This window comes from Agromyces sp. CCNWLW203 (genome assembly GCF_036576125.1).
Taxonomy (GTDB): Bacteria; Actinomycetota; Actinomycetes; order Actinomycetales; family Microbacteriaceae; genus Agromyces.
The window spans coordinates 829254-885258 of record NZ_JAZHYX010000001.1; the positions used below are offsets into that span (position 1 = coordinate 829254).

Genomic DNA, 56005 nt, shown 5'->3' on the forward strand with positions numbered 1-56005 from the left:
AGCTTCAGCCGGTCGATGAGCTCTGCAGCGTGATTCGTGCTCAGGATGATGCGGGTGAACTCGCCCGCTGCGAGTTCGAGCACGACGGCCTGGCGCTTGCCCTTGACGATCACGAAGTCGCTGCCGCCGTGGTACTTCCACACGCCGACGGCGACGACGAGGGGCACCTCAGTGCCGCGACGACGGATGCCGCGGATCCAGATCCAGGGGTCGTCGGTGATCGTCGCCGAGCGGATGTCGTCGCGCTGCACGACGAGGTCGGCACTGCGGAGCGCGAGCGACTTCTCGGCCGGGGTGAGGTGAACCTCGATCCGGTCGGTGTGCACGCGCAGTTTCGCCATGCTTCCATCCTGCCCGAGTCGCGCGCCGCGTGGCGTGTCGACGCCCCACAAAGCCATAACGGTTTGCTGCAGGAAACCTCGTGCACCGGTTCAGTCGGTTACGCGTTCTCCGGCGGCCGAGCGGATGCCGCGGCGCGCGCCGCTGCCGGAAGGGCCTCGAACACCCGGGCGATCGCCGTGTCGTCGTGCGCCGCCGTGACGAACCACGCCTCGAACACGCTCGGCGGCAGCGAGACGCCGGCGTCGAGCATCGCGTGGAAGAACGGCGCGTAGCGCCACGACTCCTGCCGCTGCACGGTCGCGTAGTCGCGCACGGCTGCGCCAGCGGCTTCGTCGCCGAAGACGAAGCTGAAGAGGTTGCCGGCGTACTGCACGCGGTGCGCGACCCCCTCGGCGTCGAGGGCGGCCGAGACCGCGTCGCTGATGGCCTCGGCGGTGGCGTCGAGCTTGCGGTACACCGAGGCATCCGCTGCCCTGAGGGTCGCGACGCCGGCCGCGACCGCGACCGGGTTCCCGGAGAGCGTGCCTGCCTGGTAGACCGGGCCGAGCGGTGCGAGCTGCTCCATGATCTCGGCGCGGCCGCCGAGAGCGGCGACCGGCATGCCGCCGCCGATGACCTTGCCGAAGGTCAACAGGTCTGGAGTGTACGAGGTGTCGGTGCCGTCTTCGAGGCCCCACCATCCGGCGGCCGAGACGCGGAAGCCCGTGAGCACCTCGTCGGAGATGACGAGCGCGCCGTGCGCGTGCGCCAGCTCGACGACCGCGCGGTTGAACCCGGCGACCGGCGGCACGACTCCCATGTTCGCCGCCGCCGCCTCGGTGATGACGGCGGCGATGCGGTCGCCGTGCTCGGCGAACACCGCGGCGAGCGCGTCGAGGTCGTTGTAGGGCACCACGAGCGTGAGCGCCGCGATACCGGCCGGCACGCCCGCCGAGCCGGGGAGCGCGAAGGTCGCGAGGCCCGAACCGGCCTCGGCGAGGAGGCCGTCGGAGTGGCCGTGGTAGTGCCCGGCGAACTTCACGAGCAGGTCGCGTCCCGTGAAACCGCGGGCCAGGCGGATGGCGCTCATCGTCGCCTCGGTGCCCGTCGAGACGAGGCGCAGCTTCTCGACCGGGGCGACGCGCGCCTCGACGAGCTCGGCGAGTTCGGTCTCGGCCGGGGTCGAGGCGCCGAACGAGAGGCCGCGCGCCGCGGCATCCGTCACCGCCCCGATGACCCGCTGGTCGGCGTGACCCAGGATCGCGGGGCCCCAGCCCGCGACGAGGTCGACGTACTCGCGGCCCTCGACGTCGGTGACGTACGGGCCGCGGGCGCTCACGAGGAAGCGGGGCGTGCCGCCCACCGAGCGGAACGCGCGCACGGGCGAGTTGACCCCGCCCGGGATCGCGGCCTGCGCGCGGGCGAAGAGCTCGTCGTTGGTCTGCGCGCTCATGCGGCGTCTCCTTCGCGGATCCACTCGGCCAGTTCGACGGCCCAGTAGGTGAGCACGGCATCGGCGCCGGCGCGGCGGATGCCTCGCACCGACTCGATGACGGCGCGCTTGCGGTCGATCCAGCCGTGAGCGGCGGCCGCCTCGATCATCGAGTACTCCCCCGACACCTGGTAGGCCCAGACCGGCACCTCGGATGCCGCGGCGACGTCGGCGAGCACGTCGAGGTAGCTTCCCGCGGGCTTGACCATGACGACGTCGGCACCCTCGTCGATGTCGATCATCGCCTCCCGGAGCCCCTCGCGACGATTGCCGGGATCGAGCTGGTACGACCGCCGGTCGCCCTCGAGCGTCGACTCGACCGCGTCGCGGAACGGCCCGTAGAACGCGCTCGCGTACTTCGCCGAGTAGGCGAGGATCGCGGTGTCGTGGTGCCCGGCGTCGTCGAGCGCGTCGCGCACCGCGGCGACCTGGCCGTCCATCATGCCCGAGAGGCCGAGCAGCTCGGAGCCCGCCCGTGCCTGCGCAAGGGCCATCGACGTGTACCGCTCGAGGGTCGCGTCGTTGTCGACCCGGCCCCGCTCGTCGAGCACGCCGCAGTGACCGTGGTCGGTGAACTCGTCGAGGCAGAGGTCGGTCTGCACGACGAGCCGGCCCGCGGATGCCTCGGCGGCGACACCCGTCGCGAGGTTGAGGATGCCGCCGGGGTCGGTGGCCCCCGAGCCGTGCGCATCGCGCACCTCGGGAACGCCGAACAGCATCACGCCGCCGACACCGGCTGCCGCAGCCTGCTCGATCGCGTCGGGCAGGCTCGAGAGGGAGTGCTGCACGACGCCCGGCATCGAGCCGATCGGCACCGGGGCGGAGACGCCCTCGCGCACGAAGATCGGGAGCACGAGCTCGGCGGGGTGCAGCCGGGTCTCGGAGACGAGGCGGCGGAGCGCCGGGGTCTCACGCAGTCGGCGCGGGCGGACACGGGGAACGGGCGTGGAACTCACCCGACAAGCCTACGTCTCACCGGCTGGGCGGTCGTCGGGAGAAGCGGGTCAGGCCTTGGCCGTCGCGGCCTCGACCACGGCGTCGATGAGCGACTCCGCGGTGCGCTCGCGCGCGACCACGTCGACCCGGAGGCCGACCTGGGCGGCGTCCTTCTTCGTCTGCGGGCCGATCGCGGCCACGAGGATCGACTCGGGGATCGGGCCGAGCTGCTGTTGCACCTGCTCGGCGACGCTGCCCGAGGTCACGAGCACCGCGTTGACGCGGCCCGAGCGCACGTCATCGGCGACCTTCGGAGAGACCGGAACGCCGATCGTGCGGTAGGCCACGACGGCCTCGACGTGATGCCCCATGCGTTCGAGGCCGATGGAGAGCACCTGCTTCGCGATCGCCGAACGCAGGGCGAGCACGTTGAGCCCGGTCGCGCCCTCGGTCGCGGCCTCCCACTCCTCGAGCATGCCTCGGGCGGAGTTGTCTTCGGAGGGCACGATGTCGGCCTGGTACCCCGCCGCGACGAGGGCGGCTGCGGTGGTCTCGCCGACCGCAGCGACCTTCGTCGTCTCGGGGATGACGGCGTTGTACGTCGACAGCACGTCGACCGTCGTCGCGCTCGTGACCGTGAGCCAGTCGAACCCGCCGGCGGCGAGCTTCGCGAGCGCCGCCTCGAGCGCCGCCTGGTCGTCGCTCGGCGCGAAGTTGATGAGGGGCGCGACCACGGGCGACGCGCCACGGGCGCGCAAGGCAGCGGCGACGCCATCGCCCCAGGGCCCGCCGCGCGGCACGAGCACTCGCCAACCGGCGAGCGGCTTGCCGGCGGAGGCAGGCAGGTTGATGGCACCCGTCATCGGTTCGAATTCGCTCACAGCGACTCCTCTGGTGGTGCAAGATCAGCGGCGCCGTTGCCGAGGAGTTCCGCGACGACGCGTTCGGCGAGGTCGCGTGCCGCGTCCGCCAGGTCGGCGGCAGAGCGGCTTTCAGGGGTGGCCGCGTGCGAACTCATGAGTCGCCGGGCCCCGTCGGCACTGTACACGCTCGCCGAGAGGAACAGAAGTTCGTCCTCCATGAAGGCCGTCGCGCCGATGGGAGCCGAGCATCCGGCCTCGAGGCCGGCGAGCACGAGACGCTCGGCGAGCACCGTCGCGCGCGTCGTCGTGTGGTCGACGGCGTCGAGCGCGCGCTCGAGCGAACGGTCGAGGCCGCCGCGGCGCACCTCGATCGCGAGTGCGCCCTGACCCGGTGCGGTCGGCCAGTCGCCGAGCGACAAGAGGTCGGTGACGGCGTCGGAGCGGCCGATGCGGCCGAGGCCGGCTGCGGCGAGCAGCACGGCGTCGAGCTCACCCGACTCGACCTTGCCGAGGCGCGTGTCGATGTTGCCGCGCAGGTCGACGGCGACCACGTCGGGGCGCGCGGCGCCGAGCTGGGCGATGCGGCGCGGCGACCCGGTGCCGACACGCGCGCCTTCGGGCAGGGTCGCGAGCGTGAGCCCGTCGCGGGCGCAGAGCGCGTCGCGGGCGTCGGCCCGCTTCGGCACCGCGCCGAGGCGCAGCCCCTCGTGCTCGGCGGTCGGCAGGTCTTTCAGGGAGTGCACGACGACATCGCAGTCGCCGGCGAGGAGCGCCTCGCGGAGGGCCGCCGCGAACACCCCGGTGCCGCCGATCGACGCGAGCGACGCCCGCGAGGTGTCGCCCTGGGTCGTGATCGGCACGAGCTCGATCTCGGCACCTGCGGCCTTGGCGAGCCGTTCGGAGATCTGCCGGGTCTGGGCCATCGCGAGGGCGCTGCCCCGGGTGCCGACGCGGATGACGCCGCTCACGGCGCGATCCCGGCGAGTGCGGGCCGGAACCCGAGTCGGACGTTCTCGCAGCATCCAGGGCGGCAGACGTCGTACCAGGGGCCGAGCTCGGTCTCGGCGGGCCGCTCGGCGACGGGCGTGCCGTTGACGCGCTCGAGCACGAGGTCGACGAGACCGGCGACGTAGGCGGGGTGGGTGCCGGGCGTCGGCACGCGAACCGCAGCGAGGCCGTGCTGCTCCGCGGTCTCGAGCGCCTCGTTGTCGAGGTCCCAGAGCACCTCCATGTGGTCGCTCACGAAGCCGAGCGGCACGATGACGACGGCCTTGCGACCCGCGGCGGGCAGCTCCTCGATGGCGTCGTTGATGTCGGGTTCGAGCCACGGCATCGACGGCGGGCCGCTGCGCGACTGGTAGACGAGCTGCCACGGGACATCCGCTGCCCCCGCCTTGGCCATGACGACCTCGGCGACCGCGCGGTGCTGCGCGGCATACGCGCCGCCCTCGCCGAAGCCGCGCTCAGCCGGACCCGACTTCGCAGCATCGGTCGACGGGATCGAGTGCGTCGCGAACAGCACCTCGATCTCGGTCGTGCGATCGAGGTCGGCGGATGCCTCGAGCCCCGCGAGCCCGTCACGCACGCCCTCGACGAAGGGGGCGACGAACCCCGGGTGATCGAAGAACTGCCGCACCTTGTCGATCTGCACCTCGTCGCCGAGGCCGGTGTCGGCGAGCGCGTCCGCGAAGTCCTCGCGGTACTGGCGGCAGCTCGAGTACGAGCTGTAGGCGCTCGTCGCGATGGCAATGAGCTTCGTGTGGCCGGCGGCCTTCGCCTCGGCGAGCGCGTCGTTGAGGTAGGGGTCCCAGTTGCGGTTGCCCCAGTAGACGGGCAGGTCGATGCCGCGGCTCGCGAGCTCGGCCTCGAGCGCGGCCTTCAGCTCGCGGTTCTGCTGGTTGATCGGGCTCGTGCCGCCGAAGTGGCGGTAGTGGTGCGCGACCTCTTCGAGCCGCTCGTCGGGGATGCCGCGGCCGCTCGTGACGTTCCGGAGGAACGGGATGACGTCGTCTTGGCCCTCTGGCCCGCCGAAGCCGGCGAGCAGGATGGCGTCGTAGGCGACGGGCTCGGTGACGTGCTCGGGCCCGCCCTGCGCCGCCGGAGTCGCGCCCGGCACGATCGCCCCGAGGGCGCACGGTGCGGATGCCGCGGGGGCCGGCTTGCGGCCACGGGCGGGAGTGGCTGCGGATGCGGCCTCCGAGCCGAGGTTGACCGCGGCCATTACTGCAGCACCTCCACGAGCTCGGCGGTCGTGATGCGGCGGCCGGTGTAGAACGGCACCTCTTCGCGCACGTGGCGGCGGGCGTCGGTGGCGCGGAGCTCGCGCATGAGGTCGACGAGCTCGGTGAGCTCGTCGGACTCGATCGGCAGCAGCCACTCGTAGTCGCCGAGGGCGAAGGCGCTGACGGTGTTGGCGATGGCACCGCGGAAGGCGGCACCCTTGCGGCCATGGTCGGCGAGCATGCGGCTGCGCTCCTCGGCGGGCAGCAGGTACCACTCGTAGCTGCGCACGAAGGGGTAGACCGTGAGCCACGACTTGGGCTCGATGCCGCGGAGGAAGCCCGGCACGTGCGACTTGTTGAACTCGGCGTCGCGGTGCACGCCCATGGCGTTCCACGTCGGCAGCAGGTGCTTCAGGATGCGGGCGCGGCGGAGTTCGCGGAGGGCCCACTGCAGCCCCTCGGCGGTGTCGCCGTGCAGCCACAGCATGACGTCGGCGTCGGCACGGAGGCCCGAGACGTCGTAGATGCCGCGGAGCGTGACCCCCTCGTTCTCGACGAGCGCGATGACGCCGTCGAGTTCGTCGACGATACGGGGCACGTCGTGGCCGTCGTAGTCGTCGGGCCTCGCGGGATCCCGCCGGAGCACGGCGAACACCGTGAAGCCCTCGGGAGAATCTGCGGTTTCGGATTCGGGACGGAGCGCGTCGGCTGCCGCTTCGGCAGCGGGGGAAGACATGTCTCCAGTCTCCCCCTTTCCACGTGATCGGCCAAAAGGGAGTCTCGGGTCGCGGTCGGCGGGCCTTGATGCTCGACGCCGTGCACCGGCGTGGCCGCAGATGATTCGGGACGTACGCTCGTCGCATGAGGATCTGGTCGCTGCATCCGCGCTACCTCGATCGCCAGGGGCTCACGGCCTGCTGGCGCGAGACCCTGCTCGCGCAGGCGGTGCTCGAGGGTGCGACCCGGGGGTACACCCGCCACCCGCAGCTCGAGCGATTCCGCGCGGTGCCCGACCCGCTCGGCGCGATCGGCGACCACCTCGCCGGCATCGCCGAGGAGGCGACGGCACGCGGCTACAACTTCGACACGAGCAAGGTGCACCGGCGGAGCGCTGGCCCACTGCAGCTCGAGGTCACGACCGGGCAGCTCGCGCTCGAGTGGGAGCACCTGCTCGGGAAGCTGTCGGTCAGGAGCCCCGAGCTCGCTGCGCAGTGGTCGGGCATCGAGCTGCCCGAGGCGCATCCGCTGTTCGCGATCGTCGACGGGCCGGTCGCGTCCTGGGAGCGCGCGGTCCCTCAGGGCTGAACGACTCAGTCGTGCTCGCGCTCGGTCGCGCTGAGCGCGTCGAGGAACCGGATGACGACCTCGCGCTCGTCGGGGGTGAGCGCCGCCGCGGCGTCGAAGCGGCGAGCATGGAGACGCCCCACCGACTCGCGCGCGACGATGCGAGTGGCATCGGTCACCGAGATGGCGAGCGCCCGCCGATCGCTCGGATGCGGTGCGCGCACGATGTGGCCGCCGCGTTCGAGCCGGTCGAGGAGCTTGGTCGTCGAAGCGCTCGAGATGCCGAGGTACTCGCTGATCGCGCCCGGCGTGGCGATCTCGCCCTGGTTGCGGGCGGCGATGAGGAACCGCAACGCGCGCATGTCGGTCGGATTGAGCTTCATGTAGCGGCTCGACGCCTCGCTCATGCGTCGTTCGGCCTCGTGCCACCCGCGCAGGCTCTGCATGACGCGCACGATCTGGTCGACCTGCTCGTCGTCGAGTCCGGCACGGTTCACGAGCTCTTGGTCGTGGTCGGAGATGCGGGGATCGTGCATCGATGCCGCGATGTCGTGCCGATCGTCCCGCTCGCTTGCCATGGGTTGATTCTAGCCAGTCTGGTATATTTCTCGCTAAGCTAACTTCTAGCCAAAGCAGCGAAGGAGTCCCCATGACCCTCAGCGACATCGAAGAGGTCGTGCTCCTCGACGCCGACGGCCGAGCCATCGGCCGGGCGCCGAAGTCGAGCGTGCACGGCGCCGACACCGCACGCCACCTCGCGTTCTCGTGCCACGTCTTCAACGAGCGCGACGAACTCCTCGTGACCCGCCGCGCCCTCTCGAAGCAGACCTGGCCCGGCGTCTGGACCAACTCGTTCTGCGGCCACCCGGCCCCGGCCGAGACACTGGTGCACGCCATCCGCCGGCGCGGCGAGTTCGAGCTCGGGCTCTCGCTCGACGGCATCCAGCCGGTGCTCCCGTTCTTCCAGTACCGGGCGACGGATGCCTCGGGGCTCGTCGAGAACGAGCTCTGCCCCGTCTACACGGCGTACGCGACCTCGGAGCTCGAGCCGCACCCCGGCGAGGTCATGGACTTCGCCTGGGTCGCGCCGCGACGTCTCGCCTCGGCGATCGAGCACGCGCCGTGGGCGTTCAGCCCGTGGTTCGTGCTGCAGGCGCAGCTGCTGCCGTTCCTCGGCGGCTCCCTCGACCGGCGCGAGGCCATCGCATCATGATCGGCACGACCCTCGATCGGCGCATCGAGCGAGATGGAGACGGCGTCGGCGTCACCGCCGGCATCGCCGTCTCCGCCTTCCTCGACGACTACTTCGCCCGGCAGCTCGACCGCGCGGCGAGCCACGGCGACGACTACGTGCGGCTGTGGGTCGCCGCCCGCGACGGCGCCGCCGGTGGCAAGCGCATCCGTCCCGAGCTCGTGCTCGCGGCGCACGCGGCGTTCGCCGGCGCGACCACGGCCGAGGCGGTACGGCTGGCCTCGGCGTTCGAGCTCCTGCACACTGCGTTCCTCATGCACGACGACGTGATCGACCACGACCTCGTGCGACGGGGCGCACCCAACGTCGCGGGCCGCTTCGCGCTCGACGGGGTCGGCCGGGGGCTCGCGGCCGACCGGGCGAACGACTACGGCGAGGCATCCGCTATTCTCGCCGGCGACCTGCTCATCGCGGGCGCCCTGCGGGTGGTCGCCGAGCTCGAGGCGCCGCGCCAGGTGCGCGCCTCGCTGCTCGAGATCGTCGACGAGTGCGTCTTCCTCGCGGCGGCGGGCGAGCACGCCGACGTGCGGCACTCGGGTGCCGCCCCCGGCGAGCGCGACATCCTCGCCATGATCGAGAACAAGACCGCCTCGTATTCGTTCAGCGCGCCCCTGCAGGCCGGGGCGGTGCTCGGCGGGGCCTCGGCGGCCTCGGTCTCGCGGCTCGGCGAGATCGGCCGCCACCTCGGCGTCGCGTTCCAGTTGCGCGACGACGTGCTCGGCGTCTTCGGCTCGTCGGCCGTCACCGGCAAGTCCTCGCTCTCCGACCTGCGCGAGGGCAAGGAGACGCTGCTCGTCGCCTATGCCCGAGTGCACTCCGACTGGCATCACGCCGCCGACGGGTTCGGCAGCCCCGAGCTCGACGACGCCGGTGCGACCGCGCTGCGAGGAGCAATCGAGTCGAGCGGCGCCCGCGACCGCGTCGAGCGCCTCATCGACGCGCGCTGCGCCGCCGCCGTCGACGCGATCGCGGCCGCGGGCCTGCCGCACGGCCTGCAGGAGTCGCTGACCATGACGGCCCGCACCTGTACGGAGCGTGCACGATGAGCCCGATGGCCCCGGCGACCGGGCTCGCGCTGTACGATCGCGCGGCCCACCTCGGCTCCGCCCAGGTGATCACGCACTACTCGACGTCGTTCGGGCTCGCGAGCCGCCTGTGCTCGCGCCCGGTGCGCGACCACCTCGCCGACGTCTACGCGCTCGTTCGCATCGCCGACGAGATCGTCGACGGCCCGGCCGAGGAGGCCGGACTCGGCCCGGATGAGCGGCGGGCGATGCTCGACGCCCTCGAGGTCGAGACCGAGCAGGCGATGGCTCGCGGGTACAGCTCGAACCTCGTCGTGCACGCCTTCGCCCGCACCGCACGCAGCACGGGGTTCGGGCGCGAGCTGACGCGGCCGTTCTTCGCGTCGATGCGGCGCGACCTCGACCCGGTCGACTTCGACGAGGCCGAGCTCCGCCAGTACGTGTACGGCTCCGCCGAGGTGGTCGGGCTGATGTGCCTGCGCGCCTTCAGCGAGGGGCTCCCCGTCGACGACGAGCGCGATGCGCGCTGGCAGCGCGGGGCACGTCATCTCGGCGCGGCGTTCCAGAAGGTGAACTTCCTGCGCGACCTCGCCGACGACTACGGCTCCCTGGGGCGCCGCTACTTCCCGGGCGTCGACCCGGCGCATTTGAGCGAGGCCGACAAGGTGCGACTGCTCGACGACCTCGATCGCGACCTCGCGATCGCCGCCGAGGTGATTCCCGAACTGCCGAGCGGATGCCGCAGGGCCGTCGCCGCCGCACACGCCCTGTTCTCCGCCCTATCGTCGAGGCTCCGTCGCACGCCGGCGCGCGAGCTGCTCGAGACGAGGGTGCGCGTGTCGACTCCGCGGAAGCTCGTGCTGCTCGCCGTCGCCGCCGGTGCACGCCCGCGGCGTGCGTCAGAGGCGTCGGCGTCGCAGCCCGCACCGATTCCCGGAGCGCCGGCATGAACCGGGTCGCGATCGTCGGCGGCGGCATCGCCGGTCTCGCCACCGCGGCGCTGCTCGCCCGCGACGGCCACGACGTCGCGGTCTACGAGGCGAACGAGACCGTCGGCGGACGCGCCGGGCGGTGGGACGCCGGCGGATTCCGCTTCGACACCGGCCCGTCGTGGTACCTCATGCCCGAGGTGTTCGAGCACTTCTACCGGCTGATGGGCACGAGCGCGGCGGCCGAACTCGACCTCGTGCGGCTGGATCCCGGGTACCGCGTGTTCTTCGAGCACCGGGCCGAACCCCTCGACCTCGCGTCCGACCGGGCGCTCGCGGCGGCGGCGTTCGAGGCGATCGAGCCGGGCGCGGGGCGCCGCCTCGAGCAGTACCTCGACTCCGCCGGGGACACGACCCGACTCGCGCTCGACCACTTCCTCTACAACGACTTCTCCTCCCCGGGCACCCTGCTCGTGCCGCCGGTGCTCCGACGCATCGGTCGCCTCGGCCGCCTGCTGCTGCAGCCCCTCGACCGCTTCGTCGCCGGGCGCTTCCGCGACCCGCGCCTGCGCCAGGTGCTCGGCTACCCCGCCGTGTTCCTCGGCACCTCGCCGTCGGCGGCGCCGAGCCTCTACCACCTGATGAGCCACTTCGACCTCGATGACGGGGTCTTCTACCCGCAGGGCGGGTTCCGCGAGGTCATCGACAGCGTCGCCAGCCTGGCGCAGCGGGCCGGCGCGCGCATCGTGACGGGTGCGCGGGTCACGGGCATCACCGTCGAGTCGGGAGCGGCGCGCGGCATCCGCTTCATCGATTCGGATGGTGCGGCGCGCGAAGCCGAAGCCGACCTCGTCGTCTCGGCCGCCGACGTGCACCACACCGAGACGGCGCTGCTGCCACCGTCGTCGAGAAGCCGATCGGATGCCTCCTGGCGCCGAGCCGACCCCGGTCCGGGTGCGGTGCTCGTGATGCTCGGCGTGCGCGGCGAACTCCCGCAACTGCAGCATCACACGCTGCTGTTCACCGAGGACTGGGCGGCGAACTTCGACCGCATCTTCGGCCGCTCACCGTCGGTGCCCGACCCGGCCTCGCTCTACGTGTGCCGGCCGAGCGCGACGGACCCATCGGTGGCGCCCGCCGGCCACGAGAACCTCTTCGTGCTCGTGCCGGTGCCGGCCGACCCGAGGATCGGTCACGGCGGCGTCGACGGCGCGGGCGACGACTCGGTCGAGCGCATCGCCGATGCCGCGATCGCGCAGATCGCGTCGTGGGCGGGCGTGCCCGATCTCGCGGATCGCATCGTCGTGCGCCGCACGATCGGCCCGGCCGACTTCGAGGCCGATTTCAACTCGTGGCGGGGCTCGGCGCTCGGCCCGGCGCACGTGCTGCGCCAGAGCGCGTTCCTGCGGGGCCGCACCGCATCGAGCACGGTTCATGGCCTGTATTTCGCCGGCGCGACCACGGTGCCCGGCATCGGGCTGCCCATGTGCCTGATCAGCGCCGAGCTCGTCGCGAAGGCGGTGCGCGGCGAGCGCGGCGCCGGCCCGCTCGCCGAGCCAGCGGTGCGGAGCGTGACGGCATGATGCTCGCCTACCTCGGCGTGCTGCTCGCCGGCATCGCCTGCATGGCCCTGCTCGACGCCCGATTCCGCCTGGTGTTCGGCGCCCCGGGCCGGCGCCGGCGGGCGATCGTCGTGCTGGGTGTCGGGCTCGTGTTCTTCCTCGCATGGGATGTCGCCGGCATCGCCCTCGGCATCTTCCACCGCGGCGAGAACGCGGTGAGCACCGGCATCCTGCTCGCCCCCGAACTGCCGCTCGAGGAGCTCGTGTTCCTCGGGTTCCTCTGCTACTTGACGCTCGTGCTCTACACCGGTGCACTCCGCCTGATCGCGGCGAAGGAGGCGGCGCGCCGATGACGTACCTACTGCTCTCGGCCGCCTTCCTCCTGGTCGCGGTCGTCGTCGCCGCCCTCGGCTGGCGCCGGGCGCCGCGCGGCCATGGCCGGGCGGTCGCGCTCTCCGCGCTCGTGCTCGTCGCACTGACGATCGCGTTCGACTCGATCATGATCGCCGCCGGACTGTTCGACTACGCCGACACCCACATCTCGGGGGTGCGTCTCGGCCTCGCTCCCATCGAGGACCTCGCCTACCCGATCGCCGGAGTGCTGCTGCTCAGCGGGCTCTGGAACCTCATGGGAGGTGCGGCCGATGCCGACGACTGAGACCCGCCGCGGCGTGATCGCCGACCTCTTCACGGCATCGCGGCCGCTGAGCTGGGTGAACACCGCGTTCCCCTTCGCCGCCGCGTACCTGCTCACCGCGCGCGAGATCGATGTCGCCTTCGTCGTCGGCACGCTCTTCTTCCTCGTGCCCTACAATCTCGCGATGTACGGCGTGAACGACGTCTTCGACTACGCCTCGGATGCCGCGAACCCGCGCAAGGGCGGCGTCGAGGGAGCGCTGCTCGTGCCCGATCGTCATCGACTGACGATCATCGCTGCCATCGCGAGCTGCGTGCCCTTCATCGTCGTGCTGATCGCGGCGGGCGGGCCTGCGTCATGGGCGGTGCTCGCCGTGAGCCTCTTCGCGGTCGCGGCGTACTCCGTGCCGGGGCTGCGGTTCAAGGAGGTGCCGTTCCTCGACTCGCTGACGTCGAGCGTGCACTTCGTGAGCCCGGCGGTCTACGGCCTGGTGCTCGCGGGGGCCGCGTTCACGCCGCCGCTCATCGCGCTGCTCCTCGCGTTCCTGGCGTGGGGCATCGCGAGCCACGCCTTCGGCGCCGTGCAAGACGTCGTGCCCGATCGCGCCGCGGGCATCGCCTCGATCGCGACCGCCCTCGGGGCGAGGCGCACGGTGCGGTTCGCGATCGCCATGTGGGCGCTGGCAGGCCTGCTCATGCTCGCCACGTCATGGCCGGGGCCGCTTGCTGCCCTGCTCGTGGTGCCCTACATCGCGGCGGCCGCACCGTTCACCGGCGTCACCGACGTCTCGTCGGGTCGCGCGAATGCCGGCTGGCGCCGGTTCCTCGTCATCAACTACGTCGTCGGGTTCCTCGTGACCATGCTGCTCATCTGGTACGCCGCCATCACGGCCTGACCCGGCGCGGTGGCGTCAGGCTCCGATGAGGAGTCGCGTGGCGTGCTCCAGGTGCTCCCGCACGGCCTCGCCGCCGCGCGCCGGGAGCTCGTCGAGCAGCGCGCGGTGCTCTTCGATGAGGCTGTCGATCGTGTAGTGCGGTCGCACATGCAGCAGGAAGATCAGCAGCTCGCTACCGAGCGCGGCGTGCGCCTCGATGATGCGGGGACTCCCCGACGCCGCGACGATCGCATGGTGGAAGTCGGCGTGCAGCCGCTCCACCTCGAGCCAGTCGACGGCGTCGCTCGAGGAATCGCCCGCGCCGGCGAGCCCCGCGAGCTGGTCGAGCGTCGCTCGTGCAGGCGCCAGCACCTCGGCGGGCCACTGCTCGCCATGGCGTTCACCCGTGATGCGCACCGCCTCGACCTCGAGCGCGGCACGCAACTGCTGCAGCGCGATGACGTGCGCGCGGTCGAAACTCGCGACGCGCACGCCGCGGTACGCCTCGGCGACGGCGAGCCGCTCGGCGACGAGCCGCTGGAACGCGGCGCGCACCGTGTGGCGCGAGACCCCGAACTGCTCGGCGGCGGCCTCCTCGCGGAGTGGTGTGTCGGGGGCGAGCACCCCGCTCAGGATCTCGGCCCGCACGAGCCCGGCGACACGGTCGACGGTCGTGCGGCTCGCGACCCCGACCGGCTCCTGTGCGGCGTCGCTCATCGGGTCACCCGGTTCATGCACCTGCGTCGGCATCGCGGCATCCGCTCGCTCAGGTCTCGGTCGGCTCTTGCGCGATCAGTCGAACTTCGAGCGCACGGCGAGCCACACGCCGATGCCGACGGCGGCCACGACACCGACGGCGACGACGACCGCGGCCACGGGCTGCTCGTCGGCGAATCGGCGGAGCTTGACCTTGGCGCGCTCGGTGCGCATGCCGACCTGCTTCGGCACGTTGAGCTTGTCTTCGAGGGCGTTGAGCGTCTCGGCGAACTGGGCCCTGGCCTGTTGCGACGCGATCTTCGCCTGCACCCGGGTGAGGTTGCGCTCGCGGGCGGCGGCGTCGCGCTTCGAGGGGCGGGGGCCGGAGGCGTCAGTAGCGGCGGTCATAGTCTCCCGTTCCCTTCAGGGCGTCGAGGTCGGCCTTCAGGCTCTCGACGGACTCGAGGGGCTCTGAGCCCCGCTTGAAGTTGACGTAGGCGATCCACAGCAGGATCACGATGATCAGGAGCAGCACGCCCGACACGGTGAGCGCGGCGGCCCACGCCGGCATCACGAGCGCGAGCGCGAAGATCGCGGTGGTGATGAGCGTGAAGAGCAGGAAGACGCCGACCACGGCGGCGCCCGCGACGAGCCCCGACCCGATGCCGAAGTGCTTGACCTTGTAGGAGATCTCGGCCTTGAGCTGGTCGATCTCGGCGCGCACGAGCGACGAGATCGTGTCGGGCAGGTCGCCGATCAGCGTGAAGAGCGTGCGGTCGTCGTTCGAGGGCGCGGTCATCGCGTGGTCACCTCCACGGTCATGAATCGGATGCGGCGGGCTTCGTCTTGCCCGCCGTGCTGCGCTTGGCCGGGGTGCGCTTGCTCGCACCGCTCTTCGCGCCGGACGCGGCGGATGACGCGACGCCGGCCGCGTCGTCGATGGCGTCGTCGAGCGCGGCGGCCGCGCTGTCGACGGCCGACTTGGCCGCAGCGGCCGTCTTGGAGACGTTCTGCTTCGCGGTCTTCGCCGCACCGCTGACGTCGCTCTTGGACGCACCGGAGCCGCGCGTCGCGTTGCCGATGAAGGACTTCACGCCGTCGAGCACGGTGTCGGAGAGGTCGCCGACCTTGTCGGCCGCGAACCCCTTGACGGTGTCGACGCCCTGCTGCACGGCCGGCGTGTTCCACACGCCCTCGGCAGCCTTGCGGATCTGCTCGTAGCGCTCGCGACCCGCGCGCGTGCCGAGCACGTACCCGACTCCGAGCCCCACGACGAAGAGGATCTTGCCTTTCATGTGCACCCCATCTCCCCCTGTGGTTCGCCACAGCGTCGTTTCCAGCGTAGACCCCGGGGCAAGTCGCGCAAGGGGGTTGCGTCGAAATATTCCGTTCGGGCTATGCGTCGCCGTCGGGCTGCACTCGGCGGTGCCTGACCCGGCGCGCCGCTTCAAGGGCGTGCGGCACGACCGAGGCGAGACCGGTGCCCGCGACCCACGATCCGGTGGCCTCGATGCCGGGCTCTGCCGCGAGCGCGTCCTTGAGCGCGCGCACTCGTTCGCGCTGTCCGATGGTCGCCTGCGAGATGGCGTCACGCCATTCGGTGCGGCCCGAGGCACGGAGCATCCGCTCGTCGAGGGAGACGCCGAGGAGTAGCGCGGCGTCAGCGAGCGCGAGCTCGGCGACCTCGGCGTCGGAGCGCCCGTCGAGCGGGTTCGCCGCGCCGGCGCGACCGTAGGAGAGGCGCACGACATGACGGCCGCCCGCCTGCTCGGCCAGCCACGGCCACTTCGCGGTCGAGTGGGTCAAGGCCTTCGCCGTCACGCCCGGCGCGTCGGCCGCGACGAGCACGCCGGTGCCGCGCGGGGCTGCGTCGAGCGCGGGCGCGTCGAGCACGAGGGTGACGATCTCGACGGATGCCGCGGCGGGCCACGCCTCGCCGTCGGTGTCGCTCGTATGCGTCCAGCCGTCGAGCGCTTCGTCGACGAGGGCGAGCGCTGCATGCCCCGAGGCCGCGAGCACGACGTCGGGAGCGGTCACGAGCAGCTCGCCGGCCTCGGTCGCCGCGCTGACGCGCCATGATTCGGTGGACTCCGGAGCGAGCGTCTCCCCCGTGGGTTCCGGAGCGAGCGAAGCGAGCGTCTCGAAACCCTCGCCCCCGACCACGCCCCGCTCGAGCCCCGTGACCTCCGCGCCCTGCACGATGGTCACCCCGAAGCGGGCGAGCTCGCGTTCGAGCTCGTCGACGAGCCGGTGCATGCCGCCGCGGATGCCGCGCACGGCGCTGCCGGCCTTCCGTTCCTCGAGGAGCTGCCCGACACCGCCCGAGAGCGAGCCGGTGCGGGTCATCGCCTCGTTGAGCCCGGGGGCGACGATGTCGAGGTCGAGGTCGTCGGGATTCGACGAGTAGACGCCGGCCGAGATCGGCGTGACGAGCCGGTCGAGCACGGCCTGGCCCATGCGCGAGCGCACGAGCTCGCCGAGGCTGCGGGCGCGACCGATGGTGAGGATCGGCTTCACGCGATCGAAGTAGGCGCGGATCGCGCCGTTCCAGCCGATGATGCGGCGCACGTCGTCGCCGAGCGGGTTCGCGGGGATGCCGAGCATGCCCGTCTTCGGCAGCGGGGCCGCGTCGAGGCCCTGCTTGCCGGGCATCACGAGCCAGGCGCCGGCGGGGTTCGGGTTCTCGACCTCGGCATCGAGGTCGAGCGAGGTCAGGAGCTCGGCGACGGCGCCGCCGCGCGTCGCGAACGACTCGGCGCCGCTGTCGAGGGTGAGCCCGTCGAGTTCGATGCGGCCGACGCATCCGCCGAGTTCTTCGCGCCGCTCGAGCACCGTGACCTGCAGGCCGACCTTCGCGCACTCGAGTGCCGCGACGAGGCCGGCGACACCGCCGCCGATCACGACGACGTCGGCGGTCGCGCGCTCGACGACGGGCTCCGCTGCCGGGTCGCTCATGCCGAGGCCTCGTGCACGAGTTCGACGACGCGCGTCAGCACCGTCGGGTCGGTCTCGGGCGGCACGCCGTGCCCGAGGTTGAAGACGTGGGCGGGGGCGGCCTGCCCGCGTCGCAGCACGTCGCGCACGGCGGCCTCGAGCACGGGCCACGGGGCGGCGAGCAGGGCCGGGTCGAGGTTGCCCTGCAGCGGCACGCCCTGTCCGACTCGCTCGACGGCGACGTCGAGCGGGATCCGGTAGTCGACACCCACCGTGTCGACGCCGATGCCGTGCATCGCGCCGAGCAGCTCGCCCGTGCCGACGCCGAAGTGCACGACGGGCACGCGGCGGGTGACGGTCGACGCAGCGCCCGAGGCATCCGTCGTCTGGTAGGCGAGGTCGTGCACGTGGGCGAGGGCCGCCGCCGAGGCCGGGGCGACGTGCGCCTCGTAGTCGGCGAGCGAGATCGCGCCGGCCCACGAGTCGAAGAGCTGCGCAGCGGATGCCCCGGCGAGCACCTGCGTGCGCAGGAATCGGCCGGTGAGCTCGGCGGTCCAGTCCATGAGCGCGCGCCACGCGCCCGGGTCGGCGTGCATGAGGGTGCGGGCGGCGAGGTGGTCCTTCGAGGGGCCGCCCTCGGTGAGGTAGGCCGCGAGCGTGAACGGCGCTCCGGCGAAGCCGATGAGCGGCGTCGGGGTGCCGGAGCCGTTGTCCGTCGTATTCAGCTCGGCGACCGTGCGGGCGACGGCCTCGGCGATGGGGGCGGATGTCTCGTCGAGCCGCGCAGGGTCGATCGCCGTGAGCTCGGCGACGCCCGCCGCATCCGCGTATGCGCGCCCGAAGACCGGACCGCGACCCGGCTGGATCTCGACGTCGACGCCCACGAGCTTCAGCGGCACGACGATGTCGCTGAAGAAGATGCCGGCGTCGACCTTGTGGCGTCGCACCGGTTGCAGCGTGATCTCGCTCGCCATCGCGGGGTCGAGGCACGCGTCGAGCATGCGGGTGCCGACCCGGAGGTCGCGGTACTCGGGCAGCGAGCGCCCCGCCTGCCGCATGAACCAGACGGGCGTCGCGTCGGCGCGCTCTCCTCTGTATGCGCGCACGAGGCGCGAGTCGGAGGTCAGGCCGGCGGAGAGCGGATGCTGCGGGGAGAGGATCACGCCACACATTGTCTCGTATCGGCCTGAGTGAAGATCGGCGATCAGCCACAGCAGAAAAGTGCAACAAATCTGTTGCACTTCTTCCGAAGCAGTGCAACACTGAGGTTGCACATCGAACGCACACACACGAGGAGGACGCATGAACGGCACCACCGGATCACTCGACCGGATCGAACAGCAGATCGACATCGACGCCTCGGCGGAGCGCGTGTGGGAACTCGTCTCCACCGCGGGCTGGTGGATCAACGACGATCGCGTCGTCGAGCACCGCATCGAGGAGCAGGGCTCGCGCGTCGTCGTGCACGACGAGAAGTGGGGCGCGTTCACGCTCGGCATCGAGTCGCTGGATGCCCCGCGCTACGCGGCCTTCCGGTGGTTCAGCGCACCTCCGGCCGCCGCCGAACCCGACCCCGCGAGCGACGCGCTCACGTCGACGCTCGTCGAGTTCTGGGTCGAGGACCGCGACGGCGGTGTCGTGCTGCGTGTCGCCGAGAGCGGCTTCGAGGGGCTCGACCGCAGCGCCGAGGAGCGACGCAAGATGTTCGACGAGAACACCGAGGGCTGGGCCATCGAACTCGGGTTCGCGCGCGACCACCTCGCGAACGAGACCGTGGCTGGCCTCCCGGCCGACCTCCCCGCCGTGCGATGACGGTCGGCGTCGAGAGCCTGCCCGCCGCGTTCGCCGCCCTGGGCGACGACACGCGGTGGGCGCTCCTGCAACGACTCGGCACCGCGCCCGCGTCGGCGACGACGCTCGCGGCCGATCAGCCGATCAGCCGCCAGGCCGTCGCGCGGCACCTCGAGGTGCTGCGCGAGGCGGGGCTCGTCGAGACCGAGGTGCACGGCCGCGAGGTGCGCTACCGCGCGATCGGATCGCGTCTCAGCGCCCTCGCCCGCGACCTCGACGGCCTCGCCCAGGGTTGGGAGCGCCGACTGCGCACGATCAAGGCGGCCGCAGAGGGATAGGCGGCGCAGGCGGGCCGCGGGCGTCAGAACTGCCCGTGGCCCGTGCCTGCCGATTCGTTCGGAAGCCTTACATTCGCGCTCCCATCAGCGCTATGGTCGAGACGTTGTGCGCCCCCGAGCACGACGACGCGCGAGTTCCCAACCCGTGCGCCTCCGCATCCCACGGAGAATGACATGCCCCCACTGCACTGCTCGTACCCGCCCAGCCGAAACCGGTCGTCTCGAACGGCGTCGCCACGAACCGCGCGAGCCGAACGATGAACCCCGCGGCACCCCACCGCGCCGGCGTCACCTTCATGGTCGGCGCCGCCGCGGCGATCGTCATCGGCGCTCTGATCGCCGGCTCCGGCTTCCTCGACCGTGTCATGTTCCGGCTGCCCGAGATCCCCGGTGGCGAGCGCGTCGCCGTCGCCGTCGCCGTCGCCGCGCTGGGCACCGCGCTGGTCTGGCTGCTCGTGCGCCTCGGCGAGCTCGGCCGGGCGCGTTCCCGTCGCCGCGCGCTCGAGGCGAGCGTGCGCGGAGAGGTGAACTGCGGCATCCGTCGCCGTGAACTCGTCGCCCGCCTGAACGAGCTGACGGCCGACGACGCGAAGCAGATCAAGCTCGCCGCCCGCTACTCGATCGTGGCCGACGAACTCGGCGTCGCGTTCTGGAACGGCGGTCGCCGGCCACGGCGTGCCGCGCACTTCGCGTGGCGCGAGATCCGCGGCATCCGCAGCGACTCGATGGTCGCCGGCGAGACGGTGCTCTCCGTGCTCGTGCTGCGCGTGCGTCGCGGCGGCGTGAGCGTCGAGCTGCCGATCGTGCTCGCCGCCGAGCGCCCGGGTCGCTACGCGCTCTCCGACGCGCCGTTCTTCGCGGTCGTGCGCAGCTGGAAGGCCAAGCACCGCGAGGCGCTCGCCGCCGAGGGACTCGAGCTGCCGCCGCTCACCGCGCCGATCCAGATCATCCCGCAGAGCGCGGTGCTCGCCGGCCGCTGAGTCATCCTCGGGTTGCGCCCGGAGTCGCTCTGGGCGAACCCGGATTCGACGGCGAGTAGAATCCCTTCGTGCTGATCTGCCTCACCGCGAGTCACAAGAACGCCGGGTTCGACATGCTCGAGCGTCTTTCAGCGACCGCGGATGCCGCGGGCCCCCGCATTCGCAACGGCCATCCCGCCGTGCAGGGTGCCGTCGTCGTCGCCACCTGCAACCGCTTCGAGGCGTATCTCGACCTCGACGCCGCCGAGGGCGATTCGCCCGTGCCCGCCGTGCACGAGGCCATCCGCTCGGTGGGTGCCGTCGCCGGCCTCGAACCCGAAGAGCTGCGCTCGACGTTCGGCTTCGTGCACGGCAACGCCGTCGCCGGCCACCTCTTCGCCGTCGCCTCGGGCCTCGAATCGGTCGTCGTCGGCGAAGGAGAGATCGCTGGCCAGGTGCGCCGCTCGCTCGAACGCGCCCGCACCGAGGGCACCACCACGCCCGACCTCGAACGTCTCTTCCAGCGCGCCTCGCAGATCTCGCGCCGCGTCAAGAACGAGACCGGCATCGGCAACGAGGGCCGCTCGGTCGTGCGACTCGCGCTCGAGCTCGCTGAGAGCCGCATCACCGACTGGGCGGAGACGAAGGTGCTGCTCGTCGGCACCGGCCGCTTCGCGGGCGCCTCGCTCGCCGCACTCCGCGACCGCGGCGTCACCGACGTGCGCGTCTACTCCCCGTCGGGCCGCGCGGCGAAGTTCGCCGCGAGCCACGGCATCGAGGCCGTCGGGCGCCGCGAGGTCGCCGCCGCGGCCGCCGCCTCCGACGTCATCGTCACGTGCACGACGGCCGAGCACCACGTCGTCGACCGCGAGCTGCTCGAAGCGGGCAGGGCGGGATTCGCGGCATCCGCTGCCGGTTCGCCCGCTGCCGGTTCGCCCACTGCTGTTCGGCCGCTCGGTCTCGTCGCCGACCCGGCGGACGCGCCCGTCGAGCGCCAGCTCGTGATCGACCTCGGGCTCCCCCGCAACGTCTCCCCCGACGTCGTCGAGGTGCACGGCGTCGAGCTGCTCGACCTCGAGACGATCCGCATCCACGCCCCGCTCGAGGAGTTCGGTGCGACGGACGCCGCGCGTGCGATCGTCGGCGGAGCGGCCCGAGCCTTCGGCGAGGCCCGCGAAGAGCAAGATCTGGCGCCCGCCGTCGTCGCCCTTCGGCGCCACGTCTTCGACCTGCTCGACGGCGAGATCGAACGCGCCCGCTCGCGCGGCGACGCTGACGGACGCACTGAAGAGGCCCTACGCCACATGGCGGGCGTGCTGCTGCACACCCCCATGGTGCGCTCCCGCGAACTCGCGCGCGCCGGCGAGCAGCAGGCCTGGATCGACGGCATCGCCGCGATCTTCGGCGTCACCCCCGCAGCGGATGCCGCCGCGCCCGCGTCGGAGGCACGCGATACGCTTCCAGGCGATGCACGAGAACAGCACGCCTGACCTCTTCGACCGGCCGGGTGCCGCTCGAGCAGGGGCCTGCCCACCCTCGGCTCATTCGCCGAACCGAGTCGGCGCGCGGCGATCGGTTGTCGGTGCTGAGCGCTAGGTTCCACGCATGACTGGAGTACTCGACGCTCACCGATGCACATGGCAGCAGACCGCCGCGGACCTGAGGGGGAACCGCCGATGAGCCGGTCGATGTCTCGTGTCGGCTGGCGCACCGCACTCCTCGACCACCGCAACGCGGTCCTCGGCATCGTCAGCGGCGTGCTCGGCGTTGTGGCCGCTGCCGGCGGAGTCTGGGGAACTGTCGCCACCGCGAGCTACAACGCCTCAAGCAATGCGCTCGCTGGCTCCGAGCGCCAGCTCGCCATTGCCGAAGCTGAGCTCACAGAGGCGAATGCTGCGATCGATGCGCAACGAGAGACCATCTCCACCCTCCGTGCCGACAACGCCGATCTACAGGCCCTGGTTTCACCGACAATCGACCTCAGGGCGATACCGAACATCCGCACAAGCGGGCGAATCACGCTCGCCGACGATGGTGATTCCATCGATCTCGACTCGACAGCGCCCAACTTCGGCGCCGGCATCGAGGGCTATTCACCGTTCTCGCTCAAGTACCGAAACTCCACTCTCGTCGCGGGCTATAGCCTGTCGATGCTCCAGCTCCGCGAGGGCACGGCAGGCTACGAAATGTGCGCGGTCGCGACCGGGTACCGACCTGCCGAGCGGATCGAACCCCACACCCTGCAGTCCGGCACGACCTGTCTCCGACTTTCACCGAAGCGATTCGCGACGGTGGTGACCGAACGGTACGACGAGGCATCCGTCGATCTCACGATCGTCGTGTGGGAGTAGACCGTCCACCGCGGGCCTCGTCACCACGCCTTCCCAGGCTCTTGAGACGTGCCCGCTGCCGTGGACGTCGGCGGGCGATGCCCCGAAAGCGGATGTCCCGGCGCGCGTCAGGGGTTCGCGCTACGCTTCTCCGCGATGCACGAGAACGCCACGCATGACCTCGCGACCACCACGACCGAACTCGATCGCGCCGCTGCGGCGGCTGCCGACGGGCCACCCGCGCTGCGGTTCCCGTTCGATGCGGCCGCGCTGACCGAGACGCCGATCAGCACGGAGCGTCTCGTGCTGCGGCCGCTCGAGGCATCCGACGCCCCTGATGTCTTCGAGTACCAGCGCATCCCCGAGGTGCTCAGGTACCTGCCGTGGCCCGAGCGCGATCGCGCCGAGGCCTACGAACACACGGCGAAGCGCGCCGCCGCACGCGTACTCGAAGGCGATGGCGACTTCTTCGTGCTCGCGATGACGCTGCCCGGTGAGCGGTCGGTCGCCGATTCGGCCCGCGATCGGGTGATCGGCGACATGATGGTGCGCGTCTCGAGCGCCAAGCACGCACAGCTCGAACTCGGCTGGGTCGTGCACCCCGACTACCAGGGCAAGGGCTACGCTCGCGAGGCGGCCGTCGCGATCAGGGACTTCGCGTTCGAGACGCTGCACCCGCACCGCATCCAGGCGTTCCTCGACGCGCGCAACGCGGCATCCGCCGGACTCTGCGAGCGACTCGGCATGCGACGCGAGGCGACGATCCTCGAAGAGCAGTACAACGACGGCGAATGGCAGGACACGGCGTTGTACGGCGTGCTGCGACGGGAGTGGGCGGCCGGTCGGGGGTAGGGCTTCCTTCCCTCGCTCCCTCCCCTCGCGTCGACGCTCATCACCACTTTCTCCACAGACTTATCCACAGACTGTGGAACATACGTTCGAATGTCGGCCGTCCGCGAGACAATGGTACATGGCCGAAGCGCTCCCCGACTTCAGCGGTCTGACCGCTCTGATGTCGTCGTGCGCACCCTCTTCGAGCACCTTCAGCGCACTCGACGATCGCGCCCTCGTCGAGGTGGTCGAGGCCATCACCTCGCTCCGGCACGAGGTCGAGCGGGCGCAGGCGCTCGCGGCCGCCGAGGTCGTGCGCCGCTCGAAGGTCGCCTTCGGACTCCAGGGGCTCGCCCAGCGCACCGGGCATGCGAACGCGGGTGACCTGCTGCAGTCGATCACGCACTCGTCGAAGCGTGACACCAACACACTCATCGGCGTCGGGCGCATGGTCGCCGAGACCGAAGCGGCAGCTGAGCTCGAACGAGCACGGCGCGATGATCCCGAGCTCGCCGCGCTCGCGCCGGCACCGGTCGCGCCATGGTTCTCGGCGTTGAGCCGTGCCGTGGCGAGCGGTGCGCTCACCGTTACGGTCGCCGATGCGATCCGTTCCGGGCTCGGCGAGCCCGGCGCAGATGCCGACGATTCGGCACTGGCGTCGGCGCTGGCGTCCGTCCTCGCGAGCATCTCGGCCGAAACCCGAGGTCTGCATGCCGACGCAGCCCGTCGCCTCGCTCGCCAGGCGCGCGATCGCATCGACGCCGCCGGCGTAGCCGCTCGAACCGAGCACCAGCGTGCCCGCGCGTTCTGGCGAGTGTGGGTGAAGCCCGACGGCATGGTCAGGGGCGAGTTCGAACTCGACGCCGAGAGCGGCATGCTCGTCAAGGCGGTGTTCGACCAGCTCACTCATCCTCGCCGCACGGCTGCGCCCGTGCGGCGCAGCTTCGGCGATCCCGCGTGCGGCGATGCGGCCTTCGCCGACGCGCGTGCCGAGCGGGAGCGCGACGCAGCCGAAGGGCTCGTGCAACTGCTCCGCGCCGGCGCGAGCGTCGACCCGACTCGCCTGCTCAACGACAAGAAGCCGTCGGTCCGGATCGTCGTGAACGCCGACTCACTCAGCACGGGCGAGGGCTCGGGTGCCATCGAAGGCCACCCCGATCGCATTCCGCTCGCCGACATCCGCACGGGGCTCTGCGAGGGCTATCTGCCGATCCTCTTCGATGCCGACGGCGCCTGCCTCGACCTCGGCCGCGACGAGCGACTCTTCACCAGCAAGCAGAAGGCTGTGCTCGCGGTGCGCGACGGCGGCTGCATGGATCCCGAGTGCACGCGTCCGCCGTCGTGGACCGAGGCGCACCACATCGACCACTGGCAGCGCGACGACGGGCGCACCGATATCGCCGATGGGATCCTGCTCTGCCGAAGAGATCACCTCAGGTACCACAACCAGGGGTGGGAGGTTCGGCGAACCGGCACGAACTACTGGCTCATACCGCCGGCCGGCGTCGACCCAGAGCAGACGCCGAGGCTGATGCGACCGAAGACACCCGCCGACCTCATCAACCCGGTCGATCCGACGCGGCTCGACCCGGCACCGGTCCGAAGAAGCCCGAGCGAGCTTGAACGAGTGCTTTCCGTCGCGGGGTAGAACCTCGCGGGGTAGAACTCCGTCCAATTCGGCTCAGCCCGGCGAGCGCACAGACACTCGAGCGCGCCGTGAGCCGTCCGCGCCTGAGTCGCGCGCCTCAAGGTCGCGAGCGAGGGGCACGACGGTCTGAGAAGGACGCCGGGCGCTCGAGCCCGGCGAGCGCACAGAGACCCGAGCACGCCGTGAGCCGGCTGCGCCTAAGTCGCGCGCCTGAAGCCGGGCGCGAGCGAGGGGCACGACGGTCTGAGAAGGACGCCGGGCGCTCTCCACCGATCGAGCCGGCAGTCTGCACTCGGCGCCTCGCCGAGGCACGGGTCGAGGGCGACCTCGAATCGATGGAGGTACCGGACAATCCGAACCCGGCTCGGCGGCGAACACCCTGTAGCGGGTCGTTCGCGTGCCTGCCGATGCGGAGGTCGTGCGATGAACGATGGACCCAGCAGATCGAGGCGGCCCAGCCGAAGCTTCTGGTGGTGGGCCGCGATTGCGGGCATCGTGAGCGCGGGCGCCTTCCTCGCCGTGGCCGAACTCGTCGCCCTCGCCGTCGCTCGCGACGGCAGCCCGATCCTCGCGGTCGGCTCGTTCGTTATCGACATCGTGCCGCAGCCCTTCAAGGAGTTCGCGATCGCCACGTTCGGCGAGAACGACAAGCCGGCCCTGCTCGCCGGACTCGGACTCGCCGTTGTCGTCGCGGCGGCGATCGCCGGGGTGCTGCAGCTCCTGCGGCCCCCGCTCGGCGTCGTCACGATGGTCATCGCCGGGACGCTGTCGGTGGCCGCAATCGTGACGCGCGCCGGCGCGACACCGCTGGCCTTCGTACCGCCCGTCGTCGGCAGCGTCACCGGCAGCATCCTGCTCCTCGTGCTCGCGCGTCGGCTGCGTGCGTGGCGTGAGGCCGACGCATCGGCGTCCTCCACAGCTCCGGCTCCCGGCGTCCCGGCCGACCCGGCCGACCCGGCAGTCCCGGCCGACCCGGCCGATCGACGCCCTGAGCCCGGCCTCGACCGTCGCGTGTTCTTCCGGATCGCGGCCATCTCCGCGGCATCCGCGCTCATCGTCGGCGTCGGGGCTCGCGTTGCGACCGCGACGACCTCGTCGATCGCGGCCATCCGCCGGGCGCTGAAGCTGCCGGCCCCGCGGTCGACCGTCGTGATCCCGGCCGGCGCCGAGCTCGACATCCCGGGCATCAGCCCGCTCGTCACGCCGAACGCGGACTTCTACCGGGTCGACACCGCGCTCGTCGTGCCATCGGTCGATCCCGCGGCGTGGCGACTGACCATCGACGGCATGGTCGACCGCCGCATCGAGCTCGGCTTCGACGACCTCGTGAACATGGGGCTCGACGAGTACGCCGTCACGCTCACATGCGTCTCGAACGAGGTCGGGGGCGAGCTGCTCGGCAACGCGATCTGGCTCGGCGTGCCGGTGCGCGAGGTGTTGCGGCTCGCGTCGCCGACGACTGAAGCCGACATGGTGCTCTCACGCAGCGTCGACGGGTTCACCGCGAGCACGCCACTCGAGTCGCTCACCGACGACGGCCTCGACGCCATCCTGGCGGTCGGCATGAACGGCGAGCCACTGCCGCTCGAGCACGGTTTCCCGGTGCGCATGGTCGTGCCCGGCCTCTACGGGTACGTCTCGGCCACCAAGTGGCTCACCGAGCTGAAGGTCACCAGGTTCGACGCCGACGAGGCGTACTGGACCCCGCGCGGCTACAGCGCGAAGGCCCCGATCAAGCTCTCGTCGCGCATCGACACCCCCCGCATCGTCACGGCCGTCACGGCCGGCCCGACCACGATCGCCGGCGTCGCGTGGGCGCAGCCCGTCGGCATCGAACAGGTCGAGGTACGGGTCGACGACGGGGCCTGGCAGCAGGCGACCCTCGCGACCCCGATCAGCGGCGACACGTGGGTGCAGTGGTTCCTCGAATGGGAGGCGACCGCAGGCAACCACTACCTCACCGTGCGAGCGACCGACAAGAACGGCACCTTGCAGACCGAGGCTCTCGCCCCGATCGCCCCCGACGGCTCGACCGGCTGGCAGCGCCTGCTCATTCGAGTGAGCTGAGCGGATGTCTCGGGGCCGGTCACGACCGGCCCCGCGACGCGCGTGGCAACGCGGCGCTAGGCGCCGATGAGGCGTGCAGCCAGGAAACCCTCGAGCTCGGCGAGCGGAACGCGCACCTGCTCCATGCTGTCGCGCTCGCGCACGGTCACGGCGTTGTCATCGAGCGAATCGAAGTCGACCGTGATGCAGAACGGCGTGCCGATCTCGTCTTGACGACGGTAGCGACGCCCGATGGCACCGGCGTCGTCGAAGTCGACGTTCCAGTGCTTGCGCAGCGACGCGGCGACCTCACGAGCGAGCGGCGACAGCTTCTCGTTGCGGCTGAGCGGCAGCACGGCGGCCTTCACCGGCGCGAGACGCGGGTCGAGACGCAGCACCGTGCGGGTGTCGACACCGCCCTTCGCGTTCGGCACCTCTTCGACGTCGTAGGCGTCGACGAGGAAGGCCATGAGCGAACGGGTGAGACCGGCCGCGGGCTCGATCACGTACGGGATCCAGCGCTCGTTCTTCGACTGGTCGAAGTACGACAGCTCCTTGCCCGAGTGCTCCGAGTGGGTCTTGAGGTCGAAGTCGGAGCGGTTCGCGACGCCCTCGAGCTCGCCCCACTCGCCGCCGGTGAACCCGAAGCGGTACTCGATGTCGACGGTGCGCTTCGAGTAGTGCGACAGCTTCTCTGCGGGGTGCTCGAATCGGCGCAGGTTCTCGGGGTCGACGCCGAGGTCGACGTACCAGTTCCAGCGGTAGTCGAGCCAGTACTCGAACCACTCGTCGTCGGTGCCGGGCTCGACGAAGAACTCGAGTTCCATCTGCTCGAACTCACGGGTGCGGAAGATGAAGTTTCCGGGCGTGATCTCGTTGCGGAACGACTTGCCGATCTGGCCGATGCCGAACGGCGGCTTCATGCGCGCGGCCTGCAGCACATTCGCGAAGTTCGTGAAGATGCCCTGCGCCGTCTCGGGGCGGAGGTACTGCAGCCCCGACTCATCCTGAACCGGGCCCAGGTAGGTCTGCAGCATCATGTTGAAATCGCGAGGCGGGGTCCACTGACCGCGGGTGCCGCAGTTCGGGCAGGCGATGTCGGCCATGCCGTTCTCGGGCACGCGCCCCTTCTTCTCTTCGAAGGCCTCGAGCAGGTGATCTTCGCGGAATCGCTTGTGGCAGTGCAGGCACTCGACGAGCGGGTCGGTGAAGACGCCGACGTGCCCGGAGGCGATCCAGACCTGCTTCGGCAGGATGACGCTCGAGTCGAGGCCGACGACGTCTTCGCGGCCGGTGACCATGTACCGCCACCACTGCCGCTTGATGTTCTCCTTCAGCTCGACGCCGAGGGGCCCGTAGTCCCACGCGGATCGGGATCCGCCGTAGATCTCGCCGGCCTGGAAGACGAAGCCCCGGTGCTGGGCGAGGGCGATGACGGATTCGAGACGGCTGGGTGCGGCCACGGTGGCTCCAATGGTCCTGGGGATCGGGCGAGCTGTCGAAATCGGCGTGAAGCCGGAAACCGACACGGTGTCACCATCCTACGGGCGGGTGCGACCACGAACGAGCGCGCGGTCGGTACGCTGTGCCCATCACGACCATGGCCGAGGGGGCGACGGTGTGGATCTGATCTGGGAACTGAACGTGATCGACGGGCCGTTCGTGCTCGCGGTGTACGGGCTCGCGGCACTCGTGTTCGTCTACCTGCTCTTCCGGGGCCCAGGCTGGGCGTGGGTGCTGACCGTCATCGTGCTGCTCGTCGTCGGCGCGCTCATCGGGGTCGCCGTGCTCTGGATCGGCGTCAACGTACTCGATGCGTTCGGCGGCCCCGTCGACGACTCGGCCTGGATCTGGGTGCCCGCGGCGTTCGCCGGCATCACGATCGCGATCTGGAACCTCTGGCACTCGCGGTGGTGGCGCAAGCTCATCGCGCTCCTCGCGATCCCCCTGTTCGCGGCGACCGCGGCCTTCGGCGTGAACGCCGCGTACGGCCTGAACCCCACGCTCGGATCGATGCTCCACATCTCGACGGCCGACACGGTCGACCCGCCCGTTCCCGACCCCGCGACGATCGCCGACCCGGCCGAGCCGCTGTACGCGACGTGGACCCCGCCGCCCGACCTCCCCGAGACCGGCGTGGTCGGCATCGTGCAGGGCGGCGTACCGAACACGGTGTCGGGTTTCGAGGCCCGGCCCGCGCAGATCTACCTGCCGCCGGCAGCGCTCGTGACGGATGCCCCGCGCCTCCCCCTCGTCGTCATGATGATGGGCCAGCCCGGCGACCCCGACGCGAGCTTCATCGGCGAGGTGCTCGACGAGTTCGCCGCCGAGCACGACGGGCTCGCGCCCATCGCCCTCGTGATCGACCAACTGGGCGACCCGTCCGACGACCCGCTCTGCCTCGACAGCGAGCTTGGAAAGGTCGAGAGTTACGTCATGCAGGACGTCGTGCCGTGGGCGAGGGCGCGACTCGGCGTGCTGCAGGGCCCGCGGTTCACGACCGTCGCCGGGTACTCGAACGGCGGCGGCTGCGCCGCCTACTTCGGTGCGAAGTACCCCGAGGTGTTCGGCAACCTGCTCGCGGTCTCCCCCGTCGAGTACGCGGGCGCGGAGCATCCCGACGAGACGCTCGCCGAGATCTTCGGCGGCGACCAGTTCGCCTACGACCTCGTGAAGCCCGCGAACATCATGGCCGCGAAGGCCCCCTACGCCGACTCGGCCGCCATCTTCACGGTCGGCGAGCACGACCTCGCCTTCGTGAGCGGCACCGAACGACTGGCGGATGCCGCGACCACCGCCGCCATGCAGACGACACTGTTCCTCGTGCCCGGGGCCGACCACGACGTGGTGGCGCTCACGGGCGGACTCGAGAAAGGCTTCGACGTGCTCTCACCCAGGCTCGGACTGTCGGCGCCATGACCGAGACGACCGAACACAGCGACGCCGCCGCCGGCGCCGAAGATGCAGTGCCGAGCGGACGGCTCCGCTCCACGGGGCAGGCGCTCGGTGCGTTCATGCGCCGCGTTCCCTTCAGTATCACGGTCGCGGTGCTGCTCGTCGTGACGGCGCTCGTGACGGGCACCTTCTTCGGCGCGGCATCCGATCAGACGACCGGCACCTGGGCCGCCGGCGTGATCACGACGATCGACGGCCGGCAGTGGTGGACCGTCGCGACCGCGCTCGTCATCCCGTTCGACCCCTTCCAGCTCGTGTTCGGCGTGCTCGCGGCGCTCGTGCTGCTCGGCGTCGCTGAACGGCGCATGGGCACCTGGCGCACGGTCGTCGCGTTCCTCGTGACGGGAGCACTCGGCGTCGCGATCGGCACCTGGCTGCAGTGGATCGGCTCGCTCGCCGGCGAATGGTGGGCGTCGGGCACCGCCGCCGACCTGACTCTCGACCCGCTCGCCGGCATCGTGGGCGCGCTCATCACGGCGACGGCGTTCATGGGCCGGCTCTGGCGCCGCCGCATCCGTGTCGTCGCGCTCGCCTTCATCCTCGTGTTCGTGCTCTACGACGGCGACTCGTCGAATGCGTACCGCCTCGTCGCGGCGATCGCCGGCTACCTCCTCGGCGCCGTGTTCACCCGTGACGCGTCGACCCTGTCGGCCAGGCGCAGCTCGCACCGCGAGACCCGCACGCTCATCGCCGCCGTCGTCGCGGTGACCGCCGTCGGCCCGATCGTCGCGTTCGTGAACCGCTCCGAGCTCACGCCCTTCGCCTTCGGCTCGTACCTCTACGCCGACGAGCCGCTCGAGCTCGCCGCCGTGATGGCGACGTGCGGCGGCGAGGCCGCCACCGCCGCGGCCGCGGCCACGTCGCAGTGCACCGCCCAGCTCGCGCTCCTCAGCGCGCAGGGGTTCGGCATGTTCCTGCTCTCGTTCGTGCCGGTGCTGCTCCTGCTGCTCGCCGCGTGGGGGCTCCGGCACGGCCGGCGATTCGCCTGGTGGCTCGCGATCGGCGTGAACGCCGCGATCCTCCTCTTCGCCCGCACAGCCTTCGACGTCACGGTGACGACCGCCGACGTCGAGGACGGCACGTGGACGGTGTTCGATCTCGGCGAGCTGATCGTCTGGGCCCTCGCGGTGCTCGCCCTGCCGATCGGCATCATCATCATGCTGATCGTCACGAGACGGCACTTCCGGATCCGGGCGCCGCGCGACGCGGCCGCTCGGTTCGCCGGCGTCGTGGGCGGCGCCTTCCTCGTGTTCGCCGGCCTCTACCTGGTGACCGGTCTCGCGACGGTCGGCGAGTACTGGCCCGCCGCGACCGGGTGGGACGTGCTGCTCGACACGCTGAAGCGATTCGTGCCGCCGCACTTCCTCGCCGTCGTCGACCCGATCGTGCTGCCGGGTCACGACCTCACGGGCTTCCTCGCCCAAGCCGTCGGCCCCGTCTTCTGGGCGGTGTTCATCGGCGCGGCGATCCGCCTCATGTCGCGCACCGGCACCGCGGCGAAGACCGCCGAGGACGCCCGGCTCCGCGAGCTGCTGCATCGAAACGGCGGCGGCACGCTCGGATTCATGGCGACCTGGCCGGGCAACACGGCGTGGTTCGGCGCCGACGGCGACTCAGCCGTGGCGTACCGGGTGATCAGCGGCGTGGCCATCACGATGTCCGACCCCATCTGTCCGGCGGGTGAGGGCGGCCGCGTCATCCGCGAGTTCGCCGCGTTCTGCGACGCGAACAGCTGGGTGCCGGTCTTCTACAGCGTGCACCCCCAGTACCTGCCCGTCTTCGACGAGCTCGGCTGGCAGCACATGTCGGTCGGCGAGGAGACGCTCGTGCGAACGGCCGGCCTCGAACTGACCGGCAAGCCGTGGCAGAAGGTGCGGCAGGCGCTGAACCGCGGCATCAAGGAGGGCATGACGACGGTCTGGACGACCTGGAGCGAACTGCCGCTCGCGACCGTCGCGGAGATCAACGCGATCTCCGAGGAGTGGGTCGCCGAGAAGGAGCTGCCCGAGATGGGCTTCACGCTCGGCGGCATGGAGGAGCTGAAGGACCCCGAGGTGCGCCTCATGCTCGCGGTCGGGCCCGACGGCCGGCTGCAGGCCGTGACGAGCTGGCTGCCCGTGCACCGCGACGGCGCCGTCATCGGCTGGACGATCGACTTCATGCGCCGTGCCGACGGCAGCATGAACGGCATCATGGAGTTCCTCATCGCCTCGGCGGCGCTGCACATGAAGGAGTCCGGCGCGGAGGTGCTGAGCCTCTCGGGCGCCCCGCTCGCGACGAAGCCGCTCGCGCCGGGAGAGACCCCGCCCGCGCCGACCGTCATGACGCGGCTCCTCGACTTTCTCGCCACGACGCTCGAACCGGCCTACGGGTTCTCGTCGCTGTTCAGGTTCAAGGCGAAGTTCAACCCCGAGTACGAGACCATCTCGATGGCCTACCCCGACCCGCTCGCCCTGCCGGCGATCGGGCTCGCGATCGGCAGGGCCTACCTGCCGGAGGTGTCGCCGGCCGAGGCCGTCGCCCTCGTGAAGACGCTCACGAAGTAGCAGTCGCCCAGCACGTCGAGCGGATGCCGCAGCCAGCCGCCACTCGCGGCGAACCTGTCTTTTGTGCAACGAAACTTTCGCCGGATGACTGACAAAAGAATACCGTATAGCATCCGTCTTTCGCTTGACCCGTCGGCAAGATGTGGCGTACCGTTCGAAAAAGAACGCCGGTCGGGATTCACGGTCGGCGGGCTTGGGGGCGTGAAGACCGGTGCGAACCAGGGCATCGCGCATCCATGCGAGGCGCGGTTCGGCGCGAAGTGGCGACGGTGCCCTGTCTCGATCCATCCCTCTTCATGCAAAGGAGCATCATGGAAGATCTCATCGATCGCGACGACAACCCCGAGCTGGGCCGGCGCCTCGGCCTCTCCCGGCGACAGCTGCTCGCAGCGACGACCGGCATGGCCGCGGCCGCCGCACTCGGCGCGGCGGCCTTCGGAGGCGGACCGGCTCACGCCGCCACCCGCGGTGCCGCCGTCTCCGGCGGCGCGAAAGCAGCCGGCAACGGCGTGCTCCTGCCCCCGGGCAAGCGCGGCATCATCCTCTACACCGTGCGCGACGCCATCTCACGCGACCCGAACACGACCGACCTCGCGTCGGGCTTCAAGGAGGTCTTCCAAGAGCTCTCACGTATCGGCTACAAGCAGATCGAGTTCGCCGGCTACAACCAGCACGCGAACGCCGAGGGCGGCAACGTCAACAACGTCGCGGGCGCCCACCTGCTTCGCGCGTGGCTCGACGACAACGGGCTCGAGGCCGAGGGCAACCACGGCAACATCCCGGGGACGATCAGCGACGCGACGATCGCCGCGTTCGACGCCCAGTGCGAGGTCGCGAACATCCTCGGCTTCGGCCACATCGGCACCGGCGGCGACCCGACGAACAGCGCGTTCGTCGCCGACTGGGAGCTCGCTGCCGAGCGCTGGAACTTCTTCGGCGAGCGCGCGGCGTCGCACGGGCTCAAGCTGTACACGCACAATCACGACATCGCGTACAGCTTCCTGCTCGACAGCGGTCCGCTCGATGCGCTCGGCCGGCCGACACGCTCCAGCGGCATCCGTCGCCTGGAGCACTTCCTGGCGAACACCGACCCGAGCTACGTGTACCTCGAGATGGACGTCTACTGGGCGCACGTGGCGCAGTACAAGCACCGCAGCTTCACCGCACCCGACGGCACCGTGGTCGAGAGCCTCTTCGACCCGGCCGGCGTCGTCTCGGCGCAGTCCACTCGGTTCCCGCTGTTCCACACGAAGGACGGGCGCATCAACACGGCGACGCCGAACGGCTACGACATGGTTCCGTTCGGCCAGGGAGACATCGACTACACGACGTTCTTCCAGCGCATCGGCGCCAAGGGCTACCACAACTCGATGTGGGAGCAGGACACCGCCCCCGGCGGCGGCGCGAACCCCGGCCAGTCGCTGGCGTTCGCGCAGGTCGCGTACGACGGCATGGCCGCGCTCCGCGGCTAGCGCACACTGCCCCGGGCCAGGCCGTAACCCGGCCCGGGGCATTCCTCGTTCCAGCACACCCCTCTTCCAAGGAGACATCCATGTCCAGATCCAGAATCCGGTTGGGCGCACTCGTGCTCAGCGGACTGCTGGCGGCCACATCGCTCACCGTGAGCGCCGGGGCCGCTGCCTTCGCACATGACGGCGAGGACCACGGCGACGAGGTCAGCGCCACCACGTGGGCCAACTACGAGCGCGTGACGCTCACGCGAGACGTCGGCGAGCCGATCGACCTCGCGGTGCTGCCCGACTCGCGCGTGCTGCACACGACCCGCAAGGGCGAGGTGCGACTCACCGATCCCGCCCAGGGCACCACCTCGGTCGTCAACACGATCGACGTCTACGCGAACTCCGAAGACGGACTGCAGACGATCGCCCTCGACCCCGCCTTCGAGGAGAACGGCTGGGTCTACCTCTACTACGCGCCGCGCACGATGACCGCGCCCTACCCGGCGACGACGCCCACGGGGTCGGCGCCGAACACGCTGCCGGCCGGCGCGGACGAGAGCTACTGGAACCAGTGGAAGGGCTACAACCAGCTCAGCCGCTTCCAGTGGAACGTCGAGACGAACTCACTCGACCTCGCGAGCGAACAGGTGATCATCACGGTCGAGGTGCAGCGCGGCCAGTGCTGCCACGTCGCCGGTGACATCGCCTTCGACAACGACGGCAACCTGCTGCTCGCCACGGGCGACAACACGCCGGCGAGCACGCCCGGCGCCAACGGGTACGCGCCGAACAACGACCGCATCGGGTACAACCCCGGCCTCGACTCGCGTCGCGGCGCCGGCAACTCGAACGACCTGCGCGGCAAGATCCTCCGGATCGACGTGCAGGACGACGGCAGCTACACGATTCCCGCGGGCAACCTCTTCGCTGCGGGAACCGAGAAGACCCGCCCCGAGATCTACGTCATGGGCGTGCGCAACCCGTTCCGCATCGACTACGACCCCGTCACGAGCGCCCTCACGTGGGGCGACTACGGCCCCGACGCGGGCACGGCGAGCGACCTGCGCGGCCCCATGGGCTACGTGGAATGGCAGAGCACGACGAAGCCGATCAACGGCGGCTGGCCGTACTGCCACGGACCGAACGCGAACTACAACGACTGGGACTACGAGACGCTCACCCAGGGCGACTGGTTCGACTGCGCTGCCGGCCCGACGAACACCTCGCGCCACAACACCGGCCTGACGCAGCTGCCCGCCGCGACGGCGCCGCAGATCTGGTACGGCGACCAGGTCACGCATCAGCCGTGGCCCGAGCTCGGTGCCGGCGGACAGGCCCCCATGGGCGGCCCGACCTATCGCTACGACGAGGAGAACGCGTCGACGACGAAGTTCCCCGAGTACTGGAGCGGCAAGACGTTCATGGCCGAGTTCTCACGTGACCGCATCTTCGCCTTCAGCCAGGAGGACCCCGACGGCGAGGTGACGAAGATCGAGGACTTCCTGCCGAACGCCTCGCTGAACGCGGCGGGCATGCCCCCGTGGGACAACGTGATCGACTTCGAGTTCGGCCCTGACGGGTCGCTCTACGTGCTCGACTACGGCGACGGCTTCTTCCGCCCCAACCCCGACGCCGGCCTCTACCGGGTCGACTACGTCGAGGGCACGAAGGGTCCGCGCGTCGATCTCGACGCCTCGGTGACGTCGGGCCAGGGCCCGCTCGAGGTCGACTTCTCGGCCGCGAACAGCACCCACCCCGACGGCCTCGCGCTCAGCTTCGCGTGGGACCTCGAGGGCACCGGCACCTTCACCGACGGCGCAGCCGAGATCAGCCACACGTACGCAGCCGACGGCCAGTACACGGCTCGCGTGCGGGTCACCGATTCCAGCGGGCGCGTAAGCCTCGCATCGGTCGTGATCACGGTCGGCAACACCGCCCCGACGATCGAGATCGTGACTCCCGAGAACGGCTCGTTCGCCGACTGGGGCGACACCGTCGCCTTCGAGGTGAAGGTCACCGACCCGGAAGACGCGACGATCGACTGCTCGCGCGTGAACTGGAGCTACGCCCTGGGTCACGACAACACGCACGCCCACCCGCTGTTCACCGGCACGGGCTGCACGGCCGAGATCGAGATGCAGGAGGAGGCCGGCCATGGCGAGACCGAGAACATCTACGCCCAGATCGGCGCCTCGTACACCGACGGCGGCAGTGCAACGGCACCGGCGCTCTCGGCCGATGACGTGACGCTGCTGAACCCGCGTGAACTGCAGGCCGAGCACGCCGACGCGAAGGGCGGCGAGACCACGATCGTCGACGACGAGACCGCTCGCGCCTTCCGCAAGGTCACCTCGTTCGACGCCGGCGACTGGCTGGCGTACGACCCGGTGAACCTCGTCGGCATCACGGGCGTCGAAGCGCGCGCGGCCGGCACCGGCTCGCTCTCACTGCGGTGGGGCAGCGCCGACGCCGAGCCGTTCCTGACGATCGACGTCGCGAGTGCGGGCACCGAGTGGGTGGAGGCATCCGCCCCGCTCGTGACCGTGCCCGAGGGAACCGACCGGCTGTACGTGACGAGCACGGGCGGAGTCGACCTCGACCAGCTCGAGTTCACCACGTCGGCGGGCGACATCCGTGCGCTGCTCGGCAGCCTCGACGACGACGGTCGCATCACGCACGGCGCGGCAGCCTCGTTCGGTGACGTGCTGGCCGAGGTCGACGCGGCCCTGGCCGCCGGCGACACCACCGCGGCGATCAGCCGGCTCGAGTTCATCGTCACGCAGGTGCCGAACCGCATCCGCACCGACGCCGAGGCGGCGGCGCTCGTCATCCGCGCGGCCGAGGCGGTGATCGCCGACCTCCGATAGCGCCGCTGCGCTGTACCCGGGAGCCCCGGTCCGCCTCGGCGGGCCGGGGTTCTCGCACGCCCGGCCGCGGGTTCTCGCACGCCCGGCCGGAGACGGCGCGTTCCGGGCCGCACCCGTAACGCGCGACCCGGAACACTGTGCCACCCCTCTTCCAGAAAGGCAGGCCACTCAGGCTACACCGCGGCCTCGCCGGTCGTCTGGCCCACGTTCTAGGGTTGAACGGATGCCTCAACTCACCGATCTCCGCGTCGCCGCCATCGCCCTCGTGCGCGATCGCCTCGTGCTCATGGTCACCGCCCGGGACCGCGACGTCTACTACATGCCGGGCGGCAAGATCGACGACGGAGAGACCGCCGCCGAGGCCGCCGCCCGAGAAGCCCTCGAAGAGGTCGCCCTCGTGCTCGACCCCGCAGAGCTCGTGGAGCTCTTCGAGGTCGTCGCGGCCGCGCACGGCGAGCCCGACGGCCGACTCGTGCGGATGCGCGTCTTCCGCGCCGAGACGGATGCCGCGCCGCTCGCCTCGGCCGAGGTCGGCAGCCTGCACTGGGTCACGACGGCCGACATCGATCGCTGCCCGCCGGCCGGCGCCGAGGTGCTCGAACGACTCGCCGCGGCCGGGCTCATCGACTGAGCGTCGCCGGTCGAATCGGCGCGGTCGAGCAGTGCAGTCGGGCTGACGAGCGAGCCGGCACGGTCGAGCCGGCACGGTCGACGTGCTCACACCGCGCGCAGCGAGCCCGGCCCGATCTCCGCGACCGAGCGGTGCCCCGCGAGGCCGAGCGTGAGATCGAACTCGGCGATGTGGTTGCGCACCACCTCGCGCACGCCTGAGGCACCGGCGAGCGCGAGTCCGTAGACGTACGGGCGGCCGATGCCGACGGCCGTGGCGCCGAGCGCGAGGGCGATGAACGCGTCGGCCCCGCCCCTCACGCCGCTGTCGAGGACGACGGGCACGCGCCCGCCCACTCGTTCGACGACACCGGGCAGGGCGTCGAGGCTCGCGACGGAGTCGTCGACCTGCCGGCCCCCGTGGTTCGAGACGACGATGCCGTCGACGCCGTGATCGAGCGCCTGCGACGCGTCATCCGGATGCAGCACGCCCTTCAGGAGCACCGGCAGCTTCGTCCACTCGCGCAGCCGCGCGAGGTCACCCCAGGTGAGGGCGGGGTTCGAGAACACGTCGAGGAACGTCTCGATCGCCGCCCGCGGCAGCGGCGAACGCAGCGCCGCCCGCACGCCGCCGTCGACGAGCGGGGTCTTGGCTCCGGCGCGCGCGATGGAGAACGCCGAGGCGAGCAGCTTCGGGGTGACTTTCGGACGGGCTCCGCCGCCCGCGCCCGCGGCGACCCGCTGCCGCACGAGCTCGGCGAAGACGGGGTCGCTCGTGTACTGGGCGATGCCCTGCCCGCGCGTGAACGGCAGGAACGCGGCGTCGAGGTCGCGCGTGCGCCAGCCGAGCAGGTGCGTGTCGAGCGTCACGACGATCGCCTCGCAGCCGGATGCCTCGGCACGACGCACGAACGAGGCGTTGAGCTCGTCGGAGGCGCTCCAGTACAGCTGGAACCACCGCGACCGCGACCCCATCGCGGCGGCGACCTCCTCCATCGGGCGCGAGGCCTGGTTCGACAGGACGTAGGGCACGTCGAGCGCCGCGGCGGCCCGGCCGACCGCGACATCCGCTTCGGAGTGCGCCATCTCGGCGACGCCGATCGGCGAGAGCACGAACGGCGTCGCACGCCTTCGGCCGAGCAGTTCGATCGAGAGGTCGCGCTCGGAGACGTCGCGGAGCACTCTCGGCCAGATCTGCCAGCGCGCGAAGCCCGCGCGGTTGGCCGCCATCGTGGCCTCGGCGCCCGCCCCGCCGGCGAGATAGGCGAAGGCCTCGGCCGAGACGGCCTTGCGTGCGGCTCGCTCGAGCTCGCCGAGGTCGACCGGCACCGATGGGCGGATGCCCGAGAGCCCGGCCCGATACACCTCGGATTGCACGTCCCTCGCGAACCCTCGCGGGCCGGAGGGCGGCGCGGTGGGTGCCGGTGCACTGGAGGCGGGCTCCGGCATGCTGGACGCTGGTACCGGCTCGCCGGACTCGGCAACTGGCTCGCTGACCATCGACTCGCTCCTTCGCTGTGTCGGTGAGTGACAGCGTAGCCTCGGCGCGGCGGCCGGCACGGCTCTCGTAGACTGCGGGAATGTCGACGACCGTCGAGTTCCGCAGTGGCGAGTGGGTCACGCTCATCACCCGCACGGGCGCCGACACCGGCCCCGGGTACGTGCTCGTGCACGGCATCGGCATGGCGCACGAGTATTGGTCGGATGTCGCCGAGGCGCTCGGCCGCTCGGGCACCGTCTACGCCCTCGACCTGCCGGGCTTCGGCGAGGCGCCCGCACCCGAGCATCCGCCGTCGATGGCTGCCGCGGGCGACATGCTCGCCGAACTCGTGCGCAGCGAGGGCATCGAACGGCCCGTGCTCATCGGCCACTCCGCCGGCGCGCAGGTCGTGGCCGAGGCTGCTGCGCGGCATCCGCAGCTCTTCGATCGCATCGTGCTGATCGGGCCGACCGTCAACCCTCGCGAACGATCGGTGGGCAAGCAGGCCGCACGACTCGCGCAGGACCTCGTGCTCGCCCATCCGAAGGTGCTCGGCATCGGCCTCGTCTCGTACGCGAAGGCCGGCCTCGGCTGGTACCTCGAGGCGCTCGGCCCTGTGATGCAGCACCGGATCGAGGAGACGCTGCCGCGGATCCCGGCGCAGACACTGGTGATCCGCGGCGAGCGCGACCGCATCGCGCCCCGCTACTGGGCGGAGCAGGTCGCGTCGCGCGTGCAGCGCGGACGACTCGTCGAGGTGCCGGGTCGCGGTCACGAGACGATGATCACCGCGGGCCCGAGGGTGGCCGACCTCATCGCCCGGCACGCCCGCGGCGAGGCGGTCGGGCATGAGGTGGTGCGCACCGAGTCGGCCGTGCGCAGCAGGGAATCCGTGCAGCCCGATGCCCCGATCGCGAGCCGCGCGACGGTCGCCGATGCCCCCGCCCGGCTCTCACCGCTCGCGGCAGCGGGATGGTGGGCGCTCGACTACCTCGACGCGGTGCGCCAGCACCTGCGCGTGCTGGCGTTTCCGAAGACCCCGCGGCGCTGGTCGACCGGTGACGCCGACAAGCCGACGGTGCTGCTGCTGCCCGGCGTCTACGAGCACTGGTCGTTCATGGCACCGCTCGGCGACGACCTCAACCGGCACGGCTACCGCGTGCAGGTCGTGCACGGCCTCGGCGCGAACCTGCTCGGCATCTTCGAGACGGCAGCACGCATGACCCGTGCGCTCGAGCGGACCCGGACTCCGGCGGCGGGGTTCGTGATGGTCGCGCACTCGAAAGGCGGCCTGGTCGGCAAGCGGATGATGCTCGGCGATGCCGATCGACGGCTCGGGCTGCTCGGCGTGGTCGCCATCGCCACCCCGTTCGGCGGCTCCCGCCTCGCGCGCTACCTGCTCGACCCCGGGCTGCGGGAGTTCCTCCCCGACGGGGCGACCATCATGGAGCTCTCAGACGCCGCATCGATGAACTCGCAGATCGTCTCGGTGTTCGGCACCTACGACCCGCACCTGCCCGAGGGCAGCGTGCTCGCCGGCGCGACGAACGTGCAGGTGCCGGTCGCCGGGCACTTCCGCATCCTCGCGGCGCCCGAGACCTTCGCGGCGGTCATCGCCGGCGTGGCATCGCTGTCGGAGTCGGCGACGACTCCGGCCACTCCGTTGCCGACGACGGCGCAGTCCGATCAGAGCGCTTCGAACGGCGCCGCGTAGCGGAACGCACCGCGGTGCTCATCGCCGGCGTTCGTGAGGCGGAGGGCCTGGAAGTACGCACCCCACGCCGGCTCGGGCGAGTCGACGCCGAGCTCGGAACCGGCGACGAAGCCGAAGCGGCCGTAGTAGGCGGGGTCGCCGAGCAGCACGAGCAGACCTTCGCCGTGTGCCTCGGCCATGCGGATCGTCTCGCACACGAGCGCGGAACCGATGCCGTCACGCTGGCGTTCGGGTGCGACCGCGATCGGCCCGAGTCCGAGCACCGGAGTCGTCGCGTCTACCGTGCCGCGGGTGCTGATGCAGTAGCCGACGATCTCGCCGTCGAGTTCGGCGACGAGCGTGAGGTGGGGCAGCATCGCATCGGAATCGAGGAGCGCCGTGTTCAGCCCGACCTCGATCGGCGGCTCGGCGGCCGACGATGCGGGCGTGGCGAACGCGGTCGCGAGAAGAACGTCGACCGCTGCACGGTCACCAGGTTGCATCGCTCTGATGTGCACGTCGAGAGCGTACACGTCTCAACCGTCGCGGCCGTCGGGAATGCGAAACGGGGGCGGTGCCGCGTGGCACCGCCCCCGTTCACTCGTCGCGGATCAGCGCTGGGCGGCGCGAACGCGACGCGTCACGATAAGCGCGCCGGCGCCGAGCACCAGGAGCGCGAGCGCCGCGAATCCGGCGCCGAGCTCGACACCCGTCTCTGCGAGCGCAGGTCCGGACGTGGCCGAGGTCGTGCTCTCGCCGGCCGGAACCACCGGAGCGGCGACGACGGGGGCTTCGCCCTCGATGAAGCGGCCCGTCACGTCGCCGCTGAAGTAGTAGGCGAGGACGTCGCCGACCTGGGCGCCAGGGATCGTGACGGTAACAGTGCCCGCGCCCGCTGCGTCAGCGACAGTCTCCTGCAGACCGGCGAAGTCACCGACCGGCTCGCCGTCGCGGAGGAGCTGGAACCCGTAGTAGACGGGCTCATCGGCACGGAAGCCCGCGAAGTTCGCAGTGAGACCGGCGGCGAGCTGATCGGGCGAAACCACCTGTGCGAGGCTGACGGTGGGCTCCGGCACGTCCGACTCGGTGATCGTCAGCGCGACGGCGTTCGACACGAGCCATTCGGTGCCATCGAGCTGCTGCCTCGCGCCCACGGAGACCCGGGGGTAGTCGGACTCGCTCGTGACCGGAGCATCACGGGTCGGGACGACCTGCGCATCGATCGCACCCGCGGCATCGGGCGTCACGGTGACCTCGTAGAGGGTCTCGCCCGATGAAGGGCCGAGGGAAACGCCGACCGACACCGTCACGTCACCGGTGCCGACGAAGCCGGTGCCCGCGATGTGGAAGCCCGCACCCCACTCGCCCGCAGGGAACGAGGTGGTGTCGACCGTGATCACCGGAGCGTCGGCCGCCTGAGCCGGAGCGGCGGCGAGCAGGCCGGCGAGGGGAAGCGCGACGACTGCGGCGATGGCAGCCGCTCGGACTCGCAAGGAGATGGGACGCATGCGTGGTGGCGCCTTTCGAGGGGAAGGTTGTGTGAGAGAGAAGCCTCTCCGCAGTACCGTACCAAACGGACACCACCCTCCGTATGGGGAGGACTCCCCATGCCCGCGCCGCAGCCGGGATGGGCTCAGTGCACGTACTCGAGCAGGTCGAGCCCGACCTGGCGCATGCCGTCGAGCACCGCGAGACGCGAGGAGATCATCGTGTCGGCGTAGTACATCGACACGGCGTACGAGACGCTCGCGCGCGGGCCCCGGAGCACGCCCACCTCGCTGCGCACCCCGCCGTCGGTGCCGGTCTTGTTCATGAGCAGCACGTTGTGATCGGGGGTGCGGTGCGCAAGGGGGTCGAGCCCGAAGGCGCTCGCGACCATCGAGAGGTCGGCGTTCAGCGAGAGCCATCCGACGACGCGCTGCGACACTTCGGGCGAGACGATCTCGCCGCGGGCGAGCGAGGCGAAGAGCCAGGTGAGCTCCTTCGCCGACCCGATCGAGAGCTGCGGTGCGTCGTCGGGTCCGCGGTGGTCGCGCACGAGGTCGAGCAGCGCCGTGCGCGTCAGGCCGAGCGCCTCCGTGCGCGCACGCACCGCCTCGAGGCCGACGTGGCGGATGAGCACGTTCGTGGCGAGGTTGTCGCTCGTGGCCCCGATGAGCGCCGCGAGATCGGCGAGCGGCAGCGAGGGCGACTGCATGTGCTGCCAGATGCCCGAATCGCCGACGGCGTCGCGGGGCGCCCGGTCGAGCACCGTGAACGCCTCGCTGCTGTCGCCCACGAGCCGCGACGCGACCTCGACGAGCAGCAGCACCTTGCCGATCGACGCCGTCGGCATGACGACGTGGTCGTCGACGGAGAAGAGCACCTTGCCGGTCGCGAGGTCGGTCGCCCGAGCGGAGACCTGCACGCCCGCGAGTGCGAGCTCGCCGAGCGCGTCGAACCCGCGGGCGAAATTCTCGCCCGCCTCTTCGGTGCGATGCTTGCCGCGCCGGAGATCGCTATGCCGTGCACGCCGCTCCGAACCCTGCGACGACGTCACCACGGTGCTCCCACGGCCTTCCTCTGACAGTCGGCGCTCCCCCACCGCTGAAGCGGCGCGCTCGAAATTCCTCGATTGAACGTACAGGACTACCAGATCGTCACACGCTCGGCTGGGTCGAGCCAGAGGGCGTCGTCGGGAGTCACTTCGAAGCTAGCGTAGAACTCGTCGATGTTCCTGACGATCTGGTTGCAGCGGAACTCGTTCGGTGAGTGCGGGTCGATCGCGAGCAGTCGCACGACCTCCTCGTCGCGGCCCTTCATCTGCCAGGCCTGGGCCCACGACAGGAAGAAGCGCTGCGCGGCGGTCAGCCCGTCGATCACGGGCGCCGAGTCGACGTCGCCGCCGAGCGAGATGACGTAGGCCTTCCACGCGATCGCGAGTCCGCCAAGATCGCCGATGTTCTCGCCGATCGTGAGGGCGCCGTTGACGTGCGGCGCTTCGCCCGAGGCATCCGCTTCGCCCTCGCCTTCGACGGGCTCAGGGAGCACCGCGGAGGAATCGGGATGCAGCTGCGACGGCACGAGCGCGTCGTACTGGGCGATGAGCGCCGTCGTGCGCTCCTCGAACGCGGCGCGGTCGGCCTCGGTCCACCAGTCGGTGAGGCGACCGTCGCCGTCGTACTTCGAGCCCTGGTCGTCGAAGCCGTGCCCGATCTCGTGACCGATGACGGCGCCGATCGCGCCGTAGTTGGCGGCAGCGTCGCGCTCGGCGTCGAAGAACGGGTACTGCAGGATTGCCGCCGGGAACACGATCTCGTTGAACCCGGGGTTGTAATACGCGTTGATCGTCTGCGGCGTCATGAACCACTCGTCGCGGTCGAGCGGCTTGCCGATCTTGCCGAGCTCGCGGTTGAACTCGAACTCGGCGGTCGCCCGCACGTTGCCGACGAGGTCGTCGGTGATCTCGAGCGCCGAGTAGTCGCGCCACTTCACCGGGAAGCCGATCTTCGGCGTGAACTTCGCGAGCTTGTCGAGCGCCTTGGCCCGGGTCTGCTCGCCCATCCACTCGAGCGCGTCGATCGACTGCCGGTAGGCCTCGACGAGGTTCGCGACGAGGTCGTCCATCGCCACCTTCGCGGCGGGCGGGAAGTGCCGCTCGACGTAGATGCGGCCGACGGCCTCGCCCATTGCACCCTCGACGAGCGAGACGCCGCGCTTCCAGCGCTCGCGCATCTGCGGGGTGCCGGTGAGCGTGCGGCCGTAGAAGTCGAAGTTCGCCTCGACGAAGTCGTTCGAGAGGTAGGCGGCGCTGCCGCGCACGACCTGCCAGGCGAGCCAGTCCTTCCACGCGGGCAGGCGGTCCTCGGTCAGCAGCGCGCCGAGCCCCTGCACGAACGACGGCTCGCGCAGCACGATCTCGTCGAACGCGCCGGCCGGCACACCCATCGCGTCGCGCCAGACATCGAGATCAGCGGATGCCTCGGTGACCGCGTCGGCCCATGAGAACAGGTTGTACGTCTTCTCGCTGTCGCGCGTCTCGACGTTGCTCCAGTGCGCCGCGGCGATCGCGGTCTCGAGCTCATAGACGCGGGCAGCACGCTCCTCGGGCTGTTCGAGCTGCGCGAGCCGCAGCATCCGCTCGAGGTGTGCACGGTACGCCTCGCGAACGGATTCGAAGCGCTCTTCACGGAAGTAGCTCTCGTCGGGCAGGCCGATGCCGCCCTGCTCGACGAAGACGAGGTAACGCTCGGGGTCGCCCGGGTCGTTGTCGACGTAGAGCTGCAGGAAGCCCGGAACGCCCTGGCGCTCGAGTCGGCCGAGCGTCTCGAGGAATGCGTCGACCGAGCTGATGAGGTCGACCTCGACGAGCTGGCCCGCGATGGGCGTCGCGCCCAGCAGGTTCGCGCGCTCCTCATTCATGAAGCTCGCGTAGAGGTCGCCGACCTTGCGCGCCTCGGTGCCGGGCTCGGCCGCCTGCGACTCCTCGATGATCTCGCGTACGGCCTGCTCGGCCTCCTCGTGCAGCACGAGGAACGACCCGTACCTGGCCTTGTCGTCCGGGATCGCGGTGCGCTCGATCCACCGGCCGTTGACGTGTCGGAAGAGGTCGTCCTGCGGGCGGATGCCCGCGTCGAGTTCGTCCTGCTTGATTCCGGAGGGCAGCGCGACATCGGTCATCCCCCCAGCCTATGCGGCGGCCCGGCGAGGGGCCCGCGTGTCGCACGGAAGGTGCGTGAAACTCCCAGCGATCGCCTGATGATCAGTCGACGGGAGCGCCGGGAGCCCGGCTCACCGGGACCTGGGTGCATTCGCGAGCTCGCTCGTCTCGCCGGGCGGGCGGGCGGGCGGCCTCAGCGAAGCTGGGCGAAGCTCTCGGCATTCGCCGTCGGCCCGACGACGAGGATCGTGTCCCCGGTGTGCAGCACCGTGTCGGCGTCGGCGTTGCGCCACTGCTCGCCGGCCCGCTTGAACGCCGCGACGGTGACATCGTGCTCGGTGCGGAGACCCGTGTCGCCGAGCCGCTTGCCGACGAGCACAGCGGGTGCCGACGCCTTCACGAGCGCGTATCCGGGGTCGACCTCGATGTAGTCGAGGGCTGCGCCGCGCACGAGGTGGGCGACCCGGCGCCCCATGTCTTTCTCGGGGTAGATCACGTGATGGATGCCGAGCTGCTCGAGGATGAGGCCGTGACGGTCGTCGACGACCTTCGCCCAGATCACCGGGATGCCCATGCTGAGCAGCACCGAACACGTGAGGATCGAGGCCGAGATGTCGTCGCCGATCGCGACCACGACCCGGTCGAACTCGTCGACGGCGAGCTGGCGCAGCGCCTCCTCCTTCGTGGAGTCGGCGCGCACCACCTGGGTGAGGCGCCCGTTCATCGACTGCACGAGCACCTCGTCGACGTCGATGCCGAGCACCTCGGTGCCGCCGGCCATGAGCTCGAGCGCCAGGGCGCTGCCGAACCGGCCGAGCCCGATGACCGCGACCGAGTCGGCCTCCGCGATGCGGCGCGAGGTGTCGCCGCCGAACAGGGGGAATCTAACCAATTGCCGGCCTTTCCTTGGGGTATTCGTAGAGCAGGGGTCGCTCGCGCAGCGCGATCGCGCTGCCGAGGGTGAGCGGCCCGAGCCTGCCGATGAACATGAGCAGTACGAGCACGAGCTTCGCCGCATCGGGTAGTCCGGGTGTGACGCCGGTGGAGAGGCCGACGGTGCCGAACGCGGAGACCGCCTCGAAGAGCATGCGGTCGAGGTTCTCGCCCGTGATGAGCATGAGCGCGACCGTCGCCGCCACGACGGCGGCGACGGCGAGCAGCACGACCGTGATCGCCTGTCGGTGCACCGCTCGCGACAGCCGCTTGCCGAAGATGTTCACGGCGCCCTCGCCGCGGAGCTCGGTGAGCATGATGAAGTACAGCACCGCGAAGGTCGTGACCTTGATGCCGCCCGCCGTTCCGGCGGGCCCGCCGCCGATGAACATCAGCACGTCCATGCCGAGCCAGGTCTCGTCGTGCATCGCCCCGATGTCGAGCGCGTTGAACCCCGCGGTGCGCGTCTGCACCGAGTGGAAGAAGCCCGTCAGCACGCGCGCCGCCGGGTCGAGCGCGCCGAGGGTGTCGGGATTGTTCCACTCGATCACCGTGATGTAGACCGTGCCCGCGACGAGCAGCACGGCGCTGCCCCACAGCACGAGCTTCGTGTTCATCGACCAGTGCAGCGGCCTCGTGAACTCCTTGCGCAGCTGCATGATCACGGGGAACCCGAGGCCGCCGAGAATGATCGCGGCGGCGATCGGCAGGCAGATCCACGGGTCGCTCACGAAACCCATCAGGTTGTCGCTGTAGAGCGCGAACCCCGCGTTGTTGAACGAAGAGACGGCGTGGAAGGCGCCGTACCAGGCCGCCTGGCCGAGGTCGTACCCGTAGCCGAGCACGAACCGCAGGAAGAGCAGCACGAACGTGCCCGCCTCGATGGCGAGCGAGATCAGCACGATGCCGCGCACGAGTCCGCGCACGTCGTCGAAGCCGACGGCCTTCGCCTCGGCCGCGGTGTTCAGCCGCGAGCGCACCGACAGCTTTCGAGCGAGCACCAGGCCGATGAGCGAGGCGAAGATCATGATGCCGAGGCCGCCGAGCTGGATCAGGAGCATGATGACGACCTGGCCGAACGGCGTCCAGTACGTCAGGGTGTCGACGACGGTCAGCCCCGTCACGCAGACAGCGGATGTCGCGGTGAAGAGCGCCTCGATGAACCCGGCGCCGCCCGGTCCGACCTTCGCGATCGGCAGCATCAGCAGCAACGTGCCGGCCAGCACGGCCCCGGCGAACCCGATGACCACGACCTGCGCCGGGTGCATCCGGAATGCCCGCCGCCGCAGCATCCGCTGCCGAGCCCGCACCGTGTCCCGTGACGTCACGTCGGTACTCTAGACCCGCCGCGGCCGGTCGGCGGCGAGACGTAGGCTCGTGGGGCACATGAAGAGCTCAGAGGCATCCGACTCCGGCGCCGGCGAACGCGGCGTCGACCGCCGTGACGATCACGGCGGCGTTCACGACCTCGACCGCGGAGCCGGCCGCGGGGTCGATCGCGAGATCCTCCGACTCGCAGTTCCCGCGCTCGGCGCCCTCATCGCCGAGCCCCTCTTCCTGCTCGCCGACACGGCGATGATCGGTCACCTCGGTGCGACCCCGCTCGCGGGCCTCGGACTCGCGAGCGCCGTGCTGCAGACGATCATCGGGCTCATGGTCTTCCTCGCCTACGCCACGACTCCCGCGGTCGCCCGCCGAGTCGGGCTCGGCGACGTGCGGGGCGCGGTCGCCTCGGGCATCGACGGGCTTTGGCTCGCACTCGCGATCGGCGTCATGCTCGCCGTCGCCGGGTGGTTCGCCGCACCGATGCTCGTCGGCCTCTTCGGCGCCTCCGAGGCAGTGACCGCCGAGGCATCCGTCTACCTCTCGATCTCGATGGCGGGGCTGCCGGCGATGCTCATCGTCTTCGCGGCCACGGGCCTGCTGCGCGGTCTTCAAGACACGCGCACCCCGCTCTGGGTCGCCGGCATCGGCTTCGCGGTGAACATCGCACTGAACTACGTCTTCATCTACGTCGCCGGGTGGGGCATCGCCGGGTCGGCCGTCGGCACCGTCGTCGCGCAGTGGGGCATGGTCGCCGTCTACCTCGTCGTCGTCGCGCGGCACGCCGCCCGCGCCGGTGCGAGCCCGTGGCCGCATCATGCGGGAGTGCTGCGCGGCGCGGCATCCGGCGGCTGGTTGTTCCTGCGCACGCTGAGCCTGCGGCTCGCGCTGCTGCTCGCGACCTGGGCGGCGACCTCGCTCGGCTCGAACGAGCTCGCCGCGTTCCAGGTCGCGATGACGATCTACTTCACGATCGGCTTCGCCCTCGACGCCCTGGCGATCGCCGCGCAGGCCCTCATCGGCCGCGATCTCGGTGCTGGAGATGTCGCCAGTGTGCGCGCCGTGCTGAAGCGCTGCCTGCAGTGGGGCGTCGGCAGCGGCGGCGTGATCGGCGGGCTCGTGCTCGCGACGGCCTGGGTGCTGCCGAAGGTCTTCACGAGCTCAGCGGATGTCGCGGCGCTCCTGCCCCCGACACTCATCGTGCTCGCGCTCTCGGCCCCGCTCGGCGGCATCGTGTTCGTGCTCGACGGCGTGCTCATCGGCGCTGGCGACGCCCGCTACCTCGCCTGGACGGGCGTCGTGAACCTCGTGGTGTTCGTGCCGCTCGCGCTCTGGGTGGTCGCCGTCGCGCCGGCCGGCGCCGCCGGGCCCGCCTGGCTCATGGCGGCGTTCGCGATCGGCTACCTCGGCGCCCGGGCGGTCACGCTCGGGCTGCGAGCCCGCGGCTCGAAGTGGATGGTGGTCGGCGCGGGGCGCTGATCGCCGAGCCGCCCGTCAGGCGGCCCCCTCGCCCAACCACTCCCGCGCGGCCGCGACGAGGGCGGCGACGCCGACGTCGAGCGTCGGCTCGATGAGCGGTGCGAAGAACGGCGAGTGGTTCGACGGGATGTCGTCGGGCATGCGCCCGGTCGCGAGCGCGTCGCCGAAGAGTGCCGGGTCGGAGCCGCCGAGGATCCAGTAGACGAGCGGCGCTCCGGCCGCCGTCGCGAGCACGCCCACGTCTTCGCTGCCCGAGATGATGCCCGGGTCGATCACGCGCTGCTCGCCGAGCGCACGTCGGAGGGCCGCGGCGGTGCGCTCGGTCGCTGCCGGTTCGTTGACCGTGACCGGGAAGCGCTCCTCGTAGTCGAACTCGGGCTCGCGAGGCGCGTTCGATGCGGCGGCCTCGGCCTTCGCGATGCGCTCGATCGCCGTCACGACCTTGGTGCGCACGGTCTCGTCGAAGCTGCGGATGCTGAGTCCGAGCGTCGCCTCGGCCGGGATGATGTTGTTCTTCGTGCCCGCGTGGATCTGGCCGACGGAGACGACCGCGGCATCCGTCGCAGCGAGTTCGCGCGCGACGATGCCCTGCAGTCGCACGACCGTCGACGCGGCGAGGTAGACGGGGTCGACCGTGGTCTCGGGGCGTGAGCCGTGCCCGCCGGTGCCGTGCAGCCGGATCGTGAGCGAGTCGGCGCCGGCCATCGCCACGCCTCCGCGCACGGCCGCGAAGCCGGCAGGCAGGGGCGCGACATGCTGGCCGAGCACGATGTCGGGCTTCGGCACCCGGTCGTAGAGGCCGTCGGCAACCATGGTCTCCGCACCGCCGCCCCACTCCTCTGCGGGCTGGAACAGCGACACGAGGGTGCCCGACCACGCGTCGCGCTCGGCGACGAGCCGCTCGGTGGCACCGAGCAGGCACGTGACGTGCACGTCGTGGCCGCACGCGTGCATGACGGGCACGTCGTTGCCCTCGTGGTCGGTGCCGCGCGCCGTACTCGCGTACGGCAGGCCCGTCGCCTCGAGCACCGGCAGGCCGTCCATGTCGGCGCGGAGCAGCACCGTGGGGCCGTCGCCGTTCTCGAGCACGCCGACGACGCCCGTGCGGCCGATGCCCGTCGTCACCGTCAGTCCGAGGGCGGTGAGGGCGTCGGCCACGATGCCGGCGGTACGGTGCTCCTGGAAGGAGAGCTCGGGGTTGGCGTGCAGGTCGCGGTAGACGGCGGCGAGATCGAGGCTCATGTCGTCAGCCTAGATGCGGGGTGCCCGCCGGGCCGGCGTCGAGATGCCGCAAGTTGTCGCATCTCGCGACCGGATACCGACAACACGTGGCATCTCGATCGCACGCGAGACCCGCGAGCGACGTGAGGATGAGATGTTCGGCTGCGGGGCGCGTCGGGCTGCGAGGGAGTCAGCGCGCGGGAGTCAGCGCGCAGCGCGAGCGAGTCAGCACGCAGCGCGCGGGGGCGCCGTGGTGTCACCGACGTGCAGCGTGCTCGTGAAGCAGCGCGACTCGGGTGGTTCCCCCGAGAGCATCTGCACGACGGCCTCGCCGGCGGCACGGCCCTTCGCGACCGACGGCTGCGCGAGGGTCGTGAGGTCGTGCTGCAGCCCGTCGACGCGGATGCCGTCGAAGCCGAGTACGCTGACATCGCCCGGCACGTGCATGCCGAGCTCCTCCGCCGCCTGGATGACGCCGGCCGCGAGGAGGTCGCTCTGCGCGATGATCGCGGTCGGGCGGCTCGCCGGGTCGGCGAGCAGCGCCCGGGCGGCCTCGATGCCCTCCTCGATCGAGCTCGCGGCGGCAGCGCGGCCCGTCGCCTCGGGGAAGATCTCACGAGCCCCGGCGAGACGCTGGCTCGCGGTGGCCGCGGTGCTCGACCGCAGCAGCTCCTCGGTGAGCGGGCCGCGAGTACGCGCGGCGTCGAAGGGCAGCGTCACGATCGCGACATCCGTGTGCCCCAGCTGCCGCAGGTATTCGGCGCCCCGCCGTGTCGCCTGGAGGTTGTCGATCGAGATCTCGGGGATGTCCTCGCCGGTGTCGCCCTCGATGGCCACGGCGGGGATGCCGCGGCGTCGCAGCGCCTCGATCGAGACCCCGAGGCGTGGGCTGCAGCCCACGAGCACGACCGCGTCGACCGGCGCGCTCTCGATGCTGACGGCGCTCTCGTCGGTCTCACCGGTGTCGGTGAGCAGCAGGAGCCCGGCGCCGAGCGGCGCGATGCCCTCGGAGATGCCGTCGAGCATCTGGATCTTCACGGGATCGAGGAACGCCGCGCGCACCCGCTCCTCGAGCACGACGCCCACGATGCCCGAGCGACCGCGGCGGAGCGAACGTGCGCGAGGGTCGGGGCCCGCATAACCGAGATCGGATGCCGCGGCGAGCACGCGCTGCTTCGTGGCGTCCGAGACCGGTCCTGAGCCGCTGAAGGCGAGCGAGGCGGTCGACTGGGAGACTCCCGCGCGCGCCGCGACATCAGCGAGCGTCGGTCGTTGTGCTGCATCGGGCTGCATGCGCCCGAGTCTAGGCCGAATCGATTCGATCGGCGATCGGCTCACGAGCTGCCACACTCTGCGAAGGATGACAGGCCGGCGGCATCCCTTAGGCTCGGCCGCATGTCGAGAACCGCCCTCATCACCGGCGCGAGCTCAGGGCTCGGCGCGGAGTTCGCCCGTCAGCTCGCGGCCACGGGTGCCGACCTCGTGCTCGTGGCGCGCGACCGCACCGCCCTCGACGAGCTCGCCGACACCATCCGTCGCACTCACGGTGTCGGCGTCGAGGTGCTGCGCGCCGACCTGCTGAAGCCCCGTCATCTCGCCCAGGTCGTCGAGCGGCTCTTCGACGCCGAGCGCCCGATCGACCTGCTCGTGAACAACGCGGGCTTCGGCCTGCCGCTCGACTTCGCGAGCAACGACATCGACGACGAGGTGCGCCATCTGCACCTGCACGTCGAGGTGCCGATGCGCCTCAGCCACGCGGCGCTCCGCGCGATGCTCCGCCGTCGGCGGGGTCGGATCATCAACATCGCGTCGGTCGGCGCGTTCATTCCGCGATCGACATATGGGGCCTGCAAACGCTGGCTGGTCGAGTTCAGCGAGTGGGCGAACGGGCAGTACTCGCCGCGGGGCGTCACCATGACGGCGGTCTGCCCGGGCTACACGCACACGAACTTCCACGAGCGGCTCGGGCTGGCACCGGGCGAGGAAGGGGTGCCGGGCTGGATGTGGCTGGACGCACGGAAGGTCGTCGCCGAAGCGCTGCGCGACACCGCCCGCGGTAAGCCCGTGTCGGTGCCGTCGCTCCGCTACCGGCTGCTCATCGGCCTCGCGCGGTTCGCACCCCGCTCGCTGGGCGCGAGGGTCGGTGCCTGCGGGCGCTGAGGCGCCGGCATCGCGGGTCGTGGAGCGAGCGCAGCGAGCGTCTCGAAACCCCTCGAGCACAGGTCTCGATACGGCGCTGGCGCGCCTACTCGACCGGCGATACCGGCGAGCCCACCTCGTCACGGGCGGCGATGAAGGCGGCGACGCAGCGCCGGATCTCCTCCTCGGAGTGCGCTGCCGAGAGCTGCACGCGGATGCGCGCAGCCCCGCGGGGCACGACCGGGAAGCTGAACGCCGTCACGTACACCCCGTGCCGCTGCAGCGCGTCGGCCATGCGGGCGGTGAGCGCGGCGTCGCCGAACATCACGGGCACGATCGGGTGCTCGCCGGGCAGCAGGTCGAACGAGGCATCCGTCATCAAGGAACGGAACAGTGCGGAGTTCTCGCGCAACCGCGACCGCAGCTCGCCCGAGGAGGCGAGCAGTTCGAGGGCCCGGATCGTGCCGGCCACGATCGCCGGGGCGAGCGTGTTCGAGAAGAGATAGGGCCGGGCCCGCTGGCGCAGCAGGTCGACGATCTCCTGGCGCGCGGCGACATACCCACCGGAGGCCCCGCCGAGGGCCTTGCCGAAGGTGCCGGTCGTGATGTCGACGCGGCCCTCGACACCGCAGTGCTCGGGCGTGCCGCGCCCGTGCTCGCCCACGAAGCCCACCGCGTGCGAGTCGTCGACGAACACGAGCGCGTCGTACTTGTCGGCGAGGTCGCAGATCTCGGCGAGGGGCGCGATGTAGCCGTCCATCGAGAAGACGCCGTCGGTCACGATGACCCGGCGGCGGGCAGCGGATGCCGCGACCAGCTGCGCCTCGAGGTCGGCGAGGTCGCGGTTCTTGTAGCGGTAGCGCTGCGCCTTCGAGAGCCGGATGCCGTCGATGATCGACGCGTGGTTCAGCTCGTCGGAGATGATCGCGTCGTCGGCGCCGAAGAGCACCTCGAAGACGCCGCCGTTCGCGTCGAAGCACGAGGAGAAGAGGATCGTGTCGTCGTACCCGAGGAACGACGAGACCCGCTGCTCGAGCTCGAGGTGCAGCTCCTGCGTGCCGCAGATGAACCGGACGCTCGCGAGGCCGTAGCCCCACTCGTCGAGGCCCGTGTGCGCCGCCGCGACGATGCGCGGGTCGTTCGCGAGCCCGAGGTAGTTGTTGGCGCAGAAGTTCAGTACCTCGCGCCCGGCGACCTCGATCTCGGAGGACTGCGGGCCGTGGATGCCGCGCTCGCGCTTCGTGAGCCCGGCGGCCTCGATCTCGTCGAGTTCGGCGCGAAGCTGGTCTCTCACCGTTCCGTACATGTCTAGACCTCCGTCCAGTCGAGGATGACCTTGCCGACGCCGCCCGAGGCGGCCGCGTCGAACGCCGTGCGCCACTCGCGCGCCGGGTAACGGTCGCTGATGATCGAGGCGACGCGCGAGCGGAGCACCTCGCTCGACTGCAGCATCGCGCTCATCGAGTTCCAGGTCTCGAACATCTCGCGCCCGTAGATGCCCTTCATCGTGAGCATGTGGGTGACGACCTTGCCCCAATCGATCGCGAACGGCTCCGCCGGCAGGCCGAGCAGCGCCATGCGACCGCCGTGGTTCATGTTCTCGATCATCTCGGGCAGCGCCTTCGCCGAGCCCGACATCTCGAAGCCGACGTCGAATCCCTCGCGCATGCCGAGGCGCTCCTGCGCCGAGCGCACGCGCTCCTTCGACACATCGACGACGGCGTCGGCCCCCATCTCGAGCGCCAGCGCCAGGCGTGCGGGCGAGACATCCGTCGCGACGATGAAGCGGGCGCCGACGTGCCGGGCGACCGCGATCGACATGAGCCCGATCGGGCCGCAGCCCGTGACGAGCACGTCTTCGCCGACGACCGAGAACGCGAGCGCGGTGTGCACGGCGTTGCCGAACGGGTCGAAGATCGCCCCGACCTCGGGCTCGACCGAGGCGTGGTGCACCCACACGTTCTCGCCGGGCAGCACGACGAACTCGGCGAAGGCGCCGTCGCGATGCAGCCCGAGCCCGAGCGTTCGGATGCACATCTGGCGGCGGCCGGCACGGCAGTTGCGGCACATGCCGCACACGATATGACCCTCGCCCGAGACGCGGTCGCCGACGGCGACGTCGTGCACGAGCGGTCCGACCTCGACGACCTCGCCGAAGAACTCGTGGCCCGGGATGAGCGGAGCGGCGATCGTCGACGCGGCCCAGTCGTCCCACTTCTCGATGTGCAGGTCGGTGCCGCAGATACCGGTGCGCAGCACCCGGATCTTCACGTCGGCCGGCCCTGTCTCGGGCTCCGGCCGCTCGACGTACTCGAGGCCGGCGCCGGGGGCGGGTTTGTACAGGGCCCTCATGCAAAACTCCGTTGTTCAGAACATGAGCCGCTGGGTGCGGCGGCTCATGCGAGTGGTCCGGTGGGTGCGCCGGATGACTCAGCCATCGTACCGGCGCAGCGTGGTTCGTCGAAGGCGAGCGGATGCCTCAGGCTCGCGTCACGGCAAGTGGTTCGACCTGCCCGGCCTCGAAGTAGGCGACCAGGTCGGGTGCGAGTTGCGGCACAGCGAGGGTGGCGCCGTCGCCGCGGAGCGACTCGGTCGCACGGACGCCGACCGCGACGGCCTCGCGCGCCGCGACCGGGGACGTCTCGGTCGCGCCGCCGTCGCGCACGAAACGCAGGAACTCCGCGACGAGGAGCTCGTCGGCGCCGTCGTGACCGACCTCCTCGGGCGCCTCCGGCACGATGAAGGTCTCGTCGGCCGGCGCGGCGCCGTGATGGCGGCGGTTCCAGAGCCCGACCTCCGACCCCGAGACGTCCCCGAAGTTCTCGATGCGGCCCTCGGTGCCGATGACCGTGTAGTTGCGCCAGTAGTCGGGGGTGAAGTGGCACTGCTGGTAGCTCGCGAGCACCCCGTTGCCGAGGCGCATGTTGACCATCGAGATGTCCTCGACGTCGATCACCGGGTTGAGCCCGCTCTGCGCGGCCGGCGGCCAGTTGTCGAGGCTGAACCAGTCGCGCATGCGCTCCCCCGACCGGTCGCGGCGATCGTCGATGTCGCCGTACACGCTGAGCGAGCCCATCGCCTGCACCTCGCTCGTGTACGCCCCGGCCAGCCAGTGGATGACGTCGAGGTCGTGCGCGCCCTTCTGCAGGAGCAGCCCGGTGGTCTTCTCTCGTTCCGCGTGCCAGTCCTTGAAGTAGTAGTCGCCGCCGTTGCCCACGAAGTGACGGCACCAGATCGCCTTCACCTCGCCGATGCGCCCCTCGAGGATGAGACGGCGCATGAGCAGCACGACCGACATGTGCCGCATGTTGTGGCCGACGTAGAGCCGGGTGCCAGTGCGCCGCGCGGTCTCGAGGATCGCGTCGGCGTCCTCGACGGTGACGGCGAGCGGCTTCTCGCAGAAGACCGGCACGCCCGCCTCGAGCGCGGCGATCGCGACCGGCGCGTGCTGGTGGTCGGGTGTGAGCACCATCACCGCGTCGATCCCGCTCGCGAGCAAGTCGTCGAGCGAGTCGGTGACGGATGCCTCGGGCAGCACCGCCCGCGCATCGGCCCGTGACCGCTCGGCGAGGTCGCACACTGCGACGACGCGCGAGCCGCGGCCGGGGCGGTGCGCCTCCTTCCAGAGGGTCGAGCGGGCGCCGAAGCCGACGATGCCGATGTTCAGATCCACGGGGTGGTGCTCCTTCAG

The 56005-nt window shown here is 71.0% G+C and carries 51 protein-coding genes (1 of these 51 running past the window's edge); 24 read left to right on the forward strand and 27 right to left on the reverse strand.

Annotated features, from left to right (window positions below; translation table 11 throughout):
* The 7 genes from VPH61_RS03830 to hemQ all read right to left on the reverse strand — a co-directional run.
* On the reverse strand, positions 1–341 hold the 5' portion of the coding sequence (locus tag VPH61_RS03830) for a hypothetical protein (RefSeq protein ID WP_332062186.1). 34 nt of this gene lie to the left of the window's left edge; 341 of the gene's 375 nt are visible here — the first part of the coding sequence; its start codon is at positions 339–341; the stop codon falls past the left edge of the window.
* A gap of 98 nt (positions 342–439) precedes the next feature.
* Positions 440–1774, reverse strand: coding sequence for a glutamate-1-semialdehyde 2,1-aminomutase (gene hemL / locus VPH61_RS03835; protein WP_332062187.1), 1335 nt, complete (start codon positions 1772–1774; stop codon positions 440–442).
* Entirely contained in the window at positions 1771–2769 is a 999-nt protein-coding gene (gene hemB, locus VPH61_RS03840) for a porphobilinogen synthase (protein WP_332062188.1), read from the reverse strand. Before hemB ends, hemL begins: the two co-directional genes overlap by 4 nt.
* A gap of 48 nt (positions 2770–2817) precedes the next feature.
* Positions 2818–3612 (reverse strand): uroporphyrinogen-III synthase, encoded by a 795-nt coding sequence (locus tag VPH61_RS03845; protein WP_332062529.1) that lies wholly within the window; start codon positions 3610–3612, stop codon positions 2818–2820.
* A gap of 14 nt (positions 3613–3626) precedes the next feature.
* Entirely contained in the window at positions 3627–4634 is a 1008-nt protein-coding gene (gene hemC, locus VPH61_RS03850) for a hydroxymethylbilane synthase (protein WP_442879045.1), read from the reverse strand.
* Positions 4577–5833 (reverse strand): ferrochelatase, encoded by a 1257-nt coding sequence (locus VPH61_RS03855; RefSeq protein WP_332062190.1) that lies wholly within the window; start codon positions 5831–5833, stop codon positions 4577–4579. Before VPH61_RS03855 ends, hemC begins: the two co-directional genes overlap by 58 nt.
* On the reverse strand, positions 5833–6570 hold the full coding sequence (gene hemQ, locus VPH61_RS03860) for a hydrogen peroxide-dependent heme synthase (RefSeq protein ID WP_332062191.1): 738 nt from the start codon (positions 6568–6570) through the stop codon (positions 5833–5835). Before hemQ ends, VPH61_RS03855 begins: the two co-directional genes overlap by 1 nt.
* Before the next feature lie 125 nt (positions 6571–6695).
* On the opposite strand from hemQ, the gene VPH61_RS03865 reads away from it, so the two are divergent.
* The gene (locus VPH61_RS03865; protein WP_332062192.1) at positions 6696–7139 is read left to right on the forward strand and encodes a pyrimidine dimer DNA glycosylase/endonuclease V; all 444 of its coding nucleotides are present in this window, start codon (positions 6696–6698) and stop codon (positions 7137–7139) included.
* A 5-nt stretch (positions 7140–7144) separates the two neighbouring features.
* Here the strand turns inward: VPH61_RS03865 and VPH61_RS03870 are convergent, their stop codons facing one another.
* On the reverse strand, positions 7145–7696 hold the full coding sequence (locus VPH61_RS03870) for a MarR family winged helix-turn-helix transcriptional regulator (protein ID WP_332062193.1): 552 nt from the start codon (positions 7694–7696) through the stop codon (positions 7145–7147).
* A gap of 71 nt (positions 7697–7767) precedes the next feature.
* Between VPH61_RS03870 and idi the strand changes: the two genes are divergently transcribed.
* From idi to VPH61_RS03905, 7 genes are read left to right on the forward strand one after another with little or no spacing between them, the layout of a single operon-like run.
* Positions 7768–8331 carry an isopentenyl-diphosphate Delta-isomerase gene (gene idi / locus VPH61_RS03875; RefSeq protein ID WP_332062194.1) on the forward strand — a complete coding sequence of 188 codons (564 nt, stop codon included), beginning with the start codon at positions 7768–7770 and terminating at the stop codon, positions 8329–8331.
* On the forward strand, positions 8328–9416 hold the full coding sequence (locus VPH61_RS03880; RefSeq protein WP_332062195.1) for a polyprenyl synthetase family protein: 1089 nt from the start codon (positions 8328–8330) through the stop codon (positions 9414–9416). Before idi ends, VPH61_RS03880 begins: the two co-directional genes overlap by 4 nt.
* A complete protein-coding gene (locus VPH61_RS03885; RefSeq protein WP_332062196.1) occupies positions 9413–10345 on the forward strand; it encodes a phytoene/squalene synthase family protein in 933 nt (310 codons plus the stop codon). Before VPH61_RS03880 ends, VPH61_RS03885 begins: the two co-directional genes overlap by 4 nt.
* Positions 10342–11907 (forward strand): phytoene desaturase family protein, encoded by a 1566-nt coding sequence (crtI, locus tag VPH61_RS03890; RefSeq protein WP_332062197.1) that lies wholly within the window; start codon positions 10342–10344, stop codon positions 11905–11907. Before VPH61_RS03885 ends, crtI begins: the two co-directional genes overlap by 4 nt.
* Positions 11904–12239 carry a lycopene cyclase domain-containing protein gene (locus tag VPH61_RS03895; protein ID WP_332062198.1) on the forward strand — a complete coding sequence of 112 codons (336 nt, stop codon included), beginning with the start codon at positions 11904–11906 and terminating at the stop codon, positions 12237–12239. The genes crtI and VPH61_RS03895 overlap by 4 nt, the downstream gene beginning before the upstream one ends.
* Positions 12236–12544: a lycopene cyclase domain-containing protein gene (locus tag VPH61_RS03900; RefSeq protein WP_332062199.1), complete on the forward strand. Its 309-nt coding sequence runs from the start codon at positions 12236–12238 to the stop codon at positions 12542–12544. Before VPH61_RS03895 ends, VPH61_RS03900 begins: the two co-directional genes overlap by 4 nt.
* Positions 12531–13418, forward strand: coding sequence for a prenyltransferase (locus VPH61_RS03905; protein WP_332062200.1), 888 nt, complete (start codon positions 12531–12533; stop codon positions 13416–13418). The genes VPH61_RS03900 and VPH61_RS03905 overlap by 14 nt, the downstream gene beginning before the upstream one ends.
* 15 nt (positions 13419–13433) lie before the next feature.
* On the opposite strand, the gene VPH61_RS03910 is transcribed toward VPH61_RS03905, so the two are convergent.
* The 6 genes from VPH61_RS03910 to hemE form a co-directional block, all read right to left on the reverse strand.
* On the reverse strand, positions 13434–14114 hold the full coding sequence (locus tag VPH61_RS03910; protein ID WP_332062201.1) for a GntR family transcriptional regulator: 681 nt from the start codon (positions 14112–14114) through the stop codon (positions 13434–13436).
* A 75-nt stretch (positions 14115–14189) separates the two neighbouring features.
* Positions 14190–14501, reverse strand: a complete 312-nt coding sequence (locus VPH61_RS03915) for a DUF3618 domain-containing protein (protein WP_332062202.1) — start codon at positions 14499–14501, stop codon at positions 14190–14192.
* Positions 14485–14892: a phage holin family protein gene (locus VPH61_RS03920; protein WP_332062203.1), complete on the reverse strand. Its 408-nt coding sequence runs from the start codon at positions 14890–14892 to the stop codon at positions 14485–14487. Before VPH61_RS03920 ends, VPH61_RS03915 begins: the two co-directional genes overlap by 17 nt.
* 19 nt (positions 14893–14911) lie before the next feature.
* On the reverse strand, positions 14912–15388 hold the full coding sequence (locus VPH61_RS03925) for a hypothetical protein (protein ID WP_332062204.1): 477 nt from the start codon (positions 15386–15388) through the stop codon (positions 14912–14914).
* A 100-nt stretch (positions 15389–15488) separates the two neighbouring features.
* Complete coding sequence (locus tag VPH61_RS03930) at positions 15489–17048, reverse strand: protoporphyrinogen/coproporphyrinogen oxidase (RefSeq protein WP_332062205.1); 1560 nt, start codon at positions 17046–17048, stop codon at positions 15489–15491.
* Positions 17045–18199, reverse strand: a complete 1155-nt coding sequence (gene hemE / locus VPH61_RS03935; protein ID WP_442879046.1) for a uroporphyrinogen decarboxylase — start codon at positions 18197–18199, stop codon at positions 17045–17047. Before hemE ends, VPH61_RS03930 begins: the two co-directional genes overlap by 4 nt.
* A gap of 130 nt (positions 18200–18329) precedes the next feature.
* Here hemE and VPH61_RS03940 point away from each other — a divergent pair, with 130 nt between their 5' ends.
* The 8 genes from VPH61_RS03940 to VPH61_RS03975 all read left to right on the forward strand — a co-directional run bounded on the left by VPH61_RS03940 (position 18330) and on the right by VPH61_RS03975 (position 26991).
* Complete coding sequence (locus tag VPH61_RS03940) at positions 18330–18839, forward strand: ATPase (protein WP_332062207.1); 510 nt, start codon at positions 18330–18332, stop codon at positions 18837–18839.
* Complete coding sequence (locus tag VPH61_RS03945; RefSeq protein ID WP_332062208.1) at positions 18836–19156, forward strand: ArsR/SmtB family transcription factor; 321 nt, start codon at positions 18836–18838, stop codon at positions 19154–19156. Before VPH61_RS03940 ends, VPH61_RS03945 begins: the two co-directional genes overlap by 4 nt.
* Before the next feature lie 257 nt (positions 19157–19413).
* On the forward strand, positions 19414–20136 hold the full coding sequence (locus VPH61_RS03950) for a hypothetical protein (protein ID WP_332062209.1): 723 nt from the start codon (positions 19414–19416) through the stop codon (positions 20134–20136).
* Positions 20137–20204: 68 nt separating this feature from the next.
* Entirely contained in the window at positions 20205–21605 is a 1401-nt protein-coding gene (locus VPH61_RS03955) for a glutamyl-tRNA reductase (RefSeq protein WP_332062210.1), read from the forward strand.
* A 198-nt stretch (positions 21606–21803) separates the two neighbouring features.
* A complete protein-coding gene (locus tag VPH61_RS03960) occupies positions 21804–22466 on the forward strand; it encodes a hypothetical protein (RefSeq protein ID WP_332062211.1) in 663 nt (220 codons plus the stop codon).
* 135 nt (positions 22467–22601) lie between these two features.
* A complete protein-coding gene (locus VPH61_RS03965; protein WP_332062212.1) occupies positions 22602–23297 on the forward strand; it encodes a GNAT family N-acetyltransferase in 696 nt (231 codons plus the stop codon).
* A 118-nt stretch (positions 23298–23415) separates the two neighbouring features.
* Entirely contained in the window at positions 23416–24924 is a 1509-nt protein-coding gene (locus VPH61_RS03970; RefSeq protein WP_332062213.1) for an HNH endonuclease, read from the forward strand.
* Between the two features lie 423 nt (positions 24925–25347).
* A complete protein-coding gene (locus VPH61_RS03975) occupies positions 25348–26991 on the forward strand; it encodes a molybdopterin-dependent oxidoreductase (protein ID WP_332062214.1) in 1644 nt (547 codons plus the stop codon).
* A gap of 56 nt (positions 26992–27047) precedes the next feature.
* Here VPH61_RS03975 and VPH61_RS03980 read toward each other — a convergent pair whose 3' ends face one another.
* Positions 27048–28433: a glycine--tRNA ligase gene (locus VPH61_RS03980; protein ID WP_332062215.1), complete on the reverse strand. Its 1386-nt coding sequence runs from the start codon at positions 28431–28433 to the stop codon at positions 27048–27050.
* A gap of 157 nt (positions 28434–28590) precedes the next feature.
* Between VPH61_RS03980 and VPH61_RS03985 the strand changes: the two genes are divergently transcribed.
* From VPH61_RS03985 to VPH61_RS04005, 5 genes are all read left to right on the forward strand, one after another.
* Positions 28591–29889 carry an alpha/beta hydrolase gene (locus tag VPH61_RS03985; protein ID WP_332062216.1) on the forward strand — a complete coding sequence of 433 codons (1299 nt, stop codon included), beginning with the start codon at positions 28591–28593 and terminating at the stop codon, positions 29887–29889.
* Positions 29886–32471, forward strand: a complete 2586-nt coding sequence (locus VPH61_RS03990) for a rhomboid family intramembrane serine protease (RefSeq protein WP_332062217.1) — start codon at positions 29886–29888, stop codon at positions 32469–32471. The genes VPH61_RS03985 and VPH61_RS03990 overlap by 4 nt, the downstream gene beginning before the upstream one ends.
* A gap of 311 nt (positions 32472–32782) precedes the next feature.
* On the forward strand, positions 32783–33943 hold the full coding sequence (locus tag VPH61_RS03995) for a sugar phosphate isomerase/epimerase family protein (protein WP_332062218.1): 1161 nt from the start codon (positions 32783–32785) through the stop codon (positions 33941–33943).
* Between the two features lie 80 nt (positions 33944–34023).
* The gene (locus tag VPH61_RS04000) at positions 34024–36798 is read left to right on the forward strand and encodes a PQQ-dependent sugar dehydrogenase (RefSeq protein WP_332062219.1); all 2775 of its coding nucleotides are present in this window, start codon (positions 34024–34026) and stop codon (positions 36796–36798) included.
* A 223-nt stretch (positions 36799–37021) separates the two neighbouring features.
* A complete protein-coding gene (locus VPH61_RS04005; protein ID WP_332062220.1) occupies positions 37022–37429 on the forward strand; it encodes an NUDIX domain-containing protein in 408 nt (135 codons plus the stop codon).
* Between the two features lie 86 nt (positions 37430–37515).
* Here the strand turns inward: VPH61_RS04005 and VPH61_RS04010 are convergent, their stop codons facing one another.
* Complete coding sequence (locus tag VPH61_RS04010; RefSeq protein WP_442879048.1) at positions 37516–38856, reverse strand: alpha-hydroxy-acid oxidizing protein; 1341 nt, start codon at positions 38854–38856, stop codon at positions 37516–37518.
* A gap of 131 nt (positions 38857–38987) precedes the next feature.
* Between VPH61_RS04010 and VPH61_RS04015 the strand changes: the two genes are divergently transcribed.
* Positions 38988–40601 carry an alpha/beta fold hydrolase gene (locus VPH61_RS04015; RefSeq protein ID WP_332062222.1) on the forward strand — a complete coding sequence of 538 codons (1614 nt, stop codon included), beginning with the start codon at positions 38988–38990 and terminating at the stop codon, positions 40599–40601.
* Here VPH61_RS04015 and VPH61_RS04020 read toward each other — a convergent pair.
* From VPH61_RS04020 to VPH61_RS04045, 6 genes are all read right to left on the reverse strand, one after another.
* Positions 40574–41098 (reverse strand): GNAT family N-acetyltransferase, encoded by a 525-nt coding sequence (locus VPH61_RS04020; protein WP_332062223.1) that lies wholly within the window; start codon positions 41096–41098, stop codon positions 40574–40576. The genes VPH61_RS04015 and VPH61_RS04020 overlap by 28 nt on opposite strands.
* A gap of 93 nt (positions 41099–41191) precedes the next feature.
* Positions 41192–42088: a hypothetical protein gene (locus tag VPH61_RS04025; RefSeq protein WP_332062224.1), complete on the reverse strand. Its 897-nt coding sequence runs from the start codon at positions 42086–42088 to the stop codon at positions 41192–41194.
* Positions 42089–42213: 125 nt separating this feature from the next.
* Positions 42214–43122 carry a serine hydrolase gene (locus VPH61_RS04030; protein ID WP_442879049.1) on the reverse strand — a complete coding sequence of 303 codons (909 nt, stop codon included), beginning with the start codon at positions 43120–43122 and terminating at the stop codon, positions 42214–42216.
* Positions 43123–43208: 86 nt separating this feature from the next.
* Entirely contained in the window at positions 43209–45239 is a 2031-nt protein-coding gene (locus VPH61_RS04035) for a M13 family metallopeptidase (protein ID WP_332062226.1), read from the reverse strand.
* A gap of 173 nt (positions 45240–45412) precedes the next feature.
* Positions 45413–46111, reverse strand: a complete 699-nt coding sequence (locus VPH61_RS04040) for a potassium channel family protein (protein WP_332062227.1) — start codon at positions 46109–46111, stop codon at positions 45413–45415.
* On the reverse strand, positions 46104–47444 hold the full coding sequence (locus VPH61_RS04045; RefSeq protein ID WP_332062530.1) for a TrkH family potassium uptake protein: 1341 nt from the start codon (positions 47442–47444) through the stop codon (positions 46104–46106). The genes VPH61_RS04040 and VPH61_RS04045 overlap by 8 nt, the downstream gene beginning before the upstream one ends.
* 94 nt (positions 47445–47538) lie before the next feature.
* Between VPH61_RS04045 and VPH61_RS04050 the strand changes: the two genes are divergently transcribed.
* Positions 47539–48954 (forward strand): MATE family efflux transporter, encoded by a 1416-nt coding sequence (locus VPH61_RS04050; RefSeq protein ID WP_332062228.1) that lies wholly within the window; start codon positions 47539–47541, stop codon positions 48952–48954.
* Positions 48955–48969: 15 nt separating this feature from the next.
* Here VPH61_RS04050 and VPH61_RS04055 read toward each other — a convergent pair whose 3' ends face one another.
* The gene (locus VPH61_RS04055) at positions 48970–50196 is read right to left on the reverse strand and encodes an amidohydrolase (protein WP_332062229.1); all 1227 of its coding nucleotides are present in this window, start codon (positions 50194–50196) and stop codon (positions 48970–48972) included.
* A gap of 204 nt (positions 50197–50400) precedes the next feature.
* Entirely contained in the window at positions 50401–51468 is a 1068-nt protein-coding gene (locus VPH61_RS04060; RefSeq protein WP_332062230.1) for a LacI family DNA-binding transcriptional regulator, read from the reverse strand.
* Positions 51469–51570: 102 nt separating this feature from the next.
* On the opposite strand from VPH61_RS04060, the gene VPH61_RS04065 reads away from it, so the two are divergent.
* The gene (locus VPH61_RS04065; protein WP_332062231.1) at positions 51571–52335 is read left to right on the forward strand and encodes an SDR family NAD(P)-dependent oxidoreductase; all 765 of its coding nucleotides are present in this window, start codon (positions 51571–51573) and stop codon (positions 52333–52335) included.
* 85 nt (positions 52336–52420) lie between these two features.
* Here VPH61_RS04065 and VPH61_RS04070 read toward each other — a convergent pair whose 3' ends face one another.
* The 3 genes from VPH61_RS04070 to VPH61_RS04080 all read right to left on the reverse strand — a co-directional run bounded on the left by VPH61_RS04070 (position 52421) and on the right by VPH61_RS04080 (position 55987).
* Positions 52421–53620 (reverse strand): glycine C-acetyltransferase, encoded by a 1200-nt coding sequence (locus tag VPH61_RS04070; protein WP_332062232.1) that lies wholly within the window; start codon positions 53618–53620, stop codon positions 52421–52423.
* A gap of 2 nt (positions 53621–53622) precedes the next feature.
* Positions 53623–54666 carry an L-threonine 3-dehydrogenase gene (gene tdh, locus VPH61_RS04075; protein WP_332062233.1) on the reverse strand — a complete coding sequence of 348 codons (1044 nt, stop codon included), beginning with the start codon at positions 54664–54666 and terminating at the stop codon, positions 53623–53625.
* 127 nt (positions 54667–54793) lie between these two features.
* Entirely contained in the window at positions 54794–55987 is a 1194-nt protein-coding gene (locus tag VPH61_RS04080) for a Gfo/Idh/MocA family protein (RefSeq protein ID WP_332062234.1), read from the reverse strand.
* Positions 55988–56005 lie beyond the last annotated feature (18 nt).

What these genes read in the sequence shown, in the direction of transcription:
- hemL (WP_332062187.1), bottom strand. Translation starts at nt 1,774, where the DNA reads ATGAGCGCGCAGACCAACGACGAGCTCTTCGCCCGCGCGCAGGCCGCG.
- VPH61_RS03845 (WP_332062529.1), bottom strand. Translation starts at nt 3,612, where the DNA reads ATGACGGGTGCCATCAACCTGCCTGCCTCCGCCGGCAAGCCGCTCGCC.
- hemC (WP_442879045.1), bottom strand. Translation starts at nt 4,634, where the DNA reads ATGCTGCGAGAACGTCCGACTCGGGTTCCGGCCCGCACTCGCCGGGAT.
- VPH61_RS03855 (WP_332062190.1), bottom strand. Translation starts at nt 5,833, where the DNA reads ATGGCCGCGGTCAACCTCGGCTCGGAGGCCGCATCCGCAGCCACTCCC.
- hemQ (WP_332062191.1), bottom strand. Translation starts at nt 6,570, where the DNA reads ATGTCTTCCCCCGCTGCCGAAGCGGCAGCCGACGCGCTCCGTCCCGAA.
- VPH61_RS03865 (WP_332062192.1), top strand. Translation starts at nt 6,696, where the DNA reads ATGAGGATCTGGTCGCTGCATCCGCGCTACCTCGATCGCCAGGGGCTC.
- VPH61_RS03870 (WP_332062193.1), bottom strand. Translation starts at nt 7,696, where the DNA reads ATGGCAAGCGAGCGGGACGATCGGCACGACATCGCGGCATCGATGCAC.
- idi (WP_332062194.1), top strand. Translation starts at nt 7,768, where the DNA reads ATGACCCTCAGCGACATCGAAGAGGTCGTGCTCCTCGACGCCGACGGC.
- VPH61_RS03880 (WP_332062195.1), top strand. Translation starts at nt 8,328, where the DNA reads ATGATCGGCACGACCCTCGATCGGCGCATCGAGCGAGATGGAGACGGC.
- VPH61_RS03885 (WP_332062196.1), top strand. Translation starts at nt 9,413, where the DNA reads ATGAGCCCGATGGCCCCGGCGACCGGGCTCGCGCTGTACGATCGCGCG.
- crtI (WP_332062197.1), top strand. Translation starts at nt 10,342, where the DNA reads ATGAACCGGGTCGCGATCGTCGGCGGCGGCATCGCCGGTCTCGCCACC.
- VPH61_RS03895 (WP_332062198.1), top strand. Translation starts at nt 11,904, where the DNA reads ATGATGCTCGCCTACCTCGGCGTGCTGCTCGCCGGCATCGCCTGCATG.
- VPH61_RS03900 (WP_332062199.1), top strand. Translation starts at nt 12,236, where the DNA reads ATGACGTACCTACTGCTCTCGGCCGCCTTCCTCCTGGTCGCGGTCGTC.
- VPH61_RS03905 (WP_332062200.1), top strand. Translation starts at nt 12,531, where the DNA reads ATGCCGACGACTGAGACCCGCCGCGGCGTGATCGCCGACCTCTTCACG.
- VPH61_RS03910 (WP_332062201.1), bottom strand. Translation starts at nt 14,114, where the DNA reads ATGAGCGACGCCGCACAGGAGCCGGTCGGGGTCGCGAGCCGCACGACC.
- VPH61_RS03915 (WP_332062202.1), bottom strand. Translation starts at nt 14,501, where the DNA reads ATGACCGCCGCTACTGACGCCTCCGGCCCCCGCCCCTCGAAGCGCGAC.
- VPH61_RS03920 (WP_332062203.1), bottom strand. Translation starts at nt 14,892, where the DNA reads ATGACCGCGCCCTCGAACGACGACCGCACGCTCTTCACGCTGATCGGC.
- VPH61_RS03925 (WP_332062204.1), bottom strand. Translation starts at nt 15,388, where the DNA reads ATGAAAGGCAAGATCCTCTTCGTCGTGGGGCTCGGAGTCGGGTACGTG.
- VPH61_RS03930 (WP_332062205.1), bottom strand. Translation starts at nt 17,048, where the DNA reads ATGAGCGACCCGGCAGCGGAGCCCGTCGTCGAGCGCGCGACCGCCGAC.
- hemE (WP_442879046.1), bottom strand. Translation starts at nt 18,199, where the DNA reads ATGTGTGGCGTGATCCTCTCCCCGCAGCATCCGCTCTCCGCCGGCCTG.
- VPH61_RS03940 (WP_332062207.1), top strand. Translation starts at nt 18,330, where the DNA reads ATGAACGGCACCACCGGATCACTCGACCGGATCGAACAGCAGATCGAC.
- VPH61_RS03945 (WP_332062208.1), top strand. Translation starts at nt 18,836, where the DNA reads ATGACGGTCGGCGTCGAGAGCCTGCCCGCCGCGTTCGCCGCCCTGGGC.
- VPH61_RS03950 (WP_332062209.1), top strand. Translation starts at nt 19,414, where the DNA reads ATGAACCCCGCGGCACCCCACCGCGCCGGCGTCACCTTCATGGTCGGC.
- VPH61_RS03960 (WP_332062211.1), top strand. Translation starts at nt 21,804, where the DNA reads ATGTCTCGTGTCGGCTGGCGCACCGCACTCCTCGACCACCGCAACGCG.
- VPH61_RS03965 (WP_332062212.1), top strand. Translation starts at nt 22,602, where the DNA reads ATGCACGAGAACGCCACGCATGACCTCGCGACCACCACGACCGAACTC.
- VPH61_RS03970 (WP_332062213.1), top strand. Translation starts at nt 23,416, where the DNA reads ATGGCCGAAGCGCTCCCCGACTTCAGCGGTCTGACCGCTCTGATGTCG.
- VPH61_RS03975 (WP_332062214.1), top strand. Translation starts at nt 25,348, where the DNA reads ATGAACGATGGACCCAGCAGATCGAGGCGGCCCAGCCGAAGCTTCTGG.
- VPH61_RS03990 (WP_332062217.1), top strand. Translation starts at nt 29,886, where the DNA reads ATGACCGAGACGACCGAACACAGCGACGCCGCCGCCGGCGCCGAAGAT.
- VPH61_RS03995 (WP_332062218.1), top strand. Translation starts at nt 32,783, where the DNA reads ATGGAAGATCTCATCGATCGCGACGACAACCCCGAGCTGGGCCGGCGC.
- VPH61_RS04000 (WP_332062219.1), top strand. Translation starts at nt 34,024, where the DNA reads ATGTCCAGATCCAGAATCCGGTTGGGCGCACTCGTGCTCAGCGGACTG.
- VPH61_RS04005 (WP_332062220.1), top strand. Translation starts at nt 37,022, where the DNA reads ATGCCTCAACTCACCGATCTCCGCGTCGCCGCCATCGCCCTCGTGCGC.
- VPH61_RS04010 (WP_442879048.1), bottom strand. Translation starts at nt 38,856, where the DNA reads ATGCCGGAGCCCGCCTCCAGTGCACCGGCACCCACCGCGCCGCCCTCC.
- VPH61_RS04015 (WP_332062222.1), top strand. Translation starts at nt 38,988, where the DNA reads ATGTCGACGACCGTCGAGTTCCGCAGTGGCGAGTGGGTCACGCTCATC.
- VPH61_RS04025 (WP_332062224.1), bottom strand. Translation starts at nt 42,088, where the DNA reads ATGCGTCCCATCTCCTTGCGAGTCCGAGCGGCTGCCATCGCCGCAGTC.
- VPH61_RS04035 (WP_332062226.1), bottom strand. Translation starts at nt 45,239, where the DNA reads ATGACCGATGTCGCGCTGCCCTCCGGAATCAAGCAGGACGAACTCGAC.
- VPH61_RS04045 (WP_332062530.1), bottom strand. Translation starts at nt 47,444, where the DNA reads ATGCTGCGGCGGCGGGCATTCCGGATGCACCCGGCGCAGGTCGTGGTC.
- VPH61_RS04050 (WP_332062228.1), top strand. Translation starts at nt 47,539, where the DNA reads ATGAAGAGCTCAGAGGCATCCGACTCCGGCGCCGGCGAACGCGGCGTC.
- VPH61_RS04055 (WP_332062229.1), bottom strand. Translation starts at nt 50,196, where the DNA reads ATGAGCCTCGATCTCGCCGCCGTCTACCGCGACCTGCACGCCAACCCC.
- VPH61_RS04060 (WP_332062230.1), bottom strand. Translation starts at nt 51,468, where the DNA reads ATGCAGCCCGATGCAGCACAACGACCGACGCTCGCTGATGTCGCGGCG.
- VPH61_RS04065 (WP_332062231.1), top strand. Translation starts at nt 51,571, where the DNA reads ATGTCGAGAACCGCCCTCATCACCGGCGCGAGCTCAGGGCTCGGCGCG.
- VPH61_RS04070 (WP_332062232.1), bottom strand. Translation starts at nt 53,620, where the DNA reads ATGTACGGAACGGTGAGAGACCAGCTTCGCGCCGAACTCGACGAGATC.
- tdh (WP_332062233.1), bottom strand. Translation starts at nt 54,666, where the DNA reads ATGAGGGCCCTGTACAAACCCGCCCCCGGCGCCGGCCTCGAGTACGTC.